This window comes from Allgaiera indica (genome assembly GCF_900106675.1).
GTDB lineage: Bacteria > Pseudomonadota > Alphaproteobacteria > Rhodobacterales > Rhodobacteraceae > Acidimangrovimonas > Acidimangrovimonas indica.
This window is the reverse complement of sequence record NZ_FNOB01000002.1, coordinates 278,355-332,260: the sequence shown is the minus strand read 5'-3', so window position 1 is coordinate 332,260 and position 53,906 is coordinate 278,355. Positions and strand designations below refer to the sequence as shown.

50 protein-coding genes, 1 tRNA gene and 1 pseudogene (1 of these 52 only partly in view) are annotated in these 53,906 nt (G+C 65.8%); 30 read left to right on the top strand and 22 right to left on the bottom strand.

The genetic code is table 11. From position 1 onward, the window contains the following. Nucleotides 1-43 precede the first annotated feature (43 nt). Nucleotides 44-1,762: an ankyrin repeat domain-containing protein gene (locus BLV97_RS03280; protein ID WP_092163942.1), complete on the bottom strand. Its 1,719-nt coding sequence runs from the start codon at nucleotides 1,760-1,762 to the stop codon at nucleotides 44-46. A 252-nt stretch (nucleotides 1,763-2,014) separates the two neighbouring features. Further along, nucleotides 2,015-2,161 carry a hypothetical protein gene (locus BLV97_RS21135; protein ID WP_092163941.1) on the bottom strand — a complete coding sequence of 49 codons (147 nt, stop codon included), beginning with the start codon at nucleotides 2,159-2,161 and terminating at the stop codon, nucleotides 2,015-2,017. A 768-nt stretch (nucleotides 2,162-2,929) separates the two neighbouring features. Here BLV97_RS21135 and BLV97_RS03270 point away from each other — a divergent pair. Genes BLV97_RS03270 through BLV97_RS20670 form a run of 3 tightly spaced genes read left to right on the top strand, consistent with a single transcriptional unit; the run spans nucleotide 2,930 to nucleotide 4,883 of the window. Further along, the gene (locus BLV97_RS03270; protein WP_035841807.1) at nucleotides 2,930-3,415 is read left to right on the top strand and encodes a hypothetical protein; all 486 of its coding nucleotides are present in this window, start codon (nucleotides 2,930-2,932) and stop codon (nucleotides 3,413-3,415) included. 57 nt (nucleotides 3,416-3,472) lie between these two features. After that, nucleotides 3,473-3,991 (top strand): HEPN domain-containing protein, encoded by a 519-nt coding sequence (locus BLV97_RS03265; protein ID WP_199178661.1) that lies wholly within the window; start codon nucleotides 3,473-3,475, stop codon nucleotides 3,989-3,991. Continuing rightward, nucleotides 3,984-4,883, top strand: a complete 900-nt coding sequence (locus BLV97_RS20670) for a PGN_0703 family putative restriction endonuclease (RefSeq protein ID WP_143037487.1) — start codon at nucleotides 3,984-3,986, stop codon at nucleotides 4,881-4,883. Before BLV97_RS03265 ends, BLV97_RS20670 begins: the two co-directional genes overlap by 8 nt. 197 nt (nucleotides 4,884-5,080) lie before the next feature. Here BLV97_RS20670 and BLV97_RS03260 read toward each other — a convergent pair. Then, nucleotides 5,081-5,171 (bottom strand) — tRNA-Ser (locus BLV97_RS03260). A gap of 113 nt (nucleotides 5,172-5,284) precedes the next feature. Here BLV97_RS03260 and BLV97_RS03255 point away from each other — a divergent pair. After that, a pseudogene (locus BLV97_RS03255) lies at nucleotides 5,285-5,685 on the top strand (transposase); the annotation flags it as partial. A gap of 147 nt (nucleotides 5,686-5,832) precedes the next feature. On the opposite strand, the gene BLV97_RS03250 reads toward BLV97_RS03255, so the two are convergent. The 3 genes from BLV97_RS03250 to BLV97_RS03240 all read right to left on the bottom strand — a co-directional run bounded on the left by BLV97_RS03250 (nucleotide 5,833) and on the right by BLV97_RS03240 (nucleotide 7,806). Beyond that, entirely contained in the window at nucleotides 5,833-6,168 is a 336-nt protein-coding gene (locus tag BLV97_RS03250; protein ID WP_035841805.1) for a chaperone modulator CbpM, read from the bottom strand. After that, nucleotides 6,165-7,097, bottom strand: a complete 933-nt coding sequence (locus BLV97_RS03245; RefSeq protein ID WP_035841803.1) for a DnaJ C-terminal domain-containing protein — start codon at nucleotides 7,095-7,097, stop codon at nucleotides 6,165-6,167. The genes BLV97_RS03250 and BLV97_RS03245 overlap by 4 nt, the downstream gene beginning before the upstream one ends. Before the next feature lie 73 nt (nucleotides 7,098-7,170). Continuing rightward, nucleotides 7,171-7,806, bottom strand: coding sequence for a class I SAM-dependent methyltransferase (locus BLV97_RS03240; RefSeq protein ID WP_035841802.1), 636 nt, complete (start codon nucleotides 7,804-7,806; stop codon nucleotides 7,171-7,173). Nucleotides 7,807-8,252: 446 nt separating this feature from the next. Here BLV97_RS03240 and BLV97_RS03235 point away from each other — a divergent pair, with 446 nt between their 5' ends. Both BLV97_RS03235 and BLV97_RS03230 read left to right on the top strand, forming a co-directional pair. Then, nucleotides 8,253-9,353 carry an efflux RND transporter periplasmic adaptor subunit gene (locus tag BLV97_RS03235; protein ID WP_035841801.1) on the top strand — a complete coding sequence of 367 codons (1,101 nt, stop codon included), beginning with the start codon at nucleotides 8,253-8,255 and terminating at the stop codon, nucleotides 9,351-9,353. Next, nucleotides 9,346-12,660, top strand: coding sequence for an efflux RND transporter permease subunit (locus tag BLV97_RS03230; RefSeq protein WP_210184759.1), 3,315 nt, complete (start codon nucleotides 9,346-9,348; stop codon nucleotides 12,658-12,660). The genes BLV97_RS03235 and BLV97_RS03230 overlap by 8 nt, the downstream gene beginning before the upstream one ends. A 110-nt stretch (nucleotides 12,661-12,770) precedes the next feature. Here BLV97_RS03230 and oxlT read toward each other — a convergent pair whose 3' ends face one another. Beyond that, a complete protein-coding gene (gene oxlT / locus BLV97_RS03225; RefSeq protein WP_210184758.1) occupies nucleotides 12,771-14,033 on the bottom strand; it encodes an oxalate/formate MFS antiporter in 1,263 nt (420 codons plus the stop codon). Between the two features lie 693 nt (nucleotides 14,034-14,726). Here oxlT and BLV97_RS03220 point away from each other — a divergent pair. From BLV97_RS03220 to BLV97_RS03190, 6 genes are all read left to right on the top strand, one after another. Further along, nucleotides 14,727-15,164, top strand: coding sequence for a PAS domain-containing protein (locus BLV97_RS03220; protein ID WP_035841800.1), 438 nt, complete (start codon nucleotides 14,727-14,729; stop codon nucleotides 15,162-15,164). 68 nt (nucleotides 15,165-15,232) lie between these two features. Continuing rightward, nucleotides 15,233-16,483 carry a formyl-CoA transferase gene (gene frc / locus BLV97_RS03215; RefSeq protein WP_035841799.1) on the top strand — a complete coding sequence of 417 codons (1,251 nt, stop codon included), beginning with the start codon at nucleotides 15,233-15,235 and terminating at the stop codon, nucleotides 16,481-16,483. Between the two features lie 237 nt (nucleotides 16,484-16,720). Further along, nucleotides 16,721-17,455: a GntR family transcriptional regulator gene (locus BLV97_RS03210; protein WP_035841798.1), complete on the top strand. Its 735-nt coding sequence runs from the start codon at nucleotides 16,721-16,723 to the stop codon at nucleotides 17,453-17,455. A gap of 520 nt (nucleotides 17,456-17,975) precedes the next feature. Next, nucleotides 17,976-19,724, top strand: coding sequence for an oxalyl-CoA decarboxylase (gene oxc, locus BLV97_RS03200; RefSeq protein WP_035841796.1), 1,749 nt, complete (start codon nucleotides 17,976-17,978; stop codon nucleotides 19,722-19,724). Between the two features lie 26 nt (nucleotides 19,725-19,750). Then, complete coding sequence (frc, locus tag BLV97_RS03195; protein WP_035841827.1) at nucleotides 19,751-21,025, top strand: formyl-CoA transferase; 1,275 nt, start codon at nucleotides 19,751-19,753, stop codon at nucleotides 21,023-21,025. A 155-nt stretch (nucleotides 21,026-21,180) separates the two neighbouring features. After that, nucleotides 21,181-22,143, top strand: coding sequence for a Gfo/Idh/MocA family oxidoreductase (locus BLV97_RS03190; RefSeq protein WP_035841795.1), 963 nt, complete (start codon nucleotides 21,181-21,183; stop codon nucleotides 22,141-22,143). Between the two features lie 267 nt (nucleotides 22,144-22,410). Here the strand turns inward: BLV97_RS03190 and BLV97_RS03185 are convergent, their stop codons facing one another. The 3 genes from BLV97_RS03185 to BLV97_RS03175 are packed head-to-tail and all read right to left on the bottom strand — an operon-like array spanning nucleotide 22,411 to nucleotide 26,866. Then, nucleotides 22,411-24,279 (bottom strand): tetratricopeptide repeat protein, encoded by a 1,869-nt coding sequence (locus BLV97_RS03185; RefSeq protein WP_035841793.1) that lies wholly within the window; start codon nucleotides 24,277-24,279, stop codon nucleotides 22,411-22,413. Further along, entirely contained in the window at nucleotides 24,276-25,679 is a 1,404-nt protein-coding gene (locus BLV97_RS03180; protein WP_051646030.1) for an FkbM family methyltransferase, read from the bottom strand. The genes BLV97_RS03185 and BLV97_RS03180 overlap by 4 nt, the downstream gene beginning before the upstream one ends. Beyond that, nucleotides 25,676-26,866 (bottom strand): hypothetical protein, encoded by a 1,191-nt coding sequence (locus BLV97_RS03175; RefSeq protein WP_035841791.1) that lies wholly within the window; start codon nucleotides 26,864-26,866, stop codon nucleotides 25,676-25,678. The genes BLV97_RS03180 and BLV97_RS03175 overlap by 4 nt, the downstream gene beginning before the upstream one ends. A gap of 218 nt (nucleotides 26,867-27,084) precedes the next feature. Here BLV97_RS03175 and motA point away from each other — a divergent pair, with 218 nt between their 5' ends. After that, entirely contained in the window at nucleotides 27,085-27,981 is an 897-nt protein-coding gene (gene motA / locus BLV97_RS03170) for a flagellar motor stator protein MotA (RefSeq protein ID WP_035841789.1), read from the top strand. Between the two features lie 14 nt (nucleotides 27,982-27,995). Further along, nucleotides 27,996-28,445, top strand: coding sequence for a hypothetical protein (locus BLV97_RS03165; protein WP_051646029.1), 450 nt, complete (start codon nucleotides 27,996-27,998; stop codon nucleotides 28,443-28,445). Between the two features lie 6 nt (nucleotides 28,446-28,451). Here BLV97_RS03165 and BLV97_RS21130 read toward each other — a convergent pair whose 3' ends face one another. The 3 genes from BLV97_RS21130 to BLV97_RS03150 all read right to left on the bottom strand — a co-directional run bounded on the left by BLV97_RS21130 (nucleotide 28,452) and on the right by BLV97_RS03150 (nucleotide 30,904). Continuing rightward, complete coding sequence (locus BLV97_RS21130; protein ID WP_051646028.1) at nucleotides 28,452-29,663, bottom strand: flagellar motor protein MotB; 1,212 nt, start codon at nucleotides 29,661-29,663, stop codon at nucleotides 28,452-28,454. A 202-nt stretch (nucleotides 29,664-29,865) separates the two neighbouring features. Beyond that, nucleotides 29,866-30,312, bottom strand: coding sequence for a Ros/MucR family transcriptional regulator (locus BLV97_RS03155; protein ID WP_035841787.1), 447 nt, complete (start codon nucleotides 30,310-30,312; stop codon nucleotides 29,866-29,868). A gap of 196 nt (nucleotides 30,313-30,508) precedes the next feature. After that, nucleotides 30,509-30,904, bottom strand: a complete 396-nt coding sequence (locus tag BLV97_RS03150) for a MucR family transcriptional regulator (RefSeq protein WP_081825039.1) — start codon at nucleotides 30,902-30,904, stop codon at nucleotides 30,509-30,511. Nucleotides 30,905-31,232: 328 nt separating this feature from the next. Between BLV97_RS03150 and BLV97_RS03145 the strand changes: the two genes are divergently transcribed. From BLV97_RS03145 to BLV97_RS03125, 5 genes are all read left to right on the top strand, one after another. Beyond that, complete coding sequence (locus tag BLV97_RS03145) at nucleotides 31,233-31,970, top strand: winged helix-turn-helix domain-containing protein (RefSeq protein WP_051646026.1); 738 nt, start codon at nucleotides 31,233-31,235, stop codon at nucleotides 31,968-31,970. Nucleotides 31,971-32,345: 375 nt separating this feature from the next. Beyond that, the gene (locus BLV97_RS03140) at nucleotides 32,346-32,840 is read left to right on the top strand and encodes a hypothetical protein (protein ID WP_035841786.1); all 495 of its coding nucleotides are present in this window, start codon (nucleotides 32,346-32,348) and stop codon (nucleotides 32,838-32,840) included. Between the two features lie 290 nt (nucleotides 32,841-33,130). Then, nucleotides 33,131-33,874: a sigma-70 family RNA polymerase sigma factor gene (locus BLV97_RS03135; protein WP_035841784.1), complete on the top strand. Its 744-nt coding sequence runs from the start codon at nucleotides 33,131-33,133 to the stop codon at nucleotides 33,872-33,874. A 9-nt stretch (nucleotides 33,875-33,883) separates the two neighbouring features. Further along, complete coding sequence (locus BLV97_RS03130; protein ID WP_035841782.1) at nucleotides 33,884-35,392, top strand: flagellar hook-length control protein FliK; 1,509 nt, start codon at nucleotides 33,884-33,886, stop codon at nucleotides 35,390-35,392. A gap of 7 nt (nucleotides 35,393-35,399) precedes the next feature. Next, nucleotides 35,400-36,107, top strand: coding sequence for a flagellar hook assembly protein FlgD (locus BLV97_RS03125; RefSeq protein ID WP_035841780.1), 708 nt, complete (start codon nucleotides 35,400-35,402; stop codon nucleotides 36,105-36,107). A 180-nt stretch (nucleotides 36,108-36,287) separates the two neighbouring features. Here the strand turns inward: BLV97_RS03125 and BLV97_RS03120 are convergent, their stop codons facing one another. Genes BLV97_RS03120 through flgF form a run of 5 tightly spaced genes read right to left on the bottom strand, consistent with a single transcriptional unit; the run spans nucleotide 36,288 to nucleotide 39,774 of the window. Then, nucleotides 36,288-36,746, bottom strand: a complete 459-nt coding sequence (locus BLV97_RS03120; protein ID WP_035841778.1) for a hypothetical protein — start codon at nucleotides 36,744-36,746, stop codon at nucleotides 36,288-36,290. After that, entirely contained in the window at nucleotides 36,746-37,525 is a 780-nt protein-coding gene (gene flgH / locus BLV97_RS03115; RefSeq protein ID WP_035841776.1) for a flagellar basal body L-ring protein FlgH, read from the bottom strand. The genes BLV97_RS03120 and flgH overlap by 1 nt, the downstream gene beginning before the upstream one ends. After that, nucleotides 37,522-38,208: a flagellar basal body P-ring formation chaperone FlgA gene (gene flgA / locus BLV97_RS03110; protein WP_035841774.1), complete on the bottom strand. Its 687-nt coding sequence runs from the start codon at nucleotides 38,206-38,208 to the stop codon at nucleotides 37,522-37,524. Before flgA ends, flgH begins: the two co-directional genes overlap by 4 nt. Before the next feature lie 7 nt (nucleotides 38,209-38,215). Further along, the gene (gene flgG, locus BLV97_RS03105) at nucleotides 38,216-39,001 is read right to left on the bottom strand and encodes a flagellar basal-body rod protein FlgG (protein ID WP_035841772.1); all 786 of its coding nucleotides are present in this window, start codon (nucleotides 38,999-39,001) and stop codon (nucleotides 38,216-38,218) included. Nucleotides 39,002-39,018: 17 nt separating this feature from the next. Next, nucleotides 39,019-39,774: a flagellar basal-body rod protein FlgF gene (flgF, locus tag BLV97_RS03100; RefSeq protein ID WP_035841770.1), complete on the bottom strand. Its 756-nt coding sequence runs from the start codon at nucleotides 39,772-39,774 to the stop codon at nucleotides 39,019-39,021. A gap of 133 nt (nucleotides 39,775-39,907) precedes the next feature. On the opposite strand from flgF, the gene BLV97_RS03095 reads away from it, so the two are divergent. The 4 genes from BLV97_RS03095 (at nucleotide 39,908) to BLV97_RS03080 (ending at nucleotide 45,763) form a co-directional block, all read left to right on the top strand. Beyond that, nucleotides 39,908-41,773, top strand: a complete 1,866-nt coding sequence (locus tag BLV97_RS03095; protein ID WP_035841768.1) for a hypothetical protein — start codon at nucleotides 39,908-39,910, stop codon at nucleotides 41,771-41,773. A 153-nt stretch (nucleotides 41,774-41,926) separates the two neighbouring features. Beyond that, nucleotides 41,927-43,231, top strand: a complete 1,305-nt coding sequence (locus BLV97_RS03090) for a flagellar hook protein FlgE (RefSeq protein WP_035841766.1) — start codon at nucleotides 41,927-41,929, stop codon at nucleotides 43,229-43,231. 25 nt (nucleotides 43,232-43,256) lie between these two features. After that, complete coding sequence (gene flgK, locus BLV97_RS03085; RefSeq protein ID WP_035841763.1) at nucleotides 43,257-44,678, top strand: flagellar hook-associated protein FlgK; 1,422 nt, start codon at nucleotides 43,257-43,259, stop codon at nucleotides 44,676-44,678. A gap of 8 nt (nucleotides 44,679-44,686) precedes the next feature. Then, the gene (locus BLV97_RS03080; protein ID WP_035841761.1) at nucleotides 44,687-45,763 is read left to right on the top strand and encodes a flagellin N-terminal helical domain-containing protein; all 1,077 of its coding nucleotides are present in this window, start codon (nucleotides 44,687-44,689) and stop codon (nucleotides 45,761-45,763) included. Between the two features lie 3 nt (nucleotides 45,764-45,766). Here BLV97_RS03080 and BLV97_RS03075 read toward each other — a convergent pair whose 3' ends face one another. Continuing rightward, nucleotides 45,767-46,483, bottom strand: coding sequence for a response regulator transcription factor (locus BLV97_RS03075; RefSeq protein WP_035841759.1), 717 nt, complete (start codon nucleotides 46,481-46,483; stop codon nucleotides 45,767-45,769). A 185-nt stretch (nucleotides 46,484-46,668) separates the two neighbouring features. On the opposite strand from BLV97_RS03075, the gene BLV97_RS03070 reads away from it, so the two are divergent. The 7 genes from BLV97_RS03070 (at nucleotide 46,669) to BLV97_RS03040 (ending at nucleotide 51,492) form a co-directional block, all read left to right on the top strand. After that, nucleotides 46,669-47,799: a flagellar basal body P-ring protein FlgI gene (locus BLV97_RS03070; protein ID WP_035841757.1), complete on the top strand. Its 1,131-nt coding sequence runs from the start codon at nucleotides 46,669-46,671 to the stop codon at nucleotides 47,797-47,799. Nucleotides 47,800-47,802: 3 nt separating this feature from the next. Beyond that, nucleotides 47,803-48,123, top strand: coding sequence for a rod-binding protein (locus tag BLV97_RS03065; protein WP_035841755.1), 321 nt, complete (start codon nucleotides 47,803-47,805; stop codon nucleotides 48,121-48,123). Continuing rightward, nucleotides 48,120-48,608: a flagellar protein FlgN gene (locus tag BLV97_RS03060; protein WP_035841753.1), complete on the top strand. Its 489-nt coding sequence runs from the start codon at nucleotides 48,120-48,122 to the stop codon at nucleotides 48,606-48,608. The genes BLV97_RS03065 and BLV97_RS03060 overlap by 4 nt, the downstream gene beginning before the upstream one ends. A gap of 175 nt (nucleotides 48,609-48,783) precedes the next feature. Continuing rightward, the gene (locus tag BLV97_RS03055; RefSeq protein WP_035841751.1) at nucleotides 48,784-49,617 is read left to right on the top strand and encodes a flagellin N-terminal helical domain-containing protein; all 834 of its coding nucleotides are present in this window, start codon (nucleotides 48,784-48,786) and stop codon (nucleotides 49,615-49,617) included. Nucleotides 49,618-49,756: 139 nt separating this feature from the next. Continuing rightward, nucleotides 49,757-50,170, top strand: a complete 414-nt coding sequence (flaF, locus tag BLV97_RS03050; RefSeq protein WP_035841749.1) for a flagellar biosynthesis regulator FlaF — start codon at nucleotides 49,757-49,759, stop codon at nucleotides 50,168-50,170. Between the two features lie 2 nt (nucleotides 50,171-50,172). Further along, the gene (locus BLV97_RS03045) at nucleotides 50,173-50,646 is read left to right on the top strand and encodes a flagellar biosynthesis repressor FlbT (RefSeq protein ID WP_051646025.1); all 474 of its coding nucleotides are present in this window, start codon (nucleotides 50,173-50,175) and stop codon (nucleotides 50,644-50,646) included. A 9-nt stretch (nucleotides 50,647-50,655) separates the two neighbouring features. Further along, nucleotides 50,656-51,492: a DUF1217 domain-containing protein gene (locus BLV97_RS03040; protein WP_035841747.1), complete on the top strand. Its 837-nt coding sequence runs from the start codon at nucleotides 50,656-50,658 to the stop codon at nucleotides 51,490-51,492. Nucleotides 51,493-51,602: 110 nt separating this feature from the next. Here the strand turns inward: BLV97_RS03040 and BLV97_RS03035 are convergent, their stop codons facing one another. The 3 genes in view from BLV97_RS03035 to fliP are tightly spaced (at most 14 nt apart) and all read right to left on the bottom strand, a layout consistent with a single transcriptional unit that may run on beyond the window. Then, complete coding sequence (locus BLV97_RS03035; RefSeq protein WP_035841745.1) at nucleotides 51,603-52,595, bottom strand: hypothetical protein; 993 nt, start codon at nucleotides 52,593-52,595, stop codon at nucleotides 51,603-51,605. Beyond that, nucleotides 52,592-53,641 (bottom strand): flagellar motor switch protein FliG, encoded by a 1,050-nt coding sequence (locus tag BLV97_RS03030; RefSeq protein ID WP_244520951.1) that lies wholly within the window; start codon nucleotides 53,639-53,641, stop codon nucleotides 52,592-52,594. The genes BLV97_RS03035 and BLV97_RS03030 overlap by 4 nt, the downstream gene beginning before the upstream one ends. Before the next feature lie 14 nt (nucleotides 53,642-53,655). After that, on the bottom strand, nucleotides 53,656-53,906 hold the 3' portion of the coding sequence (gene fliP, locus BLV97_RS03025) for a flagellar type III secretion system pore protein FliP (RefSeq protein ID WP_244520950.1). The gene runs 622 nt beyond the window's last position; the window shows 251 of its 873 coding nt (coding positions 623-873); the start codon falls outside the window, past its right edge — the gene reads right to left on this strand; its stop codon occupies nucleotides 53,656-53,658.

Sequence of the window (53,906 nt, the reverse complement as noted above, 5' to 3'; positions counted from 1 at the left end):
AACGTGATTTGCGCATCGTCTGTTCTCCTCGCTGCTATGAACGCTACGAGAACAAACTCTCCTTTTGAATGGCCCGGTTCATCGGGGGCAGGTCAAGCAAGCCGGCTAGCGCCTGTTCGACCGGGGTAAAGAGGCCTACAGCTTGGAACAGGGGCGTTTGCCCATGTGTGCCACGCAACTCGACATCTGCCCCCCGGTTCAAGAGTCCCTCCACCCAATCCGGTCTACGCGCGCTAATCGCCTCGTGAAGCGGTGACTTGCCCTTCCGTGTGCGGGTGTTAATCGTCGTTGGTGCGCTGGCTTGGATGAGGAATTCGACGCAGGTATCGTCGCCACCCTGAATAGCCATGAGGAGTGCCGAACCGCCGTTCGCATCGAACTTGTCGGGATCTCCGCCAGCGTCGAGCAGCCTTCGCACCTTCTCTGCCTGTCCAAGATGGGCGAACAGCCCCAGTTGCGGTGTCGGCGTTGGGCCATAACCCTTGATCATTCGGTTCGGATTCCGAGTGTCTGCCGGGCGTCTTTTCCATTCTTCGAGGGCGACGAGACCCGCATGTGGTCGCCCTGCTGGCAGCCCCTCCGCCCCAGGATAGGGATGTGGAAAATCTCGAGCAAGCGAGCCTTCGGGGTCGGGAATATCGACCAACAGGCCGACGCCCTCCGCCCAGGCCCGCCAGCGGTTCAGGCGGTGCTTGTCGCCGAGCGCCGCGGCAATGAACAGCAGGTGATGGAGCGCAATCTTCATCTGCATGGCACTACGAAAGGCAAACCAGTTCGCCGCAGCCTCGAATGCCTCCAACGCCTGCTGGCGGCGACCCATCTGCATCTCGTATCGGCCGCGCAACACCCCAAGGCCGGCGAGCCTCGGCTCCCCCGCCAGCGCGTCTTCGATCCGCGTGAGACAGGCTTCGGCTGCCGCAGCCTCGCCCGGGAGTTTCGCACGCCTGGGGTCGATTAGGCGCATCAAGTCGATCTCGTCTTGCTGGACCGGAGGTGGCAGAAGGCAGGCTAGGCCCTTCTCTCCGGACATCAGCGCTTCAATTTCGCTCTGCAGCCGATCGTGCGAAATCCGGTTTTCTGTCCGATGCATCGCAGGATCGACCAATGGAAATTTGCAGTACTCGCGGTAGGCACGGGCGGACAGAAGTGCAAAGCCGAACTCAAGATCCCAGTGCTCAATGAGTTCCAAGATCATGCGCGTCTGCATCGACCTTCCAGTCTTCCAACGCCTAAGGTTGTCCTCCCAAGTACTCCCGTAGACAGCGCGGCCACATGCGTTTTCGATCTCACGTGCGACCGCGCCTTGAGCGCGTCCTTTCAAGCGCGCCCGCCAGAGCAGCCTCAGTCCCTCGTCCGGGTTTCCGATGACCGTTTCAGGATCGACGCCACTGCCCTTGAAGGCGAGCCGGAGATGATGGGCAAAGATGGCACCTGCCACCCGGTCAAAGACGCGGCGTACGTCTTCAGCGGCGAGAGCGCCGCAGTCGAGGTTCCGGCACAGATCCACGTAATTCTCAAGCGCCTCGCGCAGAAAGCCCAAGAGGTTCCATTTTCCAGCGCCGGCGTCGACAATTGGCTTGAGGTGAGTCTCAAGCAGTCCCATCGCGGTGTCGACGTCCAACGGTTTGCCGTCCTTCAATCTCTGCAAGGATTTCTTGAAGGCTTCGTTGTTCGCATCGTCTACCTGCGAAAAATTCCGGATCAGGAAACCGATGATCTCGGAGGGCTGCGGGATCGGTGTAAGACTGAGATCGGCGGTCATTGGCCCCGCCTCTGTATGGCCCTCAGGCTTGCGCGGAAGTTCAGCGCGGCGCGGTGATCGCTCGGTGTCATCGGAACCACAACGAAACCCGACCCAGGTAGGTGCAGCTTTGCGTGTTTGCGGCCGCGCTGGAACCGGGCACCATTGGCGACTTCAATGCGAACAAGGTCATGAATCTGTCTATCTTTCGAAAATGTCATGAGGTGGCTCCCGGAAGGATGGGGCGCCCCCATCCTTCGCATGAGATTGAGGCTATTTGTTGGACTTGGCAGCCGCAGCCTGCGCCCGCGTCGCAAAACTGCCCGACGGGGTCTTGCCGCCATTCGCCTTCGCCGTAGCAGCCTGGATCCGTGCCGCCGCCGCCTTCGACATGGGCGTTACGCCCTTACCCTTTGCCATTTCAATCTCCTTTCGTTGCTGATCGCGTGCATCGGTGCATGCAAGGAGAGCAATCGCATTTCAGGCAGAACCTGGGGAGCTGCGAAACTGGGTAACACACCCGCTAATTTTGCAGATGGCAGTTATTCACGTGCCGCACCTCGACCCCTGGCGCTCTTCACCCTGGTTGCTTTGGACTGTTAGCGCTGCATTTGGCCACCTCAACGAGCATCCGCCCTACCAGAAGACAAGTCCCTGTCAGGACTTGCAATTCTTAGTGCGCGTCAGCTTCCATTCGGCAGGAAGTCAAGTCCAGCGCCGGAAGCCGCGCCCGAAAACCGTATCGCGCCAAATGCCAAACAGAGACTCGGGCAGTTTTGGGCGGCTATTTCGCCTGTGATTTCAAGTCTCTAGCGGCCATTGCGCCGCGCAAGGCGCGGAAATTTCGCCACAATCCACAAGGCGTAAAATCGTTTAATATCAATGTGTTATATTGTGGCGGAGCACTCTAGATTCGAACCAGAGATATGTTCCTTTCTCTAACCCCCGGAAAACACGGCACAATTTCAGCGCAGAAAATAGGGTAGACTGTTGAATTTGCACTACTTTTCAGCTTTAGGGAGCTCGCTTGTCCGATGAAAGCGATGGTCGTCTTCCGGCTCAAACGCTTTTGATTGCCACCGCTTCGCCAGATTCCGAAATTGGGCAGTGCACTTTGGCGGTCGCGGCTCCAGCCAACTTTCATTAGGGTTAGCTGTATGAGACAGTCGGATTTTATGGAGATGGTCGTTGTGGGATTTCGCTCAAGTGAGCGCAGCGGAGCTGCTCGCTATCCACGCCCAAGTTAGTGAGGAGCTCCGAACACGCGGAATAGTTCGCAGCGCCAACAATCCTACCGGCGATCTCGCCGAGTACCTGTTCTGCACCGCTTTCGGTTGGAAACAAGCACCAAACTCTGAGCGGGGCTTTGACGCGACTGGTCAGGACGGCGTGCGTTATCAGATCAAGGGACGGCGGGTCCACCGGCGCAACCCATCACGCCAGCTCTCGGCAATTCGTGATCTGGCGGGCGGACATTTTGACGTGCTGGCGGGCGTAATCTTTGACGATGACTTTCGTGTTGTCCGGGCAGCACTCATCCCTCGCGGCGTGGTGGAGAAACGCTCAACCTTCGTCGCGCACACAAACAGCCACAAATTTCTCCTGCGAGATGATGTGTGGGAGGCACAGGGGGTCCAGGATGTTACGGTCGAAGTCGCGGCCGCCATGCCGTAAGTAGGTAGTTGGACGTGATGCGCAGGCGGAGCAGGTCGGTGCCACAATCTCGACGACATGTCGTGGTTGATCATTCTGACTATGAACGGCACGAACACGATTCCTTATCCCGGCTCGACCGCTGCGCCCGAAGATATCGTGGCGCTCGCAGACGAATATCGGCGCGCGGCAATTGCGCTGATGGAATCCGGCCGGAAGGGCGAGCCGCTTTCTCGTGCCCCTGGACGGCTCTGCGCAATCCACGCAATTGAGCTTTACCTCAACGCCTTTCTCCTGGTGGGCGGAACGCCTCCGGAGCAGGTCAGATCCCATTTCCACAACCTTGCCGCACGGGCGGAGAAGGCGATCGACAGTGGATTGATCCTGCGAAAGCGTACTGCTGAGCACCTCCGGAAGATGACAGAAACCAGAGAGTATCTCGTTTCTCGCTATGGACCGGAAATGACGTCGACACTGTCAGAGCTCAATCGTCTCATGGCGACGCTGGAAGAGGTCTCGAAGAAAACCAGTATCCGGATAGGTCTTGTTCCGCAGGGTGCTCCCAAGGACAACTTGCCGGAGAACCGTGATGGCTGATCCGCTCGACAACCCGACACTGCACCCTCGGGCTCTTACCGTACGAGAACGTGCCCCTGGGTTCAAATGGCACAGCTATGCTGGATCCCCCAGATCCTCACAGGCCTTCTGCCTGAGTGCCTTTGGAACGCTTCGTTCGCTGAGCGCCAGGGACCGGGCCCTTGAAGCTCTCTTTCGTCACGCCCTTCCCGGATTTCCACCACGACGTCGTCCGCGGCGCTGGTCGATCCTGCCAGAGGCCGAAAGCCCTGAGCTCCTGTCCGAGTTGGGTACTCAGCAAGCGACCAGCATCGATGCTCTTTGCCTGTCGTCGGACGAGGTCGTCTGCATAGAATCCAAGTTTGCGACCGACGCCCAACACGGCTTTGGAGGGTGCAGTCAGTTTCCCAAGGCTTGCGCCGGTTTCCGTGGCCCAGGATCCGATATCGCCAAGCAGACTGACGCGTGGTGCCGCCTCGAAAACTGGGAGGGTCACCGGTCGCCTCGAGCCTACTGGAGCTTGGGAAAGCGATGGTTTCGGCCCGAGATTTTCAATCGCCAGACCGCGTCGGACGTCTGCGCCCTTCGTGGGGCCAACTACCAGCTGATGAGAAATTTCCTATTTGCCGCTTCCATCGCAGAGCGAGACAAGAAATCGCGTTTCGGCGTTCTGGCGATTGGCCCGCGCAAGTATGCGTCAGTACTCGCTGAGCAGGTCGCAGCCTTTCGGAGAGACATACTCCTTCCGGACTTTCGGGGTCTGATCGCCTTTGTCGACTACGAGGAGTATGCGGACATCCTCGATACGGCAAATGCTCCCGATGCTGCAGAGCTCGCTGAATTCCTTCGAGAACGCATCCGCCATGTTGTCGGACGAGGCGACGCAAAGAGGCACGCGCCTGCTTCGAACTGACCCGAAGTCAAGTCCAGCGCCCGTCGCCCCACGTGAAAACCGTATCGCGCCAAATGCCAAACAGAGACTCGCGCCATTCTGGGCGACTATTTGGCCTGCATTTTCAAGTCTCTAGGGGTTGACGTGGTCTGCAAGCCACGGAAATCACGTGCCAATGTACGCCACGCAAAATCGTTTAAAATCAATAGGTTATGTGGTGGCGGAGCAGGTGGGATTCGAACCCACGGGACGCTCATCACGCCCAGCAGTTTTCAAGACTGCCTCGATCGACCACTCTGACACTGCTCCTTCGTTCCACGCTATCTAGCCGCAACCCCGGCGGTTGCCAAGTCTTTGATGGAGATTCGGCTCTGTTGCACAAATCCGGCGAGGGGATTCATGTTGTGACTCCAGCATGGTAGCTGGGCGGCAAGAGCAGACCGATACCCCCGACCGACAAGAGCGGGAACTGGCCGGCCTACAACGAAGCGCTCAAGCGCCGGGGTTCACTGACGATCTGGTTCGACTGCGAGATGAGCTGCGATGCCGAGCCGACGGGCGGGCGCGGTCGTCAGCAGACCTACAGCGATACCGCCATCCAGACCTGCCTGACAATGTAGGTGTCGTTCGGTATGGCGCCCAGGCAAACGACCGGGTTCGTCGAGGCCTGTCGCGCCTGGTCGGTCTGGACTGGCCGGTGCCTGACTTCAGCACACTGTCCCGTCGTCAGAAGACCTTGGCGGTGACTATCCCTTGCAGCGGTGCCAAGGGGCCGCCGTATCTGTTGATCGACAGCACCGGGATCATCAAGGTCGAGGGTGAAGTTGATTGCACTTGAACGATGGCAGACATCTCTTCCGCCAGTCATCCGAAGCGACCCCAGCCCACAATAAGCAACGGGCCAAGAGGCACCGCCAGCCCAAGGGCCAAGTCCCTGCGCCGGCCGCAAGCCTTCGGGTCTGGCGGCGGATCAGCGCGGGAGGCGGCTCATCACGCGGTGGCGAACGTCTTCGTTTTCAACGGCCAGGGCATGCATCAGGGCAAGAAGATCGCCGCGCGCGCCATGCAACTGATCGATGAGTTCCATCACCAGCCCCAGCGCCTCGTCGTCCAGTTCGAAATCATCGCAAAGATCGCACAGAAGCTCCATCCGGGCGATGTCCACCTGGCGATAGACCGCATCGCCCCCCGCCTCGGCCGGGCGGATCACCTCGGCCCGGATGAAACGGGTAAGGCGCGCCCGGTCGAGCCGCGTGACGGTGGCGAGCACCTGTGCTTCGGTCAGGAAACCGGATCCCTCGGTCATGCCCCCCCTCCCTTGCGCGGATCGTAGCGATGTGTCTTGCGCCAGTCCTCCATGAACCGGGCGAGATCGGCATCCACGGTCTTTGGCAACACGATCTTCAGCTCGATCCGCTGATCGCCCGCAGCGCGGCCCGACGCCGCGATGCCGCGGCCGCGCAGCCGCAGCACCTGGCCGCTGCTGGCCCCCCTGGGCACCGTCACCTTGACCGGCCCGCTGATCGTGGGCGCCTCGACCTTGGCGCCCAGGACCGCCTCGTCGATCGTGATCGGCAGCGTCATGACGATATCGTCGCCTTCCCGCGCAAAGACCGGATGCGGACGGACCGAGAGCGTGACATAGGCATCACCCGGTGGCCCGCCGCCATGACCCGGCCCGCCTTTGCCGCGCAGCCGCAGGGTCTGGCCATCGGCCACGCCCTTGGGGATCTTCACCTCAAGGTCGCCGCCGCCGGGCAGGGTGATGCGCATCGCGCCGCCGTTCGCGGCCTCGAGGAACGGCACTTCGAGCGCATAATGCGCATCCGCGCCACGGGCGCGAAAGCCGTGATCGCCGAACTCTGCGCCACCCTGACGGGCCTGGCGGCGCAGGAATTCGGCAAAGATGTCGGCGTCGTCGCCGAAGCCCTCGTAACGCGGGCCCTGGCGGTAGGGGTTGCCCGGCTGCTCGGCGAAATCGCGGTAGAACGGGCGCTCGCGCGGGCGTTCCTGGCCGCTGGCGTCGATTTCGCCGCGGTCAAAGCGCGCCCGGGTCTCGGGGTCCTTCAGCAGATCGAAGGCCGTTCCCGCCGCCTTGAACCGGGCCTCGGCCGCGGCATCGCCGGGGTGCAGGTCGGGATGGCTTTCCTTGGCGATCTTCCGGTAGGCCTTTTTGATCTCGTCTGCGCTGGCGGTCTTCGCCACGCCGAGCACGTCATAGGGGTCGTCGCTCATCGCTTTTCCAACCGTGAGTCCCTTTGCCCAAAGTAGAGCGCCATCCGACCTTCGCCGCAACCGGGGCGGACGGTCAATCCGCGCGGCGCTGAAGCAGGACGAACGTATCTTGTAACTGCGCCGTGGTCCCGTCGGGACCCCTGCCTTCCCGGTGAACGATCTCGGCCTGCATCTGGATCCATTGCCGAGGGGTGTATCCGATCGCGTCCAACTCACTTTGTACGGTGGGCATTTCGTGGGCGCGGGCCTTCATGTCATCCGAGGCCCATGGTGGCGGCGCGGCATGGGCCAAGACCAGCAGATGCCCGCCGGGGGCTACCCGATCCGCGCCCGCGTGTAGGATCGTGTTGCGGGCCAGATCGACCGGGGATTGCAGAAAGAAGGCTGTGACAAGATCGAACCGGCCCTCGGGCAGCCCCCGGGACAGGTCGCGCGCCTCGAAACGCGCGCGCCCGTCCAGGCCCAGTGCCTCGGCCTGCTGGCGGGCGCGGTTGCAGGCGGTTTCGGAAATATCGACGCCCAGCGCCTGCCAGCCCTGCTGGGCAAGCCAGATTACATCGTCGCCGTTCGATGAGCCCAGGTCGAGCGCGCGCCCGGGTGTCAGGCCGGAGGCGACGCGGACAAGCGCTGCGCTGGGCTGACCCGAGGACGTCGCGCGGCGGGTTTGATAGACGTCTTCCCAGAAGGAGCGGGGATCGGATGCGGACATGGCGTGGCCTTTGCAAGTTCGTGCCAGGGGGTGGAAAATCCCAGATCCGGAGGACCCGGCCTTCAAATATAGCCCCGACCGAGGGAGGGTTTCAGGGCCGCGCGATCAAAGTTGCGTGGATGCGGGCGCGCTGGGGTTGGGGCGGAATCTGAAAGGCCCTGATTGGCCTGGGCCACGCAGGGAGTGCCGCCAATATTGCACGCTTATTCAAATGGATACACGCTAATTTGAACGCGATTGGCAAGCTTTTGCACGCGGTCTTGTCGTTTGCACATTGAATTCCAGAACGCACGTTATTATTCGAATTAATGAATATGTTTGTCGCTCGGAGTCCGGCGGCCCCCGCCAGCTTTTTCACCCTTCTTGCTGATGCGGCCCCGAAATGCGCCGTGCGGACCCCGCGCCGACAAGCAATTGCATTTTAACCCGCAAAACCTGAGGCCGTCTTGACCATACGCAGTGCCACGATCCGTTTTTTGCCGATATTCATCCTCGGCCTGGCCTCCCTTCAGCTTGCGGCGGGGGTGACCAGGCCCGATACGGCGCGGGCGGCCGATGTCCGGCCCATCGCGGTGCGGGTGGCGGCGGCGGTTGCGCGGGACTGGCCCCGGATCGTGCAGGTGCCGGGCTCGGTCAGCGCGGTCAAGGTGGCGACGCTGGCGTCGCGCGATGGCGGGCGGGTGAGCCGGGTCGCGGTGCATGCGGGCAGCGCCGTGAAGGCCGGCGATCTGATCGCCGAGATTGGCCTGACCAACGCCCAGGCGCAGCTTACCCAGGCGCAGGCCAATCTGGCCAGCCAGCAGGCGATTTTGGATGAGGCGGCGGCCAGCGACAAGCGCTATCGCCAGCTATATCACACCAAGGCGGCGTCGCAGCAGCAGTATCAATCGGTGCACCGCAGCTATCTGACCGCCCAGGCTGCGGTTTCGGCGGCGCAATCGGCGCTGTCGAACGCGAGGAACAACCTGACCTATGCGCGCGTCAAGGCGCCGTTCGCGGGGATCGTGGCCAAGAAACTGGTCGATGCCGGCGATGTCGTCGGTGGCGGGACGCCCGTGGCGGTGATCGCGGGCCGCACGCCGAAGATCAAGGCCCAGGTCGGCCCCGAAGTCTTTGCCGCGCTGAAACCGGGCGACCGGGCCAGCATCAGCGTCGACGGCAAGACCTGGCCGGCGGTGATCACCGTGACCGACGCCAGCGCCGATCCCGCCACCCATACCCATCTGATCGAGATGCGCCTGCAGGCCACGACCCAACTGCCGTTCGGCGCCTATGCCGAGGTCGGCCTGACGGTCGGCGGCACCCATGTGCTGGCGGTGCCGGCGGCGGCGCTGGTGCGGCGCGCGGGACTGCTGGGTGTCTTCGTCGCGGGGCGGGACGGGCGCGCCCATTTCCGTCTGGTGCGTACCGGCGCGCGGCAGGGCGATAAGGTGGCGGTGGTCGCGGGTCTGGCGGCGGGCGAAAAGGTGATCGTCGCGCCGCCCCCGGGGCTGACGAACGCCGCGCCGATCGCGGCCTCGGCGGCGAAAGGGACGGACCGTGGCTGAGATCGGGAAAAGAGCCCGCCCGGGCTTTGCCGGGAAGTTCGCGCAGACCTTTCTGCATTCGAAACTGACACCGCTGATCATGATCGCCACCACGCTGTTCGGGCTGATGGCGGTCAGCTTCACGCCGCGCACCTACAACCCCGATATCGTGGTGCCGGTGGTCAACATCACCGTCCAGCGCCCGGGCAGCAACGCGCAGGAGATGCTCAACCAGGTGGTGCGCCCGCTCGAGGCGCTGATGGGTTCGCTGTCGGAGGTGGATCATACCTATGGCACCGCCCGCGACGACAGCGCCACCGTCACCGTGCGTTTCGACGTCGGCGCGGACGAGGAACGCAGCCTCGTCAAGGTCTACAACCAGGTCAACAGCAACATCATGCGCCTGCCCGCCGGGGCACGCCAGCCGCTGATCCAGCTGCTCAGCCTTTATGACGTGCCGATCGTGACGCTGACGCTCAGCTCTGCCGATGCCACGCCCGACAGCCTGCGCAGCGTGGCGCTGCATCTGCTGGATCAGTTGCGCAATGTGCCCGGGGTGGGCAAGACCGGTGTCCAGGGCGCGTCGGAACGGGCGGTGCGGGTGCGGCTGGATCCCGCTCGCCTGGCGGGCTACGGCCTTAGCCCGGCGGCGGTGGCGCGCGCGATCGAGGGCGCCAATGTCACGCTGCCCGCCGGCCATATGGTGGATCAGGGCATCGCGCATCCGATCCGCGTGACCGCGGCGCTGGGCAATGCCGCCGATGTCGGCAATCTGGTGGTCGCGGTGCGGGGTGGCAACCCGGTCTTCATGCGCGAGGTGGCGACGGTGACCACGGGGCCCGCCAATGCCGATGAACGGTCCTTCTTTGCGTTTGGCAAGGCGGGGGTGGATGGCGCGGGCAGGGCGGCCGCCGTCGGGGTGCAGGCACCGGCGGTTACGCTGACGCTGGCACGCAAGAAGGGCACCAACGGGGTGCAGGTGGCCGACGCGGTGCTGGCCAAGCTGAAGCGGGTCGAAGCCAACGCTTTGCCGCAGGGGATGCATCTGACCGTCACGCGCAACGACGGCGCCACCGCCAATGACGCGGTCAACACGCTGATCGAACATCTGGGCATCTCGATCGCGGCGGTGGTGGCAATCCTTCTGGTGTTCCTGGGCTGGAGAGAGGCCTCGGTCGTGGCGCTGTCGATCCCGCTGATCCTGTTCATCGTGCTCGGCGTCGGCTGGGTGGCGGGGCAAAGCATCAACCGCATCACGCTGTTCGCGCTGATCCTGTCGCTGGGGCTTCTGGTCGATGACAGCATCGTGGTGATCGAGAACATCCACCGCCACCTGCATCACCACCCGCAGCGCAACCTCAGCCGTCTGCTTGTCGCCGCCGCCGATGAGATCGGCCGCCCCACCATCGTCGCGACGCTGGCGGTGATCCTGGCGCTGATCCCGATGGCCTTCGTGACCGGGATGATGGGGCCCTTCATGATGCCGATCCCGTTCAACGCGCCGATCGCGATGCTGGCCTCGCTGTTCATCGCCTATTCGGTGGTGCCCTTCATCGCCTACCGCTGGCTGCGTCGGAAGTCCCTGCGCGTCATGGACGAGGCCGAAAGCGCCACCATGGAAGAACGCGGCGAAGCCCCCCGCGACCGCCTGCGAGATGCCTATCTGCACCTCTTCCGGCCGCTGCTGCGCTCGTCGCGCAAGCGCTGGATGTTCATGGGCGCGGTCGTGGCGATGCTGTTTGCGGTGATGCTGCAACCGGCCTGGCAGTTCATCCGCCCAAGCGGCGTGAACGGGCCGCTGTCGGCGCTGGGGGTCAGCCTCAAGATGCTGCCCGATGACAACGTAAACACCTTCCTGCTGGAGATCGACGCCCCCGCGGGCACCGCGCTGGAAGACACCGCGCGGGTTGCCGACCGGATCGGCGCGATGCTGGGCCAGGACCGCTATGTCACGAATTACCAGACCTTCCTGGGGCAGGCCGCGCCCGAGGATTTCGCGGCCCTTGTGCGCGGTGACGCGGCCCGGGCGGGCAGCAATTTCGCCCAGATCCGGGTGAACCTGGTCAACAAGCACGACCGCGATGTCGGATCGCACGCGATCGCCGAACAGATATTCGCGCGCCTCGATCCGGTGAGGAAGGCCTTCCCCGACACCCGCATCAAGCTGCTGGAAACACCGCCGGGTCCGCCGGTTCGGTCGCAGATGATGGCGGCGCTTTACGGGCCGGCCTACGGGACGCTGCGCAAGATTGCGGAAAAGCTGCGAAAGACCTTCTATCCGAACGAATACGGCATGATCAACGTCGACGATTCCGTGAACCGGCCGGTGACCGAATACCGCGTCACTATCGACCAGAAGGCCGCCGCGATGGCGGGGTTCGCGCCGGGCAGCGTGGCGGCGGCGATCAGGGCCTATTTCGCCGGTGAAACGGTCGGTGCGATCCATTCCAACCATTCCCGCACGCCCGAGCCGATCATCCTGCGCCTGCCGCGGCCAGCCCGCAGCGACGGCGGCGCGCTGGCGGCGATCACGCTGCCCAATGCGGCGGGCAAGCCGGTGCCGCTGAGCACTATCGCCCATGTTAGCAAGGTCACCGCCGATCAGCCGATCTATACCCGCGACCAGCACCCGGTGGTCTATGTCACCGGCGAGATGCTGCGCTCTAGCCCCGTCTATGGCGTGATCGCCCTGACCCAGCGGCTGTCGGGCATGAAGCTGGCAGATGGCCAGCACCTGCGGGTGGGCAACCTCGGCTTCCTGCCCAGCCAGGCGAAGGACCTTCGCCATTACAGCCTGATGTGGCTGGGCGAGATGCGGCTGACATTGAATGTCTTTCGCGATCTCGGGGCCGCGTTCATCGTGGCGCTTTTGCTGATTTACCTTTTGCTGGTTGGGTATTACCGGTCGTTCTTCATGCCGGTGGTGGTGATGGGGGCGATCCCGCTGACGCTGATCGGGGTGTTCCCCGGGCATTGGTTGACGCATCAGCCGTTCACCGCGACCTCGATGATCGGGGTGATCGCGCTGGCCGGGATCGTGGTGCGCAATTCACTGCTGCTGATCGATTTCATCATCGCCCGCCGCAAGGAGGGCCTGGCGCTGGAAGACGCGGTGCTGGAGGCCGGAGCGGTGCGGTTGCGGCCGATCCTGCTGACCGCGCTGGCGATCATCTTCGGCTCGGCGATCATGGTCTCGGATCCGGTGTTCGGCGGGCTGGCGATTTCGCTGATCTTCGGGGCGCTGGCCTCGACCGCGCTGACGCTGTTCGTCATTCCGCTGATCTATTTCCGCTGGCAGCGTGGGGCGCGGCGCAGGGACGTGTCCTGACGACGAGGCGCGGGGGCGGACTCTGCCGCCCCCCTCCCGGCGTTTCTTCCGCTGGAAAGAAGGCAAGATACGGTCCTGTCCTTCCTCCCGGCGGAAGCGCGGCGGTCGCGCTACTCGGCGGGTGCGGCGCCCACAACATGCGGCGCGGCAGAGCGGTTGCGCTCATCGATCAGGCCCTTGCGCATCGGCTTGAGCACGAAGAGCGCCAGCAGCACCACCGCCACATACATCAAGGCCGAGATCACGAAGACCGCGTGCCAGCTGCCGGTCGCCGTTTTGATGACGTTGGCCAGCGGCACCAGGAAGGCCGACAGGCCCTTTGCGGTGTACAGGAAACTGGCATTCGTCGTCGCGTAACCCTGGCCGAAGGAATCGGTGCAGGTCGAGGGAAACAAGCTGAAGATCTCGCCCCAGGTGAAGAAGATCAGCGCCGCGCTGAAGACGAAGGCCCAGGGGCTGGTGCCGACATTGGCCAGCAGCCAGAAGGCGATCGCGCCCAAGCTGAAGGCCACCGCCATCGTGTTTTCGCGCCCGATCTTGTCCGACAGCCAGCCGAACAATGGCCGCGCGCCGCCATTGGCCAGGCCGTCGACGATCAACACCACGGTCAGTGTCGGTGCGCCGAAGATCAGCACCTCGTTGGAGACGCCGTAGTTGTTGGCGATCAGCGCGATCTGCGCCGCCGCCATCAGCCCGCCCGCCGAAATCATCACGAACATCAGGTAAAGCACCCAGAAGGTGGGGGTCTTCAACATCTCCTTCGGCGACAGGCTGACCGAGCTTTGCGGCAATGTGGAGGTGCCGACCTCGGGTGCCTCGCCGGGGAAGGGGAAGCGCATCGTCATCGCCATGGCGATGATGATCGCCCCCTGGATCAGCCCGAACCAGAAGAAGGTCGACGCATACCCCGAGGAGGCGATCATCATGCGGATCGGGATCACCGTCAGGATCGAGCCGGCGCCAAAGCCGGCCGCCGTCAGCCCGACGGCCAGGCCGCGCCGGTCGGGGAACCATTTCACCGCATTGCCGACGCAGGTCGCGTAGACCGCGCCGCCACCGATCCCCGAGAACGTCGCCCCCAGGTAAAGCATTCCCAGCGATGTCGCGTAGGAATTGACGATCCAGCCGAGCGCGACGAACAGCCCGCCCACGCCGATCACCAGCTTCGGGCCGCGGTCGGGCCCAAGCGTGTCGGCGATCCAGCCCTCGACCGGCGTCAGCCAGGTCTCGAGGGCGACGAAGATGCTGAAGGCGACCTGGATGGCCGCGACATCCCAGCCCGTCGCCTTGGCCATCGGGTGGACGAACAGCGTCCAGCCGTATTGCAGGTTCGCGATTAAGATCATGCAGATGACGCCAAACGTCAGCTGCATCCACCGGTTGACCGGTTGCCTTCTGGTCGCGCCAGACGCGTTCATAGACATATTGCCTCTCCTCCCTGTTGCAAATGTGATGCAACACATTTCCTGGCGTAAAGTATTTGGTATGCCAGAGACAATGTAAACAATTTTCCTCACATGAGGGTATCCGGCGGCGCGGCGATACCTGATCCATGCCCCGAAGACTCGCGGGCCACGGCGCGGTCGGGGAGCCGAATACAGCGTGCCGGATCGGGGGATTTCACGAGAGTTCAGCGGATAAGCGCTTGTTTTATATTCTCAAGACTTTTTGTTTTTTCTTTTTCCAAAACGCCGAATTGGCAGGGCAATTCTCTGCGATTCGTATTTTCTCAAAGCCTTGATAAATAACTATAGTCATATCTGATTTTTTGAATTTAGCTCCTGTCCATGACGCGGAAGGTGGGCTGAACGACGCATTTTTCAAACCGGCCTGATTCGGTGGCCGAAATGACCTCGGACGCGGTTTCATTCCCGCCGCACCTCTATCCAATGATTTGGGGGGACCGCACGTTCGGATGCGGCCGCACGATCCGGAGCTTCTTGACATGCCTGCCAGTGGTATGCCAGATGCCATTAGTGAAAAATGCCGCGGTGTCCCGTCCATCTGGGGGCGCGCGCCGGGCGCGAGGGCGGGCGAGGGCCTGCCGCGCGAATGGGAGGATCGAGATGGCGACAGAGATCGATTTTCGGCAACTGGTCGAGGAGGCGGGGGATGCTGTCATTGCGTCCGACGCCTCGGGGGTGATCGTGCTGTGGAATGCCGCCGCGACACGGATCTTCGGCTTCACCCGCGACGAAGCCCTGGGCCAGACCCTGGACCTGATCACGCCCGAACGATTTCGCGCCCGCCACTGGGCGGGCTACCGCGTCACGATGGAGACCGGCGTCACCCGCTATGGCGCCACGCTGCTGCGTGTGCCGGCACTGCACCGTGACGGCCGAAGCCTGTCGATCGCCTTCACCGTCACGCTGTTGCGCGACGGCGCGGGGAAGGTCGAACAGATCGTCGCGATCGTGCGCGACGAGACGGAGCGCTGGCAGGAAGAGCGCACGCTGAAGGCGAAACTCAAGACGCTCGAGGCCCGCGAGGGCATTGGAAACTGAGGCTCGGGGTTCGGCGGAGGTGCCGCCGGACCGAGAAGGCGACTTTGTATAAGAGGGAGACTATCGCCATGGGAAAACCACTCGAAGGGATCAAGATCATCGACTTCACGCATGTGCAGGCGGGGCCGGCCTGCACCCAGATGCTGGCCTGGTTCGGGGCCGACGTGATCAAGGTCGAGCGACCCGGCTCTGGCGACGTGACGCGCAGCCAGCTGCGCCATGTCGCAGATGCGGATGCGCTCTATTTCACGATGTTGAATTCGAACAAGCGCTCGCTGACGCTCAACACCAAGACGCCCCAGGGCAAGGAGGTGCTGACCAAGCTGATCAAGGAAAGCGACGTGCTGGTCGAGAATTTCGGCCCCGGCGCGCTGGACCGGATGGGGTTTGGCTGGGAGCATATCCACGAGCTGAACCCCGGCATGATCGTGGCCTCGGTCAAGGGCTTCTCGGAAGGTCATCATTACGAGGATCTGAAGGTCTACGAGAACGTGGCGCAATGTGCCGGCGGGGCGGCCTCGACCACGGGGTTCTGGGACGGTCCGCCCACGGTCAGCGGCGCGGCGCTGGGCGACAGCAACACCGGCATGCATCTGGCGATCGGCATTCTCACCGCGCTGGTGCAGCGCAGCCAGACCGGTCAGGGCCAGAAGGTCGCCGTGTCGATGCAGGACGCCGTTCTGAACCTGTGCCGGGTGAAGCTGCGCGACCAGCAGCGCCTGGAGGCGGTCGGTTATCTGGAGGAATACCCGCAATATCCGCATGGTGAATTCACCGATGTGGTGCCGCGCGGCGGCAATGCCGGCGGCGGCGGTCAGCCGGGATGGGTGCTGAAATGCAAGGGCTGGCAGAGCGATCCCAACGCCTACATCTACTTCACCGTCCAGGGCCATGCATGGGACCCGATCTGCGACGCCATCGGCAAGCCGGAATGGAAGACCGACCCCGCCTACACCACCGCCCAGGCGCGTCAGGACAAGATCTTCGACATCTTCGCCACGATCGAGGAATGGCTGGCCGACAAGACCAAGTATGAGGCCGTCGACATCCTGCGCAAATATGACATCCCCTGCTCTCCGGTCCTGTCGATGAAGGAGCTGGCCGAGGACGAATCCCTGCGCAAGAGCGGTTCGATCGTCGAGGTACCGCACCCCAAGCTGGGCAAGTACCTGACCGTCGGCAGCCCGATCAAATTCTCGGGGCTGCAGATCGACATCAAGCCCTCGCCGCTGCTTGGGGAACATACCGACGAGGTTCTGGCGGGGCTGGGCTACAGCGACGCCGAAATCGCCGAGATGCACGAGGCCAAGGCCGTCTGAGCCCGGCGCCGCGCCTCCGTCCGGCCCTTCACGGCGGGGCGGGTCTCGAGTCCGTGGCGCGGCCGGATCCCTCTTCCGGTATTTCCGCGCGCCAACCTCCCGCGGTCCCTCCGCGGGAGGTTGGTCTTTGCTTCGGGGCACCGGTCTTGGAAAGTCGGAAAGGATGCGATAGGTGGCATGAGGAATACCAGATCAAGACTCAGACCAACCCCCCGCCAAGGACAAGGAGGCAGCGAGTTGAAGACTCCGTCGCGCAAACGCTGGCCGGTGGCCGAACAACTCACGTCCGAGCTTGTGCTGCGGCCGTTCGCGCCCGAGCCGACTTTCAAGACCAAGGTCTACGAAACGCTGCGCCAGGCCATCATCAACATGGAAATCTACGGCAAGGAGGAGGAAACCTGGCTGGATGAACGTCAGCTGTCGGAAAAGCTTGCCGTCAGCCGGACGCCGATCCGCGAGGCGATCGCCATGCTGGAACAGCAGGGCTTCGTGCGCACCGTGCCGCGGCGCGGCATCATCGTGCTGCGCAAGACCAAGCGCGAAATGATCGAGATGATCCAGGCCTGGGCCGCGCTCGAGGCGATGGCGGCGCGGCTGGTGGCGCTGAACGCCGGCGATGCCGCGCTCGCGGAGCTGCGCGAGCTGTTCAATTCGTTCCACGAAAGCCATCGTCCGGCCGACCACCTGTCGGAATATTCGACCGCGAACATCCGGTTTCATCAGCGGATCATCGAACTGACCGGTTCGAACGTGCTGCGCGAGATGACCGAGAACATCCTGGTCCATGTCCGCGGCATTCGCCAGCTGACGATCGGCCGCGACGATCGCGCCAGCCAGTCGATCAAGGATCATCTGGCGATCATCGAGGCGTTGGAAGCGCGCGATGTCGAGCGCGCCGAGCGGCTGTGCCGCGACCACACGCTGGGGCTGGCCGATTACGTCGAAGCCCATAGCGAAGGCATATTCCTTTAATCCCACGCCGGCGCGGCGTCTGACGCGGCCCGGGCGCACCGCCGGCCGCAACGTGCCGCGCTTCGCCGGTCGAGGCTGCGAACATCCGCCTGCGCCCCGCGCGGCAACCCGGGGGCAGGCCCGCCGCGCGTCGCTGCCGCCCATCGCAGATACACAGTCCGTGCCGCGTTCTGGTCCAGGCCATATGGCATCTGGCATCCCAAGTACCTTTGACTGGGGCCTTTATTTCCTGACCTATTTTGAACCCCACCGCGCTCAGCCGGGCGGTGAAGGCGATTGACAGGGGAATTTCTTGGCGTATGGTATGCCACATGCAACAAACGCCGATGCCACGGCGATACCAGATCGATACCGGGGGAATTGGCATCGGCCATTCGTTTCAGGGGGAATGCGGCATGACGATCGCGGATTGGGCGGTTCTGTTCGCCCCGGCGCCGCGTGCCGGGGCCGATCTTCGCCCGACGGGGCGCGTGGCCGGGCCCTCTGCCCCGGTCAACAGCCAAGGCAATGGAGAAAGACGATGAACGTAACGGGCGCTGTACTGGACCAGGACGCAGCGGGGGCGGAGGAAACGCGGGCGCTGACGGATGGCTTCCATCTGGTGATCGACGCGCTGAAATTGAACGGGATCGAGACGATCTACGGCGTGCCGGGCATCCCGATCACCGATCTGGGCCGCCTGGCCCAGGCCCAGGGGATGCGCGTGATCTCGTTCAGGCATGAACAGAACGCGGGCAACGCAGCGGCGATCGCGGGCTATCTGACGCAAAAGCCGGGGGTCTGCCTGACGGTCTCGGCGCCGGGTTTCCTCAACGGGCTGACGGCGCTGGCCAATGCGACGACGAACTGCTTCCCGATGATCCTGATCTCGGGCTCGTCCGAGCGCGAGATCGTCGATCTGCAGCAGGGCGATTACGAAGAGATGGATCAGCTGGCGATCGCCAAGCCGCTGTGCAAGGCCGCGTTCCGGGTCCTGCACGCGGAAGATATCGGCATTGCCGTGGCCCGCGCCATCCGCGCCGCCGTTTCGGGCCGTCCTGGCGGGGTTTATCTGGACCTTCCGGCGAAGCTTTTCGCGCAGGTGATGGATGCCGAGGCGGGCCAGGCCTCGCTGGTGAAGGTGGTCGACCCGGCGCCGCGCCAGTTGCCCGCGCCCGATGCGGTGGCGCGCGCGCTCGATGTGCTCAAGGGCGCCAAGCGACCGCTGATCATCCTTGGCAAGGGCGCGGCCTATGCCCAGGCCGACGCGGCGATCCGCGCGCTGATCGAGACCACCGGAATTCCCTATCTGCCGATGAGCATGGCCAAGGGCCTTCTGCCCGACGATCACCCGCAGTCGGCGGGCGCGGCGCGCTCGATGGTGCTGAAGGATGCGGATGTGGTGCTGCTGCTGGGCGCGCGGCTGAACTGGCTCTTGTCGCACGGCAAGGGCAAGCAATGGGGCGCGCCCGGCACGAAACGCTTCATCCAGGTCGATATCGAGCCGCGCGAGATGGACAGCAACGTCGAGATCGCGGCCCCCTTGGTGGGCGACATGGCCTCCTGCGTCGAGGCGCTGCTGAAAGGCGTCAAGGCCGGCTGGACGCCGCCGCCCGCCGACTGGACCGGCGCGATCCGCGACAAGGTCGCGGGCAACGTCGCCAAGATGGCGCCGAAGCTGGAGGGCAATTCCGCGCCGATGAACTTCCACACCGCGCTGGGCGCGCTGAAGCGGATCATCGCGGAACGCCCCGAGGCGATGCTGGTGAACGAGGGCGCCAACACGCTCGATTTCGCGCGCGCGATCATCGACATGTCGCGCCCGCGCAAGCGGCTGGACGTGGGCACCTGGGGGCTGATGGGCATCGGCATGGGCGCGGCGATCGCGGCCGCGGTCGAAACCGGCAACCCGGTGCTGGCGGTCGAGGGCGACAGTGCCTTCGGCTTCTCGGGGATGGAGATCGAGACGATCTGCCGCTACAGCCTGCCGGTCTGCGTGGTGGTGTTCAACAACAACGGCATCTACCGCGGCACCGACACCGACCCCACCGGCCGCGATCCCGGCACCACGGTCTTCGTCAAGGGCAGTCGCTACGACAAGATGATCGAGGCCTTCGGCGGCCACGGCGTCAATGCGACCACCCCCGACGAGATGACCCGCGCCGTGAACGCGGCGATGGACAGCGGCCGGCCCACCCTGATCAACGCGGTGATCGACGAGGGCGCCGGCACCGAAAGCGGTCGCATCGGCAACCTCAACCCGCAAAGCGCACTGGCCAAGAAGACCTGATCTGGCCCCGAAAAGGAGCGATGCAGATGAAGGCCCTGGAAGGCGTTCGGGTTCTCGATTTCACCCATGTCCAGTCGGGGCCGACCTGCACCCAGCTGCTGGCCTGGTTCGGCGCCGACGTGATCAAGCTGGAACGCCCCGGCACCGGCGACGCGACGCGCGCGCAACTGGCCGACATCCCCGGCGCCGACAGCCTTTACTTCACCATGCTCAACCACAACAAGCGCTCGGTCGAACTGGATACCAAGACCGCCGGGGGCAGGGCGGTGCTGACCGGGCTGATCGAGGTCTGCGACGTGCTGGTCGAGAATTTCGCCCCCGGTGCGCTGGATCGGATGGGGTTTTCCTGGGAGGTGATCCAAGGCATCAACCCACGCCTCATCCTGGCCTCGATCAAGGGGTTCGGGCCAGGCCCCTACGCCGATTGCAAGGTCTACGAGAACGTCGCCCAATGCGTCGGCGGTGCGGCCTCGACCACCGGGTTTCGCGACGGGATCCCCACGGTGAGCGGCGCCCAGATCGGCGATTCCGGCACCGGGCTGCATCTGGCGCTGGGAATCGTCACGGCGCTCTTTCAGCGCGAGCGGACGGGACGCGGCCAGAAGGTCAGCGCCGCGATGCAGGACGGCGTGCTGAACCTCTGCCGGGTGAAGCTGCGCGACCAGCAGCGGCTGCGCCACGGCCCCTTGCGCGAATATTCGCAATTCGCCGAGGGCCTGCCGTTCGACGAGGCGGTGCCGCGCGCGGGCAACGATTCCGGCGGCGGCCAGCCCGGCCGCATCCTGCGGTGCAAGGGCTGGCAGGACGACCCCAACGCCTATACCTATTTCATCACCCAAGCCGCGGTCTGGCCGCGGATCTGCACGCTGATCGGGCGGCCCGCCTGGGTGGAGGATCCCGATTTCGCCACCCCCGAGGCGCGCCTGCCGCGCCTCAACACCGTGTTCGAGGCGATCGAGGCCTGGACCATGACCCTGACCAAGTTCGAGGTGATGGAGGCCTGCAATCCGCTGGGCATCCCCGTCGGCCCGATCCTCAGCATGCAGGAGATCGCCGACGACGAAAGCCTGCGCCAAAGCGGCGCGATCGTCGAGGTCGATCATCCCACCCGGGGCCGCCATCTGACCGTGGGCTGCCCGATCAAGCTGTCGGACAGCGCGGTCGAGGTCACGCCCGCCCCGCTCCTGGGCGCCCATACCGGCGAAGTCCTGGCCGAGCTGCTGGGATACGGCGCCGAGGATCTCGAACTTCTGGCACGATCGGGCGCCCTGGGGCCGCCCCGGCGCGCGGCCGCCGAATGACCGGCGCCCCAACCCCGCGCCGCGGGCCGGGGGCTACGCCACCCCTTTCATTGTTCCCCAAATACGCCAGGGGCTTGGCAATCCCGCGCCGTCCCCCCAATGTGGCGCGGCCGGCGGCAACCGCCCCGGCACGGCAAGCAACAGGGGGGGCGGACATGGCGGTCAAGACGGCGGTCATCGGGCTGGGGATCATGGGCCGGCGGATGCTTGAACATATGGCGCCGCACGCGCGCTATGCGCCGGTGGCCCTGTGGGATCCTGACGCCGCTGCCTGCGCGGCGGCGCAGGCCCTGGCCCCCGCCGCGCGCATCACCGCGACGGCCGACGAGGCCATCGCCGCGGCGGATCTGGTCTACCTTGCCTGCCCTCCGGTCCCGCGCAAGGCCTATGCCCTGGCGGCGGCGAAGGCCGGCAAGGCGGTGTTCCTGGAAAAGCCCCTGGGTGTCGATCTGGCGGAAAGCGAGGCCCTGGTGGCGGCGCTCGCGGACAGTGGCGTGCCGGCGGCGGTGAATTTCACCCAGGCGGCGGGGGCGGCACTTGGCAATATCGGCCAGGCGGCGCGATCGGGGGCGATGGGCGATCTGATGGGGGTCGACATGATCGTGACCTATTCCGCCTGGCCGCGCGCCTGGCAGCAGGCCGCCGACTGGCTGCGGTTCCGCGCCGAAGGCGGGATGACGCGCGAGGTGATCTCGCATTTCCTGTTCTTCACCCAGCGCATCCTGGGGCCGCTGTCGCTTGTCTGGGCGCGTCCGTCCTATCCCGCGGATCCGGCGCTGTGCGAAACCGCGCTGCTTGCCCGGCTGGAAAACCCCGCGGGCCTGCCGGTCTCGATCCTTGCCAGCGTCGGCGGCGCTCAACCCGACCGGCAGGAATTCACCATCAAGGGCAGCAAGGCAAGCCATCGGGTCAGCGAATTCTCGGACGAGAGCGTCTCGGATGGTGGCCCCTTCACCGATGTGCGGCCCGCGCCCGCCGACCGGCGCGCCGTCGCCCTGAAGGCGCAGCTTGACGATCTGCTTCTGTGCGTTGCCGGCCGGCCGCATCGCCTGGCCACCCCGCAGGAGGCGCTGGAGGTGCAGCGCCTGGTCGAGGCGATGTTGCGCGACCGGCCCTGATCCGTCCCGGTAGGCGGGGTGCAGGGCTTTCATCCCCAGGTAGGACCTGCAATCGGCCGGAAAGAGGATTTCATGTCACATTTCGGGGTATTGCGCGGAGCACGGGGCGCAAAGCGTTGCCTGTCGCAGTCTGAGTTTCTACACTCTGAGTTGTAGTTTGTTGCGAGTTTGAGCGGGGCCACACCCCGCTTTTTTCGCGCCCCCCCCCAGCTTCACCGATTATTCCGGAACACCAAGGTGCGCCTACAGCCGGCCGCGCGGCTGGGTTCAACCGGATCGCGTGTGCGCCACGCCGGAAAACAGGGTCTCGATCGCGTCCAGCGGCGCGGACCAGTCGCGCGGCCGGGCCTGACGGTGAAGGTGGAGCATCCCGAACCAGGGATCGTCCCGTCCCTCGCGGCCCCAATACCACATGCATTCCGCGCCGGCGGGCAACAGCACATGGGTATCCGCATGTCCGACTGCGCCGCAAGCATGCGCGGTCGTGTTGTCGATCGTCACGATCCGGTCGATCGCCTGGATCTGGGCCAGGAACGCGGCCAGATCCCGCATCTGGTCGACCTCGGGGTCGTCCAGGAAGGTCAGGTCGGGGCGCCGTGCGCTGGCCGCCGCCAACTCGGCGGCGCAATCGCCATATTGCAGGTTCACCACCAGCGCCCCCCCCGGCAACCGCGCCGCCAGATCGGGCAGCGCTACCGAACGGTGCCATCCTGTCAGACGGTCGCCCGAACGCCAGGCGACGCCGACCACCGGCGCCCCCGTCGCCATGTCACGGTAGCGTTTTCGCAACTGGGCCACCCGCGCCGGATCGGGGCGCAGGTAGCCGCCCAGCGGCGCCGCGCGGGGCCGCGCCGGCAGGTAACGGGTCAGATCGCCCACAAAGATGATTTCGCCGCCGGCGATCTGTTCCTTGGTGAATTCGATCTCTTCTCGAAAGCGCAGCCCAAGGGTATTGCCCCTCAGCGCCGCCTCCATCCGAGGGTCGCCGACAAAGGTGATCTCCGCCCCCTCGGCCAGCGGCGCCAGCGCGATCAGGGGCATCAGCGCAAGTTGATCGCCGATCCCCTGTTCCTGCATCAGATAAAGCCGCTTGCGGCCGGCCAGATTTTCGGGGGCTGAGCTGGCGAACGGAATCTTGTGCCGATTGGCCTCGGGCTGGCGCCTTGCGTAGAAGGGGGCGCCCTCGTCGAAGCGGCCCTCGCCGAAGCAAAAGGTGCCATAGGCGCGCCCGGACCAAAGCGATTCCTCGTCGGTCAGCGCATCGGCGGCGCGGAAGGCATGGCCCGCGGCCTGGCGCGCGCCCTGGTCAAGATAGACATGCGCGGCGACCGCGAGGGCACGCTTGTAGTAGATCGGCGCGCTGAATTGGGCGTCGAGCAGATGCAGCGCTTCCTCGGCGCGGCCGAGGTTGCGCAGCGCCGTCATGCGCAGGCTGATCAACTCGTCGCGGTCGGGCATCTCGGTCAGCAACGCGGCGGTCAGCTGTTCGGCGCGCGCGTGATCGTGGCGATACTGCGCCGCCTTGACCTGGCCGATCCGCGCATCGGCGGTCTCGGGCGCCAGGGCATATTCGGCGTCGAAGGCCGCGATCGCCTTGGGGTATTCCTCGGCCGTCAGATAGATCTCGGCCAGCATATGGTAGAGTGCGGGGTCGCGCAGGCGGGCGGCGGCGCGTTCGAGGGTTCGCGCCACCTCGGTCAACCGGTTCATGCTGGACATCAGATCGGCATACAGCCGGATCATCGGGCGGTCGGAACTGCCGGCCTGAAGCGCCGCGGCGAACAGATCGACGGCGGCGAAGACATCGCCCTGCAACACCAGCGCCTTGCCCAGCCCCGCCAGCGGCTGCGGCGCGTCCGGTGCCACGCGCCGGGCTTCCTCGAAGAACCGCCGCGCGGTTTCGGCCTCATGCCGGTTCAGCGCGACGATACCAAGGATCACCCAGGGGTGCTGGCTGTCGGGATGCGATCGCGACACCTCCTGCGCGCGGGTCGTCGCGGTGACCGCATCCTTGTGGTTCAGCGCCATGTAGGCCTCGTGCAGGGCCAGTGCGGCGGGGCCGGGCACGCCATAGGTGCGCTGGGCCTCGGATTGCAGGGCGCGGCGGCCCTTGCGCGACAGGGCGGCGGTATTCATGCGCTGACATCCTCGGGCATCCGCCCGGCGGGGGCATGGGCTGCGGCCGTTTCGGGCCGAACGAAGGCTTCGGGCACCGCGAAATAGTCCATCGTATGGACATAGGGCACGCTGTCGGCCAGACGGTAGCCATTGGCGCGGCACCAGCGCTGGGCAAATCCCAGGATGTTGGCGCGCTGGATCTCGATCCAGATCACCGGGCGGTTGCGGGCGATGGTCCGGGCGGCGCCGGCGAGCACGTCCAGCTCCATCCCCTCGGCGTCGATCTTCAGGAAATCGACGCGCGTGTCGCCCAGCAGCGCATCAAGCGTCACGACCCGCAGATCGCCCGCCCCATCCGGCGTCAGCGCCGTGGCGCCCAGGTTGTCGGCATCGGGGGTCTCGGCGCGAAAGCGGCCTTCGGCGCGGCCCACGCCCAGCCCGATCCCGCACCGGTCGACCACGCCCTCGATCCCGTTGGCGGCGATGTTTTCTTCCAGAAGGCGGATCGCGGCCGGGTTCGGCTCGACCGGCAGGATCGCGGCGGGGGACAGGTGCTGGGCGTACCAGACGACATGGTTGCCCACATTTGCCCCCACATCGACGATCCGCGCCCCGGGCGCCACCAGGCCGTGCAGGCGCGACAACGGCTCGGCCTCGAAGAACTGCCCGGCAAGATGGGTGCGCTGGATCAGATCCAGCGGGTTGGTCACGCGCATCCGGGCGCGCACCCCGGCATGGTCGACTTCGGCCCAAAGCGGGGTTTCGCGCACCGCCCCGGCCCAAAGCCGGTCCGTCGCCAGCCGCCAATCCTGCCCGGTGGCCGAACGCGGCCCGGTGGAATGCTGGCCACGGCGGTTGAGAAAGAAGATCTCGGGCCGCTTGGCGCAGCGCGCCCCGCGCCAGAGCTGCAGGTAAAGCGTGTAATCCTCGGCCGTGTCGAGGCTTTCGTCAAAGCGAAGACCCGCCAGCGCCCGGGTGCGGTAGAAGCCGCCGATCTGCACCGCCATCGCCGGCGCGTGGGCCAGGAAATCGGCATAGCTGTCGATCCGCTCGGGTTGGCCCTCGCGCAGCTGCGGCTCTCCGGCCGGGTCCAGTTCGCAGATCAGGCCCCAGACGGCGTCCAGCGCCGGCTCGTCGGCAAGGATGCGGCCGAAGGCCTCGAAGGCATTGGGCGCCAGGATGTCGTCGGCATCCAGCAAGAAGACCCAGTCCACCCCCTCGCGCGCCGCCTGTTCGATCGCCGCGTTACGCCGGTTCGAGCGCCCGTGACGGCCCTCGGTGTCGTCCATCGGATAGACCACAAGCTCGTCGAACGGGCCGTGGTGATAGCCCCAGGCGGCCTCGACCGAGGGGCGGCAACTTTCCTCGAACAGCCTGGCATGGCCGGGGCCGATCGGGGTGATCAGGCCGCATTTCATTGCCCGGTCCCCGTCGTTTCGATCCGCGCGAAGATGGCGTCGCGCAGCGCGTTGACGGTGCCGGGACCATCCGTGCCGCTGAAGGCGGGCGAAAGGCCCAGCCGCACCGCCAGCAAGACCCCGGCGACCAACGCGCCACCGCCCAGCCCGCCGCGCAACAGGCGCCGGCCCAGGCGACGCCGCTTCGCGGGCAGGGTCCGTGCCGCCGCCGCCACCGCCGGCATCGAGGCGCGCGGCGCGGGAAGGCCGACGAAAAGATGGGCGCCCGACGCCGTCAGCCGCACCGCCTGCGGTCCCTGGCCCAGCGCGGCCACCATCGCGCGCGGCATGAGCGCTTCGTCGAAGACCAGCTTGGCGGGCAGGCGCTCGGTTCCCGCAAGCGCCGAGGCCGGAATGGCGAAGCTCAGCAAATCGTTGCGGAAATAGATCTCGGGGATTTTCAGGCCGGGCGTGTCCGGCGTAGGCGTGCCCACCGTCAGGCGCACCTCGCCCGGGCGGCCCAGCGACAGCAACGCCTCGGCGAAAAGCCCGTCTTGCTGGACCTCGGGGCGGAGACGGTGGAAACCCTCGGGCAGCCCATGATCGCCGGCCGGCGCGGCCGGAGCCGGAGTTGGCGCCGGGGTCGGGGTCGGGGCGGGCGCGAACGAGGGCGCCCGCGCCGGCGCCGGAGCTCTGACCGCGGCCGGCGGGGCCGAGGGGGAGGGGCGTTGATCCTCGGGCCTGGTCTGGCGCGGCGCCTCGGGCCGAGGTGCGGGCTGGGGCGCCGGTGCGACCGGCGCGCTGGTGGGCTTGCCGGCCCGGGGACGTCCGGTCAGCATCGCCTCCACATCCAGTCCCTCTTCGGCGGCAAATCTGTAGTTGAGCGCATAATCGGTGGCGAATTCCACCAGGTCAGTGCTTTCCACAACCAGGCGCATCAGCTTGCGCTCCTCGGAGAAAAGCATATGCCGTGTCGGCAGGCCAGGCCGCGCCGGAACCACGCAGAACTCGCCATTGGGGCGGTCCAGCGTCTCGGTCACGCGGCGCAAGATGCCCGCGTCCTCGTCCCGGTGGTGGACCAGCATCGCGCAGCTTCCGGCCTCGTCCAGGCAAACGGCAAGCCGCATCGCTTCGGGCCAGCCGTCGAACAGCTGACCCAGCTCCTCCTCATCAAGGAAGATGGCGACGGCATCAAGGCGACCTTGCATCGGAATCGTCCTGTATGAACCCTGGCTGAAACGCTAAGATTGCAAGAATAGATTGTCAACAATTCTTGTCTGAAGCAGGTTTTTCGCGCAGCAATCAGAAAATGCAAGCATAAATTTCCTTCGGGTTGTTGACATTCCCATCGGATGCAAGAAGAATTGTTGTCAAGGTCCGCGGCGGTGCGCCGGCTCGCGGACAGCCGAGACGCGAGGTGGCTCGAATGACGATTCTGATCGGTCTGATCCTGGTGGCTGGCCTTGTCTTTGGTGGTTTCACCATGTCGGGCGGCAAGATGGAGGTCCTGATCCATGCGGTGCCGTTCGAGGGCATGATGATCGGCGGGGCGGCCGTCGGATCCTTCATAATTGCCAATTCCCTTGGTCAGATCAAACGCACCGGCAAGGCCTTTCTGAAAGTGTTCAAGGGAAACAAGTGGAAGGCCAAGGATTACAACGACATCCTGTCCTTGATGTTCGAACTGTCCAGGCTTTACCGCACCAAGGGGATCCTGGCGCTTGACAGCCATGTCGAGACCCCGAAGGAGAGTGAAATCTTCCAGCGCTATCCGCGGCTTCTGAACGATCATTTCGCGGTCGAATTGATCACCGACAGCTTCCGCATGCTGGCGATGCAATTCGACGACCCCTACCAGACCGAGGACGTGATCAACCGCAAGCTCAAGAAGCATCATCACGAGGCGCTGGCGCCGGCCCATTCGATCCAGACCGTGGCCGACGCCCTGCCCGCGATCGGGATCATCGTCGCCGTGCTGGGGGTGATCAAGACCATGGGCGCGATCAACGAAAGCCCCGCGGTACTGGGGGCGATGATCGGCGGCGCGCTGGTCGGCACCTTCCTGGGCGTGTTCCTGGCCTATTGCTTCGTCGCGCCGATTTCGGGGCGGCTGAAGCAGATCGAGGACGAGGACGCCTCGCTCTACCATGTGATCCGAGACATTTTCGTCGCCATGGTCGCGGGCCATCCGCCCAACATCTGCATCGAAATCGGCCGCGGCAGCATTCCCACGGCGATGCAGCCCGATTTCTACGCCGTCGAGCAGGCACAGAAGGAACTGACCGCGGCGCAGCAATCGGCGCAACCGGCGCAGGCGGCCTAGGGCCGGCGCGGGGGATGGCTGGGCGGCTGGGCACGCTGGAACTGACGGGCCGTCTGCGTCAGCGGGCGCTTGAAGCCCAGGCCATACAGACGCGCCGGATCCTGGCTGGCATCGCTGAAATAGATGCCGCGCGGGCGCGGTTGCACGAGGCGCTACAGGGGCAAGGGGCGCCGCGCAGCATCGAGGCCGCCCCCTATCTGCCGGGCTATCTACGGGCGATGCGCGCCGAGGAGGCCGACCTTCTGGAAGAGCGCGCCAGGCTAGAGACGGAACTGGCCGAGGCCGAGGCCGCACTTTTGGCGCGGTTCCGCGAGGCCAAGGCGAACGAGCGGCTGCTCGATGGTGTGCGGGGGGCGCTTCGGACCGCCGCCGCCAAGGCCGAGGCCGCCGAGTTGGACGAGATCGCGTTGCGCGCCCATCGTGGGCGCGAAGGCGGGCCGGGCCTGGGCCGCAGGGCGCGCTGAGCCGCGCTAGTTGGCCGCGCGGCGCAAGTCTTCCAGGCCGATCATCGAATAGGTGCGCGCCAGGGCTGCAGGCGCGGCGGCACTGGCCGCGGCTTTCGCGCTGATGGTGCCGCCTTGCGGCGCAGTCGCGGGCGGGGCAGAGGCGGGTACGGAGGGCCCGGCTTCGGGCACCGGATTGGAGGCCGCGCGCGGCGGCTCGGACGTGGCCGTGGCCGTGGCAGGCGGCGCCGGCTGCTGGTAGGCCAGGGTCACGGTGATCCGGCGGTTGCGCGGGTCGCGCGGATCCTCCGGGATCAGAGGATCGGTGTCAGCGACGCCCGAAATCCGCGCGATCCGGTCCCGTGCGACACCCGACGACAGAAACACCCGCCGGGTCGCGTTTGCGCGTTCCGAGGACAGTTCCCAATTGTCATGACTGGCGCCCTCGGCGTAGGGCACCGCATCCGTATGACCCGAGATACGGATCTTGTTGGGCAGCCCCGCGATCACCTTGGCCAGACGCTGCATCAGGTGCAGGGTCGCGCCATCGACCTTGGCGCTGCCAGAGGCAAACATCGGCCGTTTGTCCTGATCGACGATCTGGATGTTCAGCCCGTCCTTGGTCTGCTCGAACATCACGTTTTTCAGCAACGGCCGCAGATCGGCCGCGGAGTTCATCGCCGTCGTTACCTCGCGTTCGACCTTCCTGAAATTGGCATCGTCAGCGGCATGGCTTTCGACCGTCTTGATCACGGTCCGCACCGCCCCGGCTTGCGCGGTCCCAGCGTGCGCGGCCCCATGTTCCGCGTCCCTAGCCGGCACGATCGCGGGTTTCGCCGTGGCTGCCGCAGCATCGGCGGGCGCCTTGCGGTCGGTCATCTGCGGCAAGGGATGGGTCTGGGCGCTTTCGGGATGGCGGGTCTTGGTGACCAACCCCTTGGGGGCCGAGACACCGTTCGACTGATTCAGCGTGCCCTTGGGGCCGAAGGTCGTGCCCCCCAGCGCCCCCAGCCCGCCCTTGGCCGTCATCGAGACCTTGGCGGGCGCGAAATAGTCCGAAATGCCCCTAAGCTGGTCCTTGGTGGCACTAGAGACGATCCACATCAGCAGGAAGAACGCCATCATCGCGGTCATGAAATCGGCATAGGCCACCTTCCACGCGCCGCCGTGAGGGGCATGATCGACATCTTCGTCGACACGCCGGATGATGATAGGTCGAGCCTGCTGGCGAGCTGCCATGAGTGTTTCCTTCCCCGCGCCGGGATACTGCGGTCAGGCGGAAGGCCATCCGATTCTTCGGACAATGCGCCCCACGGGGGCCAAGCTCATCAAAAAACGCGCCAAAAAAGAGGCGCGTCTTGGTCATCTTTGGGATGCTGCCTGGGCGTTTCCCGGGCAGCATGCGCCCAGGGGGCCGCACCGCATGCCGCGGGAAGGGCGCTCAGGCGTCTTCGCGGCGGTATTTTCCCAGGCCCATGCGCTTGGCGTAATCGGCCTTGCGGGCGCTGTAGCTGGGCGCCACCAGCGGCATGTCGGCTGGCAGGTTGAAGCGGGCGCGATACTCGTCCTCGGTCAGCCCGTGTTCGGCGCCCAGATGGCGCTTGAGCATCTTGAAGCCCTTGCCGCAGCACAGGCAGTAGACCTTGTCCTCGGTCACCGCCTGTTCGGGGGCCATCGCGGGATGCGCGACCGCCTGCTGCGCGCCGCTCCGCGCCACCGGCGCGGTGACGATGGCGTGATCGGCGCCCAGCGGGGCGGCCTGGAACTGCCGGGTGAGCCGCGCGACCAGCTCGACGATGTCGTCGATCGAGGTGTCGGGCCGGGCCGCGAAGGCCGAGGCGATCATGGCCACCGTGTTCGACGGGTCAGTGCCCTTCGGGTTGTTCATTTCAGATCCTTCTTATTCCGAACTCATTAATACTTGCCTGTAACAGTACCAATTGTAGGTCTATGTTGTATTTGTCGTCAAGAAACTTGGCCTGTCCTTGCCGCGATCGGCGAAAACCGGCCCCTGGGCCGACGGTCCGTCTCCAAATTGCAGAATTGTCGCGATAATTTCTTGCAATGTCTCCTTGCCAAGCGGGTTACCTTGCGGGTGGCGGCGCGCGCCGGCCGCTGCGGCTGAGGGCGCGGGCGCGGGCGTAATCGGGGGCAACCAGCGGATAATCCGGCGGCAGATCCCACTTGCGCCGATATTGCTCGGGCGTCTGGCCGAGCTTTTGCATCAGATGCCGCCGCAAAAGGACCACCTTTGCCCCGGTTTCAAGGCAGATCAGGTGGTCGGGCTGGATGCTGTCCTCGACCGGAACCGCAGGCGTGGGCGCGGGTTGCGCGCTTGGCCCCAGCATCACCGCCTGCAGCCTCAGGGCAAGGCGCAGCGCCTCGCCGGTCGCAAGGCCAGCATGGGCGATCTGCGCCTCGACCAGGGCGGCGATCTCCTCGATCAAAGGCGTATTGCCGGCGTCGCTGCTACCCATCATCGAAACCCGGCCCCCCTAAGGCTGATTGATGAACTTGGCCGATCTCCATGCATCGGCATATCTCTAGATGGGGCAGAATATTAAGAACAGGTCAAAGAACAAAACTTATTCACATCTTCGCTGATCTTGGTGAGCCGGTCTGTGGCTGGCCCGCGCCAAGAAGCGTTTCCTGTACGCAAGGAGGGGTTTTTCTGTATGAAACACTTGGTATAGGGGTGCTATGACGCGCGCGATGAAATGGGGCTCGTGCCGTCGGTCGGGGCGTGGCGGGACAGCTTTGGTGCGCCTCCGGCAAACTTGCTGGTTCAGGGTATCGGGTTGGGGACTCATGCAGAACAATGCCGGGGCCGAGCCGAAGGCCTTTGTCTTCGCGTCAGATCCCGATGAGCGTCGGGATCTTCAGATATTCCTGCGACGCAGCTGTGGCTTCATCGTCGACGGCGGCGAGATCAGGCCCGCGGCGGCGCTGCTTCGCGAGCCGCTGTTCGATCCGCAGCCGCGGCTGATGGTGATCTCGGGGCAATCCTGCCCCGATACGGCGCTTGGGCTGTTGCATGACTTGCGCGCGGCGGGGCTGCGCAGTTTCATCCTTTACCTTGCCTCGTCCGGGACGCTGGACGAGGCCGGCGATGCCTTCGCGGCCGGGGCCGATGACGTGCAGCGCGCGCCCCTGACGCTGCGCGAGCTTGGCCTGCGCCTGCGCGCGCGGCTGGGCGTCAAATTTTCGCAGACCGGTGGAAGGGGCAGCGAAACTGTTCCACAGGTGCTGATCGACCGAGACAACCGCCTGCACGCGGCGGGCCTGTCGCAATCGGTGCGCTTGACCCGCGCCGAGGCCGAGCTGATGGCGGTTCTGATCCGGTCGGGGGGCGAGATCGTAAGCCGCGACGAGCTGGCGCGCCAGATCGGTCAGGCCGAATGGGAATATGGCGACCGGCGCTACGATGTCCATGTCGCGAATATCCGCAAGAAGCTGCACAAGGCGTTCGGCGGCCGCTATGCCCTGCGCTCGATCCGGTTCAAGGGCTATGTCTTCTGCGAAGAGGTCCAGGCCGAATCCGTTTAGGCCGTGAACTTGGGCTAAGGTTCGGCGGCGGGCTTCGGGCGACTGATTCCCGTGCGCCGCGATCGGCGCCGACCCCGGTCAAGTCGATCAATTGTAAAGATCCGATAGACGCGACTTATCTGTATATAGGGGGTGGCGTGCCTTATTTCTACTATCAGCAGTATGTGTCGCCCAGATGTTTGGGTGCGAATTGTGGTTGGAACAAGGCGGATTAGGTGCCGCCGCGCTGCTGGCGCCGGGTCTGCGCTGCGGCGGGCTGTCGGTGGCATGGGCGAAGGCCGCATGACACAAGAATTAACAAAGAAAAACTTACGCGTGAAAAATCGTGAAGTTAAAGTCTGAAGACGGTGGGGATGTCTGAGAGACGGTTTAGACATGAAGGTGAATATACTGCTTGAGCAGATCTGGAGCGGCGCAGTAACTGTGTGGCGAGACGGGGAACAGGGCGAGATCGCGCGTGGAGTATGCGCCCTTCTTCCGGTTGAAACGATCTGCCTCGCCAACGCAGAGCCGCATCGCGCGCCACGCATCCTGCCCGAAGCGACAGAGCTCCTGCCAGGGCTCTCGCTGGGCGATGTGCTGGCCGAGGAACTGGGGCTGACGGTGCCTTTCGGTGCGGTGGTGATCTTCGAAGAGGTCGCGCAGGCGCCGGGGCAATTCCAATCGGGCGACGAGATATGGGATGAGGCGGCCAAGGCGCTTCAATATGTGGGGCGTGATGTTTCCCACCCCGAGGCCGCCACAGTTCCACCCGCGGGGTTCCGCGACGATGGGCTGAACGCGCGCTTCTTCGGTGGCCAGGCGCGTGGCAACAAGGCCCGCTCCGAGCGCAGCACCCAGTTCTCGCGCGGGGATCGCGCCCTGGGCTGACATCTCCGGCTGCGTCATTCCTCCCGCGGGGCGCGGGCCGGGCGGTCGGGGTTCCCGGCCGCCTTGCGTGTTCCGCCCGGGGGCAATCGGCCGTCCGGGGCGTCGGCCCGGGATGATGATGGACGCGCGGCCGGGGCGGGCCACCGTTGCGCTTGCCGGGTCTTGCGCCGGCGACGGCGTCGCGTCCTCGCAAGGTTCATGTTAATTAATCTTGCTTTAATAAGATAAACCTTTCTGATTTCTTTGTATGTGCTTACTATTCTAGCGAAAGTAAGAATAGGCGGCGGCGTATGGGATTGAGCTACAAGGATGCGCTTGATGCTCCGCTCTTGAGCGTCGAGGACGAACGCGGGGCCCTTCACGACTGGCAGGAGCGCGGCGACCAGCGCGCGCTGGAACTTCTGCTTCGAAGCCATGCCCGCCTTGTTCATGCCCAGGCGCAGCGCTGGACGTCCAACCCCGTCGAGCTGGAGGACCTGGTGGCCGAGGGGATGATCGGGCTGATGCGCGCGGCCGATCTGTTCGACCTGGAACAGACGGTGCGGTTTTCGACATATGCGCAATGGTGGGTGAAGACCTCGATCTCGACCGCGGTGGCGCGGATGAAGACCATCGTGAACATGCCCTCGCGGGTTTATTTCGATGCGCGGCGGGGCCGGATCTCGGGCGAGGAGCAGCGCGCGGCGTTGCTGGCGTCGCAGGCGCATCTCAGCATCGACGCGACGGGCGGCGTGGGTGAGGCCAGCCTGGGCGAACTGCGCGCGCCGGGGCGCACGCCCGAAGAGCACGCAGAAGCGGAATCGAGCGCCACCCGGGTGCGGGAGATCCTGCTTGTGGCTCTGGGGCAGCTTGGCGCGCAGGATCGCGAATTGCTTGAGCGGCGCAAGCTGGCGGCAGAGCCCGAGACGGTTGCCGAGACGGCGGCTTGGCTGGGGATCAGCGCGGATCGCGTCGCGGTATTCGAGCGGCGCGCGCTGTCGCGGCTGCGGTTGCGGCTGGAACGGTTGGGCTGCACGCCCGCGATGTTGAGCTAGGGGAAAATGATGCCGCGTACACCGACGAACGCCCCGCCCAATCTGCTGACCCAGCTGGGGGCGGGGGGTACCCCCGGCGCCCCCAGCGCGGCGGGCAAGCGCGACGCGCCTGGGCGCGCCGAGTTTCAGGCGCTATTGCCCGCGCAGGGCGGGACAAGGGCGGCGGCCTCGTCGCAGGCGACGGATAGCGTCCGGCAAGATGCTCGGGCCGAGGGCGCGGGGGCTGCGGCGGAGGCCGGGATTTCCGGCGGGCTTTCTCGGAAGGGCGCGAGCGCGGCGCAGTTGGTGGCGCTGAAGGTCTCTGTCGCCGGCGGGCTGAGAACGCTGGAGGCCGAGACGATGCAGGCGATCCGCGCGGCGCTGGCCTCGGGGGACCGGGCCAAGGCCTCGGCGATCCTGAAGGCGGCGGCGCAGGTGGTGGGCGCCATGCTGGGCGGCATGGACGGGGCGCTGGGCACGAATGCGGTGGATCGGATCGCCGCCGCGCTGGCGGCATCCAAGGGCGGCGCGGCGGGCGCGCCAAAGCCGGGCGCCGACCTGCAGAAGGGCGACCCGTTGACACAGGCGCAGGCGATGTTCGCCCTGGTGGCCCAGGCGTTGGGTTTGGTGCGTCCGGCGGTGGCGACGGGCGCGCCCGGCGGCGTTGTGTCGCCCCGCACGGCAGAGCGGATCGGTGAAGGCCACGGGCTGCCGGGGGCCGAGGCGGCCTCGGCGACGGGGGGCACGGCTGCGGCGCAGTCGTCCCTGGGGCTGCTGGAAACCCTGGCGCGGGCCGGACAGATGGCGCGGAGCGCCGATGGGGTGGCCGATCCGGCGGTGGCGGCGGTTGGCAAGGTCGGGCCGGGGAAGTCCGGCGGCGGGGCCGATGTGCGGGGTCACGGGGCGGCCGAGGCCGTGAAGGCTGCCGCAAAGCGGGCGCCCGATCCGATGGCCTTGCTGGCGCAGTCCGGGGCGGGGGCCGGCGGCGCGGATGGGCGTGCGGCCGCGCTGCTTGCGGCGGCAGGGAACGTGCCGGTGCCGGCCCATCTTTCGGTGCCGGTCGCGCCGCTGGCAGCGGCGATGCCGGGCTCCGTGCAGGCCTTGGCACCCTCGCCGCAGGCCTTCGCGGGAATGCTGGGCGATCAGATCCGCGCGGCGCGTCCGTCCGAGGGGGTGACCCGCGTCGCGCTGCACCCGCGCGGGCTGGGAGAGATCCAGATCGACATGAAGCGTGACGGCTCGGGGCGGTTGAATGTTGTGCTTCGGGCCGAGAACCCGCTGGTTCTGGCCGCGCTGCGCAATGACCATCTGCGGCTGTCGCAGATGTTCGCCTCGGCCACGCCCGGGCCGCAGCCGGTACTGGATTTCGAGGCTTTCGCCGGGCGCGACGGTCAGGGCGGGCAGCAAAGGCCCAAGCGCGCGGCCCGCGCGGCGGGGGCATTGGGCGGCCCGGAGCCGACCGACACGGCGCAGCTCGAAGACGGCACCGCCAGGCGTCAGGACCGCATTGGGCGGGGCGCACTGGACATCAGGACGTGAGGCAACCATGACAACGACCATTCCCACGAATGCGGCCCCGACCGCCGCGAGCCCGGGCGCGACGGTACCGGGCGCGACGGGCACGAGCACCGGCGCGGCGGCAAAGGCGCAGGGTCAGCTTGGCGTCGATTACAACAATTTCCTCAAGCTGCTGACCGCGCAGATCCAGAACCAGGATCCGCTGAAGCCGATGGATTCGACGCAGTTCGTGCAGCAGTTGGCGCAATTGTCGCAGGTCGAGCAATCGGTGCAGACCAACAAGAACCTCGAGACGCTGAACACCAAGGTCGGGGCGATGTCGGGGATGGCGTCCCTGGGGATGTTGGGGCGTTCGGTCAGCCTGGCCTCGGACCGGATCGAATTGTCGGGCGGGGCGGGGCAGACGCGCTATCGCCTGGCCGGCGCCGCCGCGTCGGTCACCGCGACGGTCGTCGACGCCAGCGGCACCACGGTGCGCAAGCTGACCGGCCTGCCCACCGCCGGGGGCACGATGCAAAACCTCAGCTGGGACGGGCGCAACGACGCGGGCCTGGCCCAGCCCGACGGGGTGTATCATGTCAAGATCAACGCGGTGGATGCGTCGGGCAAGACGATTTCGTACGATACCTATCCGACCACGGTCGTGGATCAGGTGCTGTTCGGCAGCGCGGGCGAGACGCTGAAGCTGCGCAACGGCGCCGAGGTCAGCCCGGGCGATATTCTTTCGGCCGGATAGGGCGGGGGCGCTACCCCCTGCACCCCCGGAGTATTTGGACCAAGAAGAACGCGGGTGGCGTGCCTTTTGTCGCGGACAAGGTTTCCGGTTCGGGCGCCTGGTGCGCGCGCCTGATCGGGGCGGCGGCGACGGCCGGGGTGCTAGGCCCGGTATGCCCGCCTTTGGCGGGTGGCGATCGCATCACCGCCGCGGCGTTTTCATCGTCACGGCCTCTTGCACCGAGACGCCGCGCAACCCCGGCGCGGCCGGGCCCAGCCCCGCGGCCAGGGTCCGGGCGACTTGCGCGGCGGTGATGTCCTGGCCGCGGTAATCTGGGGTCTCGGCGGCGTCGAGCAGCACCTGATAGGCGCGGTCGCGCAGTCGTGCCATGCCTTGGGGCGTCTGAAGCGTGGCCTCCGAGGGACCGGCGACGGTGACCGAGACCTCGGCCACCAGCGTATCGATCCTGCGCGGTTGGTAAATCTGCACCGCGAAGGTGCCGACGGGCAGGGTGGCATCGGGTTTCGGGGCGGCATGGCCGGCCGCGGCGGCGGCGGTGGGGGCGGGCGCGGGGTTCAGGAAGCGGGCCCCGAAGTAACCTGCCGCCCCGGCCAGGGCCGGCGCCAGCGCAACCAGAAGAAGGGGCAGCGGGCGCGCCATCAATAGGGCAGCACGACGTTCAGGAAATCGTCGCCATAGCGCGGCTGCTGCACCGATGAGATCTGCCCCTTGCCGCCATAGGTGATGCGCGCCTCGGCCATCTTTTCGTAGGGGATGGTGTTGTCCATGCGGATATCCTGCGGGCGGATGATCCCGGCCACGCGCAATTCGCGCAATTCCTGGTTCACCTTCACCTCCTGCCGCCCGGCGACGACCATCTCGCCATTGGCAAGCTTCTTGATCACCATCGCCGCAACCTTCAGGCTGATCGTCTCGTTGCGGTCGATCGAGCCCGACCCCGAGGCCGCGGAGCTGGAGCCCAGATCGACGATCTGGCCGCCGGTCGGCAGGTCGGCCTTGCCGACGCCCGGCAGCGCCTTGTAGATCTGCCCGCCATAGCCAAAGAAGGTGGGGCTGCCCAGCTTCTGGTTGCCCGCCCGCTGCCGCTGCGAGGCGTTCGACAGTTTCGCCTGATCGTCGATGTTGATGTCGACAGTCAGGATGTCGCCCACCTTGGTTGCACGCTGATCGCCGAAAAACCCGCGTGAGCCGGTGCGCCACAACGAGGCTGCCTCTGCGCGTTTCGGCCGATAGGCGGGTTCGGGCGCCGGCATCGGCACCTGGACGCTGGCGGCCTCGGGCATGGTCTTGGCGTCCAGCTGCATCCCCGCCATCTTGGGATCGCGCGCATCCTTGTAGGCCGCGCAGGCCGAAAGGGCGCAGGTTGCGACCATCAGCGTCAAGACGCCGCGAGAGCGCGCGAAGGAAAGGCGTTTCATGGCTGTACCTCCACCACGCCGGTGGCGCGGGCGATGCCGGTGACGGTGCGGTTCGAGACCAGGTTGATCACCCGCACCTCATGGTCGGCCTCGGCCGAGGTGATCGCGCGCCCCGGCGCCGTCAGCTGCATCCGTCCCTTGCGATATTCTATCGACACCCGGTCGCCCTGGCTGACCACGATCGGCGGCGAGACCGATTGTTCCATCACCGGCCGGCCGGCGGCCAGCACGCGGCGCACCTGCATCCCGTCCAGCCGCCCCAGGCTGGTGACGGTGAAGCTGTTGAGCTGCTGATAGGGCAGCTTCACGGTGGTGAAGTCGCGCCTGGTCAGGATCGCGTCGGGCAGGATGCGGCGCACCGGCACCGGCACCGGCACCATCAGCGTGACCAGCCCCGTGACCCGCCATGTCTCGCCCGCCTGGGTGACCACATTGGCCGCGAAGGCGCCCGAGGAGGGATCCATCTGGAAGGCGCTGACCAGGGTGCCGTTCTCGATGCTGCCCGGCGCCAGTTCGACCTGGTAGCTGGCCGCAGGCGGCATCGCGGCGCCGGTCTCGGTGGCCGCCTTCTCGGCGATCAGGCGCGTGACCGGGATCGGCTGGGGTAGCGTCGGCGCCTGGGTCGCCGCGGCCCATTGGGCCAGACCGGCGCTCAGAAACAGGGAAAGAAGAACGGCGCGCATGGCTGCATCACTTGATCTGAGAGGTGGAGGACATCATCTGATCGGCGGTCTGGATCGCCTTCGAGTTCATCTCATAGGCGCGTTGGGCGGCGATCAGGTCGGTGATCTGCTGGATGATGTTGACGTTCGAGCTTTCGATATAGCCCTGGCGCAGGACGCCGACGCCGGGGTCACCCGGATTGGCCGTCACCGGGCTGCCCGAGGCGGCGGTGGCCTTCAGAAGATTGTTGCCGATCGGCTTCATGCCGGCCTCGTTGATGAAGGTCGCCATGGTGATCTGACCCAGCTGCACGGGCGTGTTGCTGTTGCCGACATAGGCCTGGACGATGCCCTGCTGGCTGATGTCGACCTTGGTGGTATTGGCCGGGATGGTGATGCCGGGCACCACCTGGTAGCCCTCGAGGTTCACGATCTGCCCGGTCGAACTGACCTGGAAATTCCCCGCCCGCGTATAGGCAAGGCTGCCGTCGGGCATGGTGATCGCGAAATAGCCCTGGCCGTCGATCGCCAGATCCAGCTGGTTGTCGGTCTTGGTCAGCCCGCCCTGGGTGTTCAGCCGCACCACGCCCGCGCTTTCCACACCCAGCCCGATATCGGTGCCCACCGGCCGCACGGTGCCGTTGCTGGAGGTCAGCGCGCCCTCGCGCCGTTCGGATTGATAGACCAGATCCTGAAACGCCGCGCGCGAGGATTTGAACCCCGCCGTATTGGCGTTGGCGATGTTGTTCGAGATGACATCCACATTGGTCTGCTGGGCCATCATCCCCGTCGCCGCGATCCCGAGTGCTCTCATGTCCGTCTCCTTTTGCGTCAGCCAAGCCGGCCGAGCTGGCCGAGGGCCTGCTTGCGCAGGTCGTTCTGGTCGCTCAGCAGCGTCATCGCCCGGTCATAGGCGCGCTGGATCTCCATCATCCGGGTCAGTTCCAGCACCGGCTCGACATTGCTTTGCTCCAGGAAACCCTGGGCGATCTTGGTGCCCGTGGCGGGGGTGGTGGCGGGCGTGGCGCCCTCGGGCGGGATGAACATACCGCCTTCGACGCGCTGGAAATCGGCGATGCCGGGCACATCGACCACGCCGATCCGGCCCAGTGTGGCGCCGCTGCGGTCGGTGATCGTGCCGTCGGTGCCGATCTGCAGCCCGCCCGCCGAATTCGCCGGGATCGCGATCGGACTGCCCGCGTCGTCCAGGATCTCGGCGCCCGTCACGGTGACCAGATTGCCCTGGGCGTCTACCGCCAGCCGCCCGTCGCGGCCATAGGCCGTCTGTCCGGCGGCGGTGCGGTAGGAAAACCAGCCGGCCCCGGAAAGCGCCACGTCCAGCGGGTTGCCGGTGCGTTGCAAGGGGCCGGGGCGGGAATCGATACGGCCCGTGGAGGGGCGCACATAATCCGTTGGGTCGATCTTGTGGCCATTGCCCGCCGATGTCTGCGCGACCAGGGTCGTGAAATCCACCCGGCTGGCCTTGAACCCGGCGGTGTTGGAATTGGCGATGTTGTTCGCGGTCACATCAAGGCTGCGTTCCAGCGCCAGCGCTTGCGAGATCGAAACATAGGTGGAATTGTCCATCCGGCGTCTCTTGCCCTTCTGCCCATTTGGCTGCAAATGGTCTTGCGGCTGCACTTGCTTTCCTTGCTTCAATCCTTATTATCCTTTCCGTCAGTGAATTGGCAAGAGAATTAATGAAAGGATTGTGGGGCGCATGAGGCGGGGTAGGCGGGGTGGCTGGCTTGGCATCGGCGGGGCGCTGATTGCGGTCCAGCTGTGCCTGTCCGGCGCGGCCCTCTCGGCGCCTGCGACATCCCCGTCCGCGAGCCCTTCGAATGTGCTGACGCCCTTCGATTTCGCCCGCCACACCGACGCCCGTTTCAGCGCCGAGCGGCGCGCCGGGCTGGCGGCGCTGGGGGCCGCGCATTCGCCGGTCGAACTGCAGGCCGCGCGGCTGCGGCTGGGCACGCTGTATCTGGCGCATCTGATGCTGCCCGAGGCGCGCTCGTTGCTGGGGGCGGTCGATTCCGCCGCGCTACCGGCCCCGGATCGGGCGCGGCTGGTGGCCTTGCGGGCCGCGCTGCGGATCATGCAGGGCAAGCCGCTGGCCGCGGATCTGGCGGACAGCCCGCTTGCCCCGGCCAACAGGGGCTGGCCCGACTACCCGTTCTGGGCCGCGCTGAACGCGATCCGCGCGAAAGAGGGCGACGGCATCCGCGACAACCTGCCCGCCGCATTCGCGCGGCTGTCCGCATATCCCAGGGTCTATGCCGAAACCTGCCTGCCCCTGTTCTTCAGCGCGGCGCTCGATATCGGTGACTGGGCTTTGGCCAGGCGCATCGCCGAGCGTTTCGATGCCTATCCCGAGTTGAAGGCACGCCCGGTCTACGATTACCTTCTGGGCCGGGCGGCCGAAGGCGTGCGCCGCCCCCAGCGCGCGGCGCAGGCTTTTGGCCAGGCGGCGCAGGGTGAGGGCCCCTTCGCCCGCCGCGCGCTCATTTCGCTGGTCGATCTGGGGCTGCAGGAAAAGAGCCTGTCGCCTTCTCGGGCGCGGGTGCTGCTGGAAGGCAACCTGGCCCGATGGCAAGGCGGCACGATAGAGCTGGATACCCTGCGGCAGCTGGTGCAGGTGGACCGCACGCTTGGCGACTGGCCCGGAATGCTGCTGACGCTGGGGCAGCTGCTGCGCGATTTTCCCGAAAGCGAGGACGCGGCCCCCGCGCGGCGCCAGGCCCGGGGCCTGGTCGCGGCCTATTACAAGTTCGCGCTGGAAGGAAAGGTGCCGCTGGGCAAGCTGCTGGCGCTGCATCGGCGGCTGATCCCGCTTTATCGTTTCGACCCCGCGTTCGAAGCCAGCGCCGAGGCCCTGGCGGCACGGCTGTTGCAACTGGGCGCGACGGCGATGGCGGCACAGGAATATGCCCGTATCTACGATACGTTGCGGCTGGGGGCCGAGGCCGGGCACTGGCCCAAGGATCCGGCGCGGCTGGGCCGGCTGAAGTTGGCCGAGGCCGAGGCAATGGCCGCGGGGGGGCGCTGGCATGCGGCGGCGTTGGCACTGGCGGCGGTGGGGACCTTGCCCAACGGGCTGGCGGACCGCAAGGCGCTGTTGCAGGCGCGTGTCCAGGCGGCGCTGGGCGATCCCGCGGCGGCGGCGGTCGCGGCGGCGCAGGTTGCGGCCCCCGATCCCGCCGATCTGCGGTTGCTGGCGCAATCGGCGATGGCGGCGCGCGATTGGCGCGCGGCGCGCGGCCGCTACCAGGATCTGCGCCGGGCCGATCCCAAGGGCTTTGACGACACCGATGCGATCAACCTGCTGCTTGCCGCCTGGCATTTGGGCGATCGCGCCACGGCGCGCGATGTCGCCGCGGCCTATCCCGACCTGGGCGGTGCCGCGCATTGGGGCCGCATCGCCGGCGCGATTCTGGACGAGCCCGCGACGATCTCGCCGCTTAAGCACGCCGCGGCGCAAGCGCGGCTTGCCGGTGCGCAGGTGGTGATCGACCAGGCCGCCAAGGCAACGGAGGCGGGCGGCGCGGGGCCATCGGTCGGGGCGGTCAAGAAGAAAAAGGGTCCTTGATGGTAAATCCGATCTATTCAGTGCTCGGTTCTTTGGCGGTTTGATTTTCAAAAGAAATCCAAGGATTGTTTTGAGGTTTTAACCTCGGCTAAACATCCCGGCCCCATTTCCTGTTCAAGCGGCCTTCTGGTCAGGAAACAAGGGAGTCCTTCGATGAGTATCTCGAGCGCGATGGAAACCGGGGTCAGCGGGCTTTTCGCCAACTCCACCGCAATCGGCCGGGTATCGGAGAATATCGCCAACGCCAATACGGTGGGCTACAAGCGCCGCTTCGCCGAGATGGTGACCACCACGGCCAGCACCGACGGGGGGGCGGGGCCCGCAGGGGTCACGGCGGTCGACAACAATACCGTCACGCTTGGCGGCACGCTGCAAAGCACCTCGTCTCCGACCGATCTGGCGATCAGCGGCAACGGCTTCTTCATCGTTTCGACCTCGCCCAACGATCCGGTGCAGTCGCATTACATGCTGACCCGGGCCGGGTCGTTCTCGCCGGACGCGAACGGCAATCTTCGCAATTCCGCGGGCTATTATCTGGCGGGCTACGAATATGGCAGCGGCGGCACCTTGCAGCAGGTCGACCGTAACAGTTTTTCGGGCATGAAGACGGTGAATGTCGACAGTGCCACGATCCAGCCTTCGGCGACCAGCAAGATCGGCGTGCAGGGCAATCTGCCTTCGCAGGAGACCGGCCTGGCGACGCCGGGTGCGCCGTTCACGTCGTCGACGGAATATTACAACGCGCTGGGGGCCACGGGGCGCATTCTGTTCAACTGGCAACCGACCTCGACCCCGGATCGATGGGTGGTGTCGATCGCCGATGATGCGGGCAACACTTATGGCTCGGTCACCATGGATTTCGCAAATTCCGGCCCCGCGGCGGGCGAGCCGCAATCCTATTCCGGCGTCACCTCGACGGCGACCGCTCCTGCAGGCTTCAGCTTCAATACCGCGACCGGCTCCGGCACGCTGACGGTGGCGAACGGCTCTACGCCGCAGACGATCCAGATTGCGCTGGGCACGCCGGGCACGGCCGACGGCATGACACAGTTCGCGGGCGACTTCACGCCGCAGACTTTCGGCAAGGACGGCGCGGCGGCGGGCAAGCTGGCCAGCGTAGAGGTCGACGCCCAGGGGAATCTGGTGGGGGTCTTCGACAACGGCACTCGCAAGAAACTGTACGAGATACCGGTGGGCCAGGTGACCAATCCCAACGGCCTGGCTGCGGTCAACGGCAATGCCTACAAGCTGTCCACCGCAGCAGGCGCTTACTACAATGCTCCCACCGGCAGCGGCGGCGTCGGCAAGATAGTGTCGAAGACGCTGGAAGGGTCGAACGTCGATATCGCGCAAGAATTGACCGATTTGATCCGCATCCAGCGCTCCTATTCGACCAACGCCAAGATCATCACCACCATGGATCAGATATTGCAAGAAACGGCGCAGCTGAAACGCTGACACCGCCTGACAGGAGCCATTCGGGATGAGCCTCAACAGCGCCCTTCAGGTCAGCCGCAGCGGACTGGAGGCCACGCAGGCCTGGTCGGATCTGACGTCGCGCAACATCGCCAACGCCAATACCGAAGGCTATGTGCGCAAGGACGCGTCCTTTTCGACCCTGGCGCCGGGCACGGGCGGCGGCGTCGTGGTGTCGGAGGTCAAGCGCGAAGTCGACGCCTCGCTTGACCGGATGTACCGCTCTGAAACCGGCAAGATGGCCAAGCAGCAGCAGATCCACGAGGGCGTGCAGGCCTATACCGCCGTGCTGGGCAGCAGCAGCAGCGATACCTCTCCGCTGACGAAGTTGACGGCACTGCAGACCAGTTTCGACACGCTGGTCAACAGCCCCGGCGACGCCGCCGCGCAGCGCGGGGTGCTGGATGCGGCCAAGGCCCTGACAGTATCGCTGAATGACACCGCCGGCGCGCTGCGGCAGGTCGGAAGCGAGGTCACGACCGAGATCAAGTACAATGTCACCGATCTGAACCGCGCGCTTCTGAAGATCGCGGATCTGAACAAGTCGCTGACCTCGGCGACAGAGAATTCCACCGGCAGCGTGGAGCTGCAGGATGCGGTCGGCCAGCAGGTGCAGGCGATCGCCAAGATCATGAACGTGCAGTTGCGCACCGATGGCATGGGGCGGGTCAGCCTGTATACCTCGGGCGGGACGCAGCTGGTCGACGGCAGCAACGCCGGCAGCGTGCGGTACGATCAGGCCTCGGGCAAGCTGTATGTCGGCCAGACCGAGATCACCCCCGGCAACACGGGTGTACGGGGCTTCGACGGCGGCAGCCTGGCGGGGCTGTTTTCCCTGAAGGACCAGATCCTGCCCACCTTCCAGAACCAGCTCGACAGCATGGCGGCGGCGCTGGTGCAGGGGTTCCAGGGCGCCGATGCCTCGCTGTCAGCGGGGCAGGCGGGGCTGTTCACCGATGCGGGCGCGGCGTTCAACCCCGCGAACCTGTCGGGGCTGGCGGGGCGGATCGCGGTGAATGCGGCGGTCGATCCGGCGCAGGGCGGCACGCTTGGCCGGATCCGCGACGGGGTCGGGGCGACCACCCCGGGCGCAAGCGGCGATGCGACCCAGGTGCGGGCCTTCCAGAAGGTCTTTGACGCGCCCGTGGCGGTAAGCGCCGCGACCGATCTTCCCGCCGGGCTATCGTTGCGCGACTTCGCCGCCAACATGATCAGCTATCAGCAGGTCAAGGGCACCCAGGCGCAGCAGAATTACACCGCGCTGTCCACTTCGGCCCAGACGATCAACGCCTCGCGCCAGGGGATCGAGGGGGTGAATATCGATGACGAGCTGCAGAAACTGATCGTCATTCAGCACAGCTATGCCGCCAATTCCAAGATGATGAGCACCATCTCGCAGATGATGGACGACCTTATCAAGGCGGTCTGAGAGGGGCCATGATCAACATTCTCAATCCGCTATCGACGCTGATCGCCGGCCAGAATTCCCGGCGCGACGTGGCCCGGCTGCAGGTGGAACTGCAACAGGCCAGCCAGGAGGTTTCGACCGGCGTGCGCGCCAATGTCTTCTCCGATCTGGGCCAGACGGCCGCGATCCCGATGATGCTGCGGGCGCAGATGGACCAAACCGATGCCTTCGCACAGTCGAACGCGCTGCTTGGCAACAAGATGGACGTGATGGCCACGGCGCTGGGCTCGGTGCACGATTCCGCCCAGTCGGTGATCGCGCAGGCGGTGGCGAACCTGGCCCAGCCCGGCGCCGACGCGGCGACGCTGCAACAGACGGCGAAGGCCGCGCTTGATCAGATCACCACCGCGCTGAACGCCAATTTCGCCGGTCAGTACCTGTTTTCCGGCACCACCAGCGACCAGCCGCCGCTGCAGGTTCGGGATCAGGTCAACAGCGCCACCGGCCTGTCGCCGCAGGGCGTGATCGCCTCGATCGTAGGCGCGGGCCCCACCAGCGCCGCGGATGCCGCCACCAAGGCCGGACAGATCGACGCGGTGTTCAATTCGACCACCGGCACCAGCCAGGATTTCGAGGCCACCTTCTACAATGGCACCCCGGCAAAGGACGCTTCGGGCAATCCCAACCCCCGCGTGGCCGGCCAGATCGCCCCGGGCCAGAATGTCGACTACGGCATTCAGGCGAACGATCCGTCGATCCGCGGCATCCTGAAGGGGCTGACCATGCTGGCTTCGACCGATCCGTCGAAGATCAGCGATCCGGGCGCCTACAAGGCGTGGATGAAATCGGCCGTCGGGGCGCTGTCAGATGGGATCGCGGGGCTGACCGATGCCCAGGCGCAGCTGGGCAGCCAACAAAAGCTGGTTTCGGACACTGCGACGCGGCAGGGCGATCTGAAGGCCGTCTACACCAGCCGCATCAACGCGTTCGAGGGTGTCGACCCCTACGCTGCCGCCAGCCGGCTGACCCAGCTGCAGACCCAGTTGCAGGCAACCTATGTCGCCACCGCGCAGATCGGCAAGCTGAGCATCCTGAACTACATGTAGCAGCTATTCGGCGGCGATCGTGGCCGCCTTCTGGTCGGCGGCGCTGAACTTGTAGCCGCGGCCATAGACCGTTTCGATATACTGATGGCCGCTGGCAGCGGCAGTCGACAGCTTCTTGCGCAGCTTGCAGATATAGACGTCGATCACCTTATCGAAGGGCTGGTCGTCGTCCATGCCGTAGACGGCGTCGTAGATCGCCGCGCGGCTGACCACGCGGTTCGCGCTCAGCACCAGATGCTGGAAGATCGCGTGCTCGCGCCGCGACAGGCGCACCCGCTCGCCCGAGACCTCGGGGTCGCGGCCATCGAAGAAGGCCTCGACCTCGCCCACGGTGACGCTTTCCGCGGCATGGCCGTAGATGCGGCGGTTGATCGCGTTGATCCGGCTGGCGATCTCGGCGCCATCGGCCCGGGGGCTTAGCACGTCATCGGCCCCCGCATCCAGCAACCGCGCCGGATCACCATCCCCCAAGGCTTGCCCGGGCAAAACCAGCAACGGATTCTGGCAACCCTGCTTGCGGATCGCGCGGATAAGCGCCAGCGCACGAGGCGTGGCGCCGATCAGGATAGCGCGGGTGTCGCTGCCCTTGCGGTTCAGGCGCGTCAGATCCGATCCGAAGAAAGTCTCTTCCACCGTCACCGGCTGCAGGGCAGAGCCGCGAAGCCGGTCAAGAAGCGCCCGGCGCGCGGCCTCGCGGGGTTCGTAGACATAAAGATACATGTCTGGGTGGCCTCCGTGGTGCTTGCGCACGATTTCCAAGATATTACGGATCGCAAGAATTGCGGTCAACAACAAATGAATTAATACTTGCTAGACTTCATGTATAGAATTTGATAATTCTTTCGATAGATCTTGCCCGGGGAGTCCCGGATTCGTTGATGCCGCTCTTGCCGAGAGGTCCCGCCATGTCCGCCTTCCCAGCCCTTCTTCTGCGCCGGGCTTTGGCCGTGCTGGGTCTGGGCCTGAGTCTTGCGCTGCTTGTGCCGGGGCCGGGACGGGCCGAGGTGCGCATCAAGGACATCGCCCAGTTCGAGGGCGTGCGCGACAACCAGTTGGTGGGATACGGTCTGGTCGTGGGGCTGAACGGGTCCGGCGACACGCTGCGCAACAGCCCTTTCACGCGCAAGTCGATCGAGGGCATGCTGGAACGCCTGGGCGTCGGTAACCTTAGCCAGGACGCGATCAAGACGCGCAACACCGCGGCGGTGATGGTGACGGCGAAGCTGCCGCCGTTCTCGCGCCGGGGATCGACCATCGACGTGACGGTGTCGTCGCTGGGCGACGCGACCAGCCTGCGCGGCGGGACGCTGATCGTGACGCCGCTGACCGGCGCCGATGGCGAAATATATGCAGTGGCCCAGGGGCCGGTGGCGGTGGCCGGCTACAATGCCAAGGGCAATGCGGCCAGCGTGACCTCCGGCGTGCCGACCGCGGCGCGCATCGCCAACGGCGCCATCGTCGAGCGCGAGGTGAAGTTCGATCTGAATTCTCTTGGTTCCGTGCGGCTGGCGCTGCGCACCCCCGATTTCACCACCGCCGAGCGGGTCCGCGACGTGATCGACGGCAAGCTGGGGGCGGGAACGGCACGGGTGCTAGACAGCGGCACGATCCAGGTGCGGCGCCGTGGCAAGGAGGATATCCCCGGTATGCTGGCCTCGATCGAGAGGCTGCGGGTAAAGGCCGACAGCGTCGCCAAGGTGGTGATCGACGAAAAGACCGGTACCATCGTGATCGGGGAAAACGTCCGCATCGACAGGGTGGCGATTTCCGAGGGCGGCCTGACCGTGAAGGTGCGCGAACATTACAAGGTCAGCCAGCCCAAGCCCCTGTCGATCGGCAATACCGTGGTGGTGCCCGAGACCAATCTGAAGGTCGAGGAGAAGAACACCAAGTTCACCGTGCTCGACGGCGATGTCAGCCTGCAGGATCTGGTCGACGGGCTGAACGCGATCGGGGTCACGGCGCGGCAGACCATCGGCATATTGCAGGCGATCAAGGCCGCCGGCGCGCTGCATGCGGAACTGGAGATCATCTAGCCCATGGTCGATGCCCCCGCCTCCCGCATACCTGTCCGCAACCCGTTGCCGCAGCCGATGGGCGCGGCCGCCAGCGACACGATCGCGGCCAAGCGCAAGGCGGTGGCGAAGGATTTCGAGACCGTATTCCTGGGTCAGATGGTCGATCAGATGATGAAGACGGTAAAGCTGGGCCCGATGGACGGCGGCCATGCGCAGGAGATGTGGCGCAGCTTTCTGTCGCGCGCCATCGCCGAACAGATTTCCCGGACCGACAGCACCGGCATAGCCCGATCGGTCGAACACATGCTGCAGGCCTATGGCACGAAAGGAACCCGCACATGACACCCGAACCCGGTCGTCTGGCACGCCGTATCGCCGCCCGCCGCGCCCATGGCGACGTCGCGCCGATGTCGGACGAGGACGCCCAGAACCTGGCGCAGTTCGACGCCGACATAGCCGCCGTGACCGAGGTGCTGCACGCCGAAATCGCCGCGATCGAGGCCGGCCGCATCGATGCGGTGACCGATCTTTATCCGCGCAAGGCAGAGCTGTTGAAGCGGATCGAGGTGCTGATGCCGGTGGTCGAGCCCTTCCTGAGCGCACGGATCGACACCGATCCTGACCTGCGCGACCGCCTGGTCGCCCTGAAGGCCGCGGTCAGCGAGGACGGCGCGTTACTGGAGAGGATCTCGGAGGCGACGACCGCGATCGTGCGCGAGATCGACAAGATCCGCGACCGCCACAGCCTGAACGGCCTTTACGGCAAACGCGGCGAGCGCCGGGTCGACCCGTCGCAGACCCCTCGCGGGATTGACAAGACTTTGTGATTTCGCCACTTTTTCGACACAATTGAAGCAGGGCAAAGCGGTTTCTGTGACCCGATCGACACGCTCGCGTTAACCATCCCTTAACCTTCTCCGCAAGTTTCATCTCCACGGTTCAGACCGTTTCCCGACAGAATGCGGGAGTGATTGAGAAAGAAACCTCAACGGAGAACAGAAAATGTCTTCGATTCTGACCAACTCTGCCGCCATGACCGCGCTTCAGACCCTGAAGCAGGTCAACCAGGGCCTTCAGCAGACCCAGGACCGCATCTCGACCGGCCTGAAGATCCAGTCCGCCAAGGACAACGCGTCGTACTTCGCCATCTCGCAGCAGATGAAGGGCGACAGCGGGATGTACAAGTCGATCAACGAGTCGCTGACGATGACCAAGAACTCGGTCTCGACGGCAAGCCTTGGTGCCTCGACGGTGAACGATCTGACGCAGCAATTCGTGCAGCAGGTGTCGTTCGCCCAGGGCTCCTCGGTCGACCACGTCAAGGTGCAGGCGACGCTGGACAGCCTGGTGTCGCAGATCAAGACCACGATCAGCCAGGCCACGTTCAACGGCAATGATCTTGTCAACAGCAACTCCGCGGTGACCGTGGTGACCGGGGTCAGCCGGGCGGGCGGTACCTTCGCGACGACGACCATGACCTTCAACAAGGTCAATCTCGCGTCGATCGCGTCGACGTTGGGCACGATCAAGATCGGCTCGGCCAACGTCACTGCCTCTACGCTTTCGGCCGCGCTGACCACCGCGCAAACCCAGCTGACCAGCGCGATCAACGCGGCGACCACCATGGGCGTCGCCGAGACCTCGCTGACCACGCAGCAGGACTTCCTGTCCAAGCTGACCAACAAGCTGGATGCCGGTGTGGGCAGCATGGTCGACGCGAACATGGAGCAGGAAGCGGCCAAGCTGCAATCCTACCAAGTGCAGCAACAGCTTGCGACCCAGTCTCTGTCGATCGCCAACAAGGCGCCGCAGAACATCCTGAGCCTGTTCCGCTGACGCGACCCGGGTTGGGAACGGACGGGGCGGGGCCTTCGGGGCCCGCCCCACCGGCGCCAGAAAGGCACCGCGCCGCGCCCCGCCCGGATCACGTTGACAGAAGTTAACGCAATCCGTCGCCTCAACCGGAGCATTTTCAATGAGTTACGCCGCCGCCTATCAGCGCACGCTCACCGAAACCGAAAACCCGCGCCAAATCGAACGCCGGCTGATGGCCCGCGTCACCGGGGATCTGGAACGCCACCTGCCGCAGTTTACCGCCGCCGCCGACCTTCGCGCCCGGCTGGAGGTGCTGGCCAACGGCCTGGGCCAGGCGATCTGGGAAAACCAGCGCCTGTGGCTGAATTTCGTCTCTGATCTGTCCGAACCCGAGAACGCGCTGCCGCCGCAGTTGCGTGCCGGGCTGATCTCGATCGGTCTTTGGGTCGAACGCCATTCGCAGCAGGTGCTGCGCGGCATGGCCGATCCGCGGCCGCTGGTCGAGGTGAACCAGAACATCGTGAACGGACTGGCCGGCATCGGCACCAGCCCCCGCATCGCCGAGGAGGCCTGACATTGGCGCTGAAGATCACGCTGAAACCGCATGAACGCATGGTGGTCAACGGCTGCGTCATCCGCAATTCCGACCGCCGCCATGTGCTGATGATCGAGAACCGCGCCGATGTGGTGCGGGGCGAGGATCTCTTGGGTGAGGACATCCCGGCGACGCCGGTGAAAGAGGCCTATTTCCTGATCCAGACGGCGCTGATCCAGCCCGATCTGCGCTCGGTCCTGGTGCCGAAGATCCAGACCCGTCTGGTCGATATCGCGACGATCTACAGCGTGCATATGACCGATGGCGTGTTCGAGGCCGCGAATTTCGTCGCGGTGCATGATTTCTACAAGGCGATGGCGGCGCTGCGCGCGCTGATGCGCCACGAGGAAGAGGTTCAGGCGACACTGGACGCCCAACTGGAGCGCGACACGCCGCAGGCGCCGCTTGCCGGGGTGCTCGCGCCCGGCGCAGAACCGGAACTCGCCGGGGAATAGGAGGCGTCGATGCTTTCGATCACGGGGATGAGCAGCCAACTGGCGCTGAAGCTTCTGGACGCGACCCAGACGCGCGAGATGACGCTGATCCAGGACAGCCCGGCGAATGCCCGTGCGATCCAGAAGTTCAAGGATCAGGTGGCGTCGATCACCACGGCCAAGGATCTGGTCAAGAATTACGACGTCTACAGCTTCGTCATGGGGGCCTACAATCTGAAGGATCAGATGTTTGGCAAGGCGATGATCCAGAAGATCCTGGAAAGCGACAAAAGCCAGCCCGGATCGCTGGTCAGCAAGATGACGGATTCGCGGTTCACCACCTTCTACGACGCGATGGGGTTCACCGCGAATGGCACCCAGAACAGCAATTTCGCCAATCCCGCCTGGCAAGACAAGGTGGTTCAGCGTTTCGTGCAGCAGACCTATATCAACGACGAGGCGAAGCAGAACGCCACCGTCGGCGTCGCGCTGGAATTTCGTCAGAAGGCGCCCTCGGTCAAGTCCTGGTATGACATCCTCAAGGACAAGAACATGGGCGCCTTCATGCGCCGGGTTCTGAATATCCCTGACGGCGTGGTGAACCAGACACTGGATCAGCAGGTCAAGATCTTCCAGCAGAAATACGATATCACCAAGCTGAAGGACCCGGCCGAGATGCAGAAGCTGGTGCAGAAATATGTCATCATGTCGGATGCGCAGAATGCCGCGGCGACGACGGCGAACAACCCCGCGGTCTCGCTGGTCACCGATGCGGTCAACAGCGGCTCGGGGGCCTATGTTCCGGCGACGCTGGATATCTCGACCATCGACATGAGCGGCTTTTCGGCCGGCAGGCTTTACGGCTAGTCCGGGCGGGCGCCGGAGCAGGGGCACAGGCCGCGCGATCGTCACGGGCAGCGCCATGCTCGTCCCCGGGGGCCGCGCGGCAAAGGACGCCGGTGCTTCCCAGCCCAGGCTCAGGCTGTCGCGGGGCCTGCGCCCGGCAAGGGCCCGTGGCGGAAGCCGCAGCTTAGCCGCGCGTCCCAGGCGCGGGCCAATGCCTCGGCCTGGGTGCGGATCAGGCGCGCGAATTCGGCCGGCAAGGGCGCCTCGCTGAAGACCTCCAGCGTGATGTGGTCGCCAAGCCGCCGAGCATCCAGTTGAATCGCGCCCGCCTCGGGCAAATGCCCCGAAAGCCGCGCGAATTGTGCCGCCAGCGCTTCTGTCAGCGCGGGCCGGGGGGCTTCGGCGGGCGGGGGTTCGGTCCGGGGCACCTCGGCCGCCGGCGGTTCCGCGCCCGAGGCCAGGGTCCAGTCGACCAGGTCCAGCGGGTCGCGCCGGGGCGATCGCGGAGCCTCTGCCGCCTGGGTCGGCGGGGGCGCATCATCGGTGGTTTCCTCTTCCGTCACGCCGGTATCCGCGAAGGCCGCGCCCTTGCGGCCGCCGCGTCGGGTGGCGCGGGTTGCGGATGGGCCGGCCGGGCCCGGAAACAGCGCCGCGATCAGCCCATACAGCGGCGCGCCGGGCGGCGGCGCGGCGCCCGGTGCCCCACCGCCGGGCAGGATCGGGGCCAGGCCGGCAAGCGCGGCCGACGGCAGATGCGGGGTTGGCGCCCCCGTCACCAGGGCCGAAGGCTGCGGCGGGGCCACCGGCGCGGCGGCACCCGGCCCGGGGCCAGGCGCCGGAGCCGAGACGGGCGCGGCGCCGGGGCGCAGAAGCTCGGCCTCGATCCGGCCGGTCTGGGGATTCATCCGCAGGCGCACCCGGTCGCCCGGCATCAGGCCCGCCGCGACTTCGGCGGCGATCACCAGGCCCAATGCGGTGGCGATGCGCGCGCCGCCCTCGGCCAGCATCGAAGAGACGCGCCCGTCGATCCAGCCCGACTGCGCCAACTGCCGCAGCGCGGCGCTGCCGGCGGGAAGCGGCAGGGGCGGCAGGCTGCCGGCCCCGGTGGGCCCGCCCAGACTCATTCGATCAGTACGTCGTCGTCATCGTCCATCGGCAGCCTGATCACCTCTTCCTCGGCCAGTTCCAGCGCGCCGTCGATCAGCTGCGCCTGGGCGTTCTGCACCTCGCGCCCGCGCACCGGGCCCATCGCGTTCATCTCTTCGATCAGCATGTCGCGCGAGCGCTGCGGCAGCGCCTGAAGGAAGTAGTCGCGCACCTCCTTCTTGGCGCCGCGCAACGCCAGCGGCAGGGTCTGGCCCTCGACCGTGCGCATCACCTTGGCCAGGCTGCCCAGATCCAGCCGCATGAGATCGTCGAAGGTGAACATCTTGGCCTTGATCGCGCCGAAGGCTTCGGGCACGCGCTTTTCCAACTCTTCGCTGACTTCCTCGAACAGGTTGGAATCGAGCTTGTTGAACAGGTCGGCCATGCGCTGCTGGGTGTCGGGCGCGGCGCTGCGCGACGCGGCGGTCAGGAATTCCTGGCTCAGGGTTTCCTCGATCTGCGCAAGGGCATGGCGCGGCACCTGGTCGATGGCGATCATCCGCTCGGTCACCTCGACCATGCGCGCCTGGCCCAGCAGCGGCAGCACCTTGGCGGCTGTGTCGGGCTTCACCTTGGTCAGGATCGCGGCGACGGTCTGGTCGTGCTCTCCCTTGATGAAGCCCGCGATCACCTGCGGATCGAGCGACGAGAAGTGATCCCAGATGTTGCGCCCCAGCAGCGGGCCCTGGATTTCTCCCATGATCTCTCCGACCCGGCCGTCGGGCAGGAAGCCGCGCAGCATCGACGCGGCCATTTCCATGGATCCCACCACCGTCGAGCCCGACGACGCCGAAGAGAGGAATTCGTTGATCACCTCCTCGACCTGGGCCTGCGGGATCGTGCCCAGCCCCGAGATCGCCCGGGTGATTGCGTGAATGTCAAATTCATCGAGCCGCTTCATCAGCTCGGATCCGTGCTCTTCCCCCAGGCACAGGAACAGGATGGCGGCCTTTTCCGGCCCGGTCAGGCGGCGCGGCTTGTCGGCAGAGGGGCGGGCAAGGTTGGCGGTGGCGTTCATGCGCATGGGCGTGTCCCGTGTCAGCCCCCGCCCGCATAGGCGAGGTAGGAATGCATCAAGCTTCCGGCCAGCATATACCAGCCGTCGATCAGCACGAAGAAGATCACCTTGAACGGCAGCGAGATCATCACCGGCGGCAGCATCATCATGCCGGCGCTCATCAGCACCGAGGCGACGATCAGGTCGATCGCGATGAAGGGCAGGTAAATGAGAAAGCCGATGGTGAAGGCGCGGCGCAGTTCCGAGATCATGAAGGCCGGCACCAGCACCC

Bases quoted from the DNA above. Each gene is read 5' to 3' on its own strand.
- frc (WP_035841827.1), top strand. From the start codon at position 19,751: ATGAAGGCCCTGGAAGGCGTTCGGGTTCTCGATTTCACCCATGTCCAG.
- motA (WP_035841789.1), top strand. From the start codon at position 27,085: ATGACGATTCTGATCGGTCTGATCCTGGTGGCTGGCCTTGTCTTTGGT.
- BLV97_RS03175 (WP_035841791.1), bottom strand. From the start codon at position 26,866: ATGCAAGGTCGCCTTGATGCCGTCGCCATCTTCCTTGATGAGGAGGAG.
- flaF (WP_035841749.1), top strand. From the start codon at position 49,757: ATGAGTTACGCCGCCGCCTATCAGCGCACGCTCACCGAAACCGAAAAC.
- BLV97_RS21135 (WP_092163941.1), bottom strand. From the start codon at position 2,161: ATGGCAAAGGGTAAGGGCGTAACGCCCATGTCGAAGGCGGCGGCGGCA.
- BLV97_RS21130 (WP_051646028.1), bottom strand. From the start codon at position 29,663: ATGGCAGCTCGCCAGCAGGCTCGACCTATCATCATCCGGCGTGTCGAC.
- BLV97_RS03265 (WP_199178661.1), top strand. From the start codon at position 3,473: ATGTCGTGGTTGATCATTCTGACTATGAACGGCACGAACACGATTCCT.
- BLV97_RS03030 (WP_244520951.1), bottom strand. From the start codon at position 53,641: ATGCGCATGAACGCCACCGCCAACCTTGCCCGCCCCTCTGCCGACAAG.
- BLV97_RS03140 (WP_035841786.1), top strand. From the start codon at position 32,346: ATGAAGGTGAATATACTGCTTGAGCAGATCTGGAGCGGCGCAGTAACT.
- BLV97_RS03180 (WP_051646030.1), bottom strand. From the start codon at position 25,679: ATGAAATGCGGCCTGATCACCCCGATCGGCCCCGGCCATGCCAGGCTG.
- BLV97_RS03135 (WP_035841784.1), top strand. From the start codon at position 33,131: ATGGGATTGAGCTACAAGGATGCGCTTGATGCTCCGCTCTTGAGCGTC.
- BLV97_RS03090 (WP_035841766.1), top strand. From the start codon at position 41,927: ATGAGTATCTCGAGCGCGATGGAAACCGGGGTCAGCGGGCTTTTCGCC.
- BLV97_RS03245 (WP_035841803.1), bottom strand. From the start codon at position 7,097: ATGAGCGACGACCCCTATGACGTGCTCGGCGTGGCGAAGACCGCCAGC.
- BLV97_RS03165 (WP_051646029.1), top strand. From the start codon at position 27,996: ATGGCTGGGCGGCTGGGCACGCTGGAACTGACGGGCCGTCTGCGTCAG.
- flgF (WP_035841770.1), bottom strand. From the start codon at position 39,774: ATGGACAATTCCACCTATGTTTCGATCTCGCAAGCGCTGGCGCTGGAA.
- BLV97_RS03070 (WP_035841757.1), top strand. From the start codon at position 46,669: ATGTCCGCCTTCCCAGCCCTTCTTCTGCGCCGGGCTTTGGCCGTGCTG.
- BLV97_RS03240 (WP_035841802.1), bottom strand. From the start codon at position 7,806: ATGTCCGCATCCGATCCCCGCTCCTTCTGGGAAGACGTCTATCAAACC.
- flgK (WP_035841763.1), top strand. From the start codon at position 43,257: ATGAGCCTCAACAGCGCCCTTCAGGTCAGCCGCAGCGGACTGGAGGCC.
- BLV97_RS03280 (WP_092163942.1), bottom strand. From the start codon at position 1,762: ATGACCGCCGATCTCAGTCTTACACCGATCCCGCAGCCCTCCGAGATC.
- oxc (WP_035841796.1), top strand. From the start codon at position 17,976: ATGAACGTAACGGGCGCTGTACTGGACCAGGACGCAGCGGGGGCGGAG.
- BLV97_RS03080 (WP_035841761.1), top strand. From the start codon at position 44,687: ATGATCAACATTCTCAATCCGCTATCGACGCTGATCGCCGGCCAGAAT.
- frc (WP_035841799.1), top strand. From the start codon at position 15,233: ATGGGAAAACCACTCGAAGGGATCAAGATCATCGACTTCACGCATGTG.
- BLV97_RS03060 (WP_035841753.1), top strand. From the start codon at position 48,120: ATGACACCCGAACCCGGTCGTCTGGCACGCCGTATCGCCGCCCGCCGC.
- BLV97_RS03250 (WP_035841805.1), bottom strand. From the start codon at position 6,168: ATGACCGAGGGATCCGGTTTCCTGACCGAAGCACAGGTGCTCGCCACC.
- BLV97_RS03130 (WP_035841782.1), top strand. From the start codon at position 33,884: ATGCCGCGTACACCGACGAACGCCCCGCCCAATCTGCTGACCCAGCTG.
- BLV97_RS03220 (WP_035841800.1), top strand. From the start codon at position 14,727: ATGGCGACAGAGATCGATTTTCGGCAACTGGTCGAGGAGGCGGGGGAT.
- flgA (WP_035841774.1), bottom strand. From the start codon at position 38,208: ATGCGCGCCGTTCTTCTTTCCCTGTTTCTGAGCGCCGGTCTGGCCCAA.
- flgH (WP_035841776.1), bottom strand. From the start codon at position 37,525: ATGAAACGCCTTTCCTTCGCGCGCTCTCGCGGCGTCTTGACGCTGATG.
- BLV97_RS03185 (WP_035841793.1), bottom strand. From the start codon at position 24,279: ATGAATACCGCCGCCCTGTCGCGCAAGGGCCGCCGCGCCCTGCAATCC.
- BLV97_RS03190 (WP_035841795.1), top strand. From the start codon at position 21,181: ATGGCGGTCAAGACGGCGGTCATCGGGCTGGGGATCATGGGCCGGCGG.
- BLV97_RS03145 (WP_051646026.1), top strand. From the start codon at position 31,233: ATGCAGAACAATGCCGGGGCCGAGCCGAAGGCCTTTGTCTTCGCGTCA.
- BLV97_RS03035 (WP_035841745.1), bottom strand. From the start codon at position 52,595: ATGAGTCTGGGCGGGCCCACCGGGGCCGGCAGCCTGCCGCCCCTGCCG.
- BLV97_RS03150 (WP_081825039.1), bottom strand. From the start codon at position 30,904: ATGATGGGTAGCAGCGACGCCGGCAATACGCCTTTGATCGAGGAGATC.
- BLV97_RS03055 (WP_035841751.1), top strand. From the start codon at position 48,784: ATGTCTTCGATTCTGACCAACTCTGCCGCCATGACCGCGCTTCAGACC.
- oxlT (WP_210184758.1), bottom strand. From the start codon at position 14,033: ATGCAGCTGACGTTTGGCGTCATCTGCATGATCTTAATCGCGAACCTG.
- BLV97_RS03095 (WP_035841768.1), top strand. From the start codon at position 39,908: ATGAGGCGGGGTAGGCGGGGTGGCTGGCTTGGCATCGGCGGGGCGCTG.
- BLV97_RS03125 (WP_035841780.1), top strand. From the start codon at position 35,400: ATGACAACGACCATTCCCACGAATGCGGCCCCGACCGCCGCGAGCCCG.
- BLV97_RS03155 (WP_035841787.1), bottom strand. From the start codon at position 30,312: ATGAACAACCCGAAGGGCACTGACCCGTCGAACACGGTGGCCATGATC.
- BLV97_RS03075 (WP_035841759.1), bottom strand. From the start codon at position 46,483: ATGTATCTTTATGTCTACGAACCCCGCGAGGCCGCGCGCCGGGCGCTT.
- BLV97_RS03120 (WP_035841778.1), bottom strand. From the start codon at position 36,746: ATGGCGCGCCCGCTGCCCCTTCTTCTGGTTGCGCTGGCGCCGGCCCTG.
- BLV97_RS20670 (WP_143037487.1), top strand. From the start codon at position 3,984: ATGGCTGATCCGCTCGACAACCCGACACTGCACCCTCGGGCTCTTACC.
- BLV97_RS03065 (WP_035841755.1), top strand. From the start codon at position 47,803: ATGGTCGATGCCCCCGCCTCCCGCATACCTGTCCGCAACCCGTTGCCG.
- BLV97_RS03040 (WP_035841747.1), top strand. From the start codon at position 50,656: ATGCTTTCGATCACGGGGATGAGCAGCCAACTGGCGCTGAAGCTTCTG.
- flgG (WP_035841772.1), bottom strand. From the start codon at position 39,001: ATGAGAGCACTCGGGATCGCGGCGACGGGGATGATGGCCCAGCAGACC.